This window comes from Streptomyces johnsoniae, assembly GCF_031845565.1.
GTDB classification, from domain to species: Bacteria; Actinomycetota; Actinomycetes; order Streptomycetales; family Streptomycetaceae; genus Streptomyces; species Streptomyces johnsoniae.
The window spans coordinates 1-57,671 of sequence record NZ_JAVREV010000010.1 but is presented as its reverse complement, the minus strand read 5'-3'; the positions used below and the strand labels follow the sequence as shown (position 1 = coordinate 57,671).

Annotated in this window: 47 protein-coding genes and 4 pseudogenes (1 of these 51 running past the window's edge); 35 read left to right on the top strand and 16 right to left on the bottom strand. The window is 72.3% G+C overall.

Annotated elements, in window-relative coordinates; all coding sequences use genetic code 11:
* Together RM779_RS18725 and RM779_RS18720 are read right to left on the bottom strand one after the other, a co-directional pair.
* Positions 1-1,592, bottom strand: partial view of an ABC transporter ATP-binding protein gene (locus tag RM779_RS18725; protein WP_311618877.1) — the 5' portion only. Its footprint begins 190 nt before the window's first position; 1,592 of the gene's 1,782 nt are visible here — the first part of the coding sequence; the start codon lies at positions 1,590-1,592; its stop codon lies off the left edge, out of view.
* The gene (locus RM779_RS18720) at positions 1,589-3,373 is read right to left on the bottom strand and encodes an ABC transporter ATP-binding protein (RefSeq protein WP_311618876.1); all 1,785 of its coding nucleotides are present in this window, start codon (positions 3,371-3,373) and stop codon (positions 1,589-1,591) included. Before RM779_RS18720 ends, RM779_RS18725 begins: the two co-directional genes overlap by 4 nt.
* Positions 3,374-3,761: 388 nt before the next feature.
* On the opposite strand from RM779_RS18720, the gene RM779_RS18715 reads away from it, so the two are divergent.
* From RM779_RS18715 to RM779_RS18705, 3 genes are all read left to right on the top strand, one after another.
* Entirely contained in the window at positions 3,762-4,301 is a 540-nt protein-coding gene (locus tag RM779_RS18715; RefSeq protein ID WP_311618875.1) for a DUF6886 family protein, read from the top strand.
* 996 nt (positions 4,302-5,297) lie between these two features.
* Positions 5,298-7,292: a glycoside hydrolase family 9 protein gene (locus tag RM779_RS18710; protein WP_311618874.1), complete on the top strand. Its 1,995-nt coding sequence runs from the start codon at positions 5,298-5,300 to the stop codon at positions 7,290-7,292.
* On the top strand, positions 7,289-7,888 hold the full coding sequence (locus RM779_RS18705) for a hypothetical protein (protein ID WP_311618873.1): 600 nt from the start codon (positions 7,289-7,291) through the stop codon (positions 7,886-7,888). Before RM779_RS18710 ends, RM779_RS18705 begins: the two co-directional genes overlap by 4 nt.
* Before the next feature lie 178 nt (positions 7,889-8,066).
* On the opposite strand, the gene RM779_RS18700 is transcribed toward RM779_RS18705, so the two are convergent.
* Positions 8,067-8,996, bottom strand: a complete 930-nt coding sequence (locus RM779_RS18700; RefSeq protein ID WP_311618872.1) for a dihydrodipicolinate synthase family protein — start codon at positions 8,994-8,996, stop codon at positions 8,067-8,069.
* Between the two features lie 158 nt (positions 8,997-9,154).
* On the opposite strand from RM779_RS18700, the gene RM779_RS18695 reads away from it, so the two are divergent.
* Positions 9,155-10,006, top strand: a complete 852-nt coding sequence (locus tag RM779_RS18695; RefSeq protein ID WP_311618871.1) for a helix-turn-helix domain-containing protein — start codon at positions 9,155-9,157, stop codon at positions 10,004-10,006.
* 8 nt (positions 10,007-10,014) lie between these two features.
* On the opposite strand, the gene RM779_RS18690 is transcribed toward RM779_RS18695, so the two are convergent.
* On the bottom strand, positions 10,015-10,629 hold the full coding sequence (locus RM779_RS18690) for a mycothiol-dependent nitroreductase Rv2466c family protein (protein ID WP_311618870.1): 615 nt from the start codon (positions 10,627-10,629) through the stop codon (positions 10,015-10,017).
* 260 nt (positions 10,630-10,889) lie between these two features.
* On the opposite strand from RM779_RS18690, the gene RM779_RS18685 reads away from it, so the two are divergent.
* The 8 genes from RM779_RS18685 (at position 10,890) to RM779_RS18650 (ending at position 19,244) form a co-directional block, all read left to right on the top strand.
* Positions 10,890-11,573 carry an ABC transporter ATP-binding protein gene (locus RM779_RS18685; RefSeq protein ID WP_311618869.1) on the top strand — a complete coding sequence of 228 codons (684 nt, stop codon included), beginning with the start codon at positions 10,890-10,892 and terminating at the stop codon, positions 11,571-11,573.
* Positions 11,570-13,210 (top strand): hypothetical protein, encoded by a 1,641-nt coding sequence (locus RM779_RS18680; protein ID WP_311618868.1) that lies wholly within the window; start codon positions 11,570-11,572, stop codon positions 13,208-13,210. Before RM779_RS18685 ends, RM779_RS18680 begins: the two co-directional genes overlap by 4 nt.
* An 11-nt stretch (positions 13,211-13,221) precedes the next feature.
* Positions 13,222-13,872, top strand: a complete 651-nt coding sequence (locus RM779_RS18675; protein ID WP_311618867.1) for a maleylpyruvate isomerase N-terminal domain-containing protein — start codon at positions 13,222-13,224, stop codon at positions 13,870-13,872.
* Positions 13,873-14,178: 306 nt separating this feature from the next.
* A complete protein-coding gene (locus RM779_RS18670; RefSeq protein ID WP_311618866.1) occupies positions 14,179-14,901 on the top strand; it encodes a lytic polysaccharide monooxygenase in 723 nt (240 codons plus the stop codon).
* 143 nt (positions 14,902-15,044) lie between these two features.
* Positions 15,045-16,232, top strand: coding sequence for a 2-keto-3-deoxygluconate permease (locus RM779_RS18665; RefSeq protein WP_311618865.1), 1,188 nt, complete (start codon positions 15,045-15,047; stop codon positions 16,230-16,232).
* Positions 16,229-17,440 (top strand): four-carbon acid sugar kinase family protein, encoded by a 1,212-nt coding sequence (locus RM779_RS18660; protein ID WP_311618864.1) that lies wholly within the window; start codon positions 16,229-16,231, stop codon positions 17,438-17,440. Before RM779_RS18665 ends, RM779_RS18660 begins: the two co-directional genes overlap by 4 nt.
* A 38-nt stretch (positions 17,441-17,478) precedes the next feature.
* Complete coding sequence (gene pdxA / locus RM779_RS18655; RefSeq protein ID WP_311618863.1) at positions 17,479-18,477, top strand: 4-hydroxythreonine-4-phosphate dehydrogenase PdxA; 999 nt, start codon at positions 17,479-17,481, stop codon at positions 18,475-18,477.
* The gene (locus RM779_RS18650; protein WP_311618862.1) at positions 18,477-19,244 is read left to right on the top strand and encodes a DeoR/GlpR family DNA-binding transcription regulator; all 768 of its coding nucleotides are present in this window, start codon (positions 18,477-18,479) and stop codon (positions 19,242-19,244) included. Before pdxA ends, RM779_RS18650 begins: the two co-directional genes overlap by 1 nt.
* A 153-nt stretch (positions 19,245-19,397) precedes the next feature.
* Here RM779_RS18650 and RM779_RS18645 read toward each other — a convergent pair whose 3' ends face one another.
* Together RM779_RS18645 and RM779_RS18640 are read right to left on the bottom strand one after the other, a co-directional pair.
* The gene (locus RM779_RS18645; protein WP_311618861.1) at positions 19,398-20,348 is read right to left on the bottom strand and encodes a glycosyl hydrolase; all 951 of its coding nucleotides are present in this window, start codon (positions 20,346-20,348) and stop codon (positions 19,398-19,400) included.
* A 49-nt stretch (positions 20,349-20,397) separates the two neighbouring features.
* Entirely contained in the window at positions 20,398-21,075 is a 678-nt protein-coding gene (locus tag RM779_RS18640; protein WP_311618860.1) for a transglycosylase SLT domain-containing protein, read from the bottom strand.
* 286 nt (positions 21,076-21,361) lie between these two features.
* On the opposite strand from RM779_RS18640, the gene RM779_RS18635 reads away from it, so the two are divergent.
* Positions 21,362-21,733 carry a VOC family protein gene (locus RM779_RS18635; RefSeq protein WP_311618859.1) on the top strand — a complete coding sequence of 124 codons (372 nt, stop codon included), beginning with the start codon at positions 21,362-21,364 and terminating at the stop codon, positions 21,731-21,733.
* Between the two features lie 78 nt (positions 21,734-21,811).
* Here the strand turns inward: RM779_RS18635 and RM779_RS18630 are convergent, their stop codons facing one another.
* Entirely contained in the window at positions 21,812-22,702 is an 891-nt protein-coding gene (locus RM779_RS18630; RefSeq protein ID WP_311618858.1) for a LysR family transcriptional regulator, read from the bottom strand.
* A gap of 79 nt (positions 22,703-22,781) precedes the next feature.
* Here RM779_RS18630 and RM779_RS18625 point away from each other — a divergent pair, with 79 nt between their 5' ends.
* Positions 22,782-23,738, top strand: coding sequence for an EamA family transporter (locus RM779_RS18625; protein WP_311618857.1), 957 nt, complete (start codon positions 22,782-22,784; stop codon positions 23,736-23,738).
* A gap of 413 nt (positions 23,739-24,151) precedes the next feature.
* Here RM779_RS18625 and RM779_RS18620 read toward each other — a convergent pair whose 3' ends face one another.
* Positions 24,152-24,796: a shikimate kinase gene (locus tag RM779_RS18620; protein ID WP_311618856.1), complete on the bottom strand. Its 645-nt coding sequence runs from the start codon at positions 24,794-24,796 to the stop codon at positions 24,152-24,154.
* Between the two features lie 427 nt (positions 24,797-25,223).
* Here RM779_RS18620 and RM779_RS18615 point away from each other — a divergent pair, with 427 nt between their 5' ends.
* On the top strand, positions 25,224-25,625 hold the full coding sequence (locus RM779_RS18615; RefSeq protein ID WP_311618855.1) for a MerR family transcriptional regulator: 402 nt from the start codon (positions 25,224-25,226) through the stop codon (positions 25,623-25,625).
* A 37-nt stretch (positions 25,626-25,662) separates the two neighbouring features.
* Here RM779_RS18615 and RM779_RS18610 read toward each other — a convergent pair whose 3' ends face one another.
* Positions 25,663-27,255: an N-acyl-D-amino-acid deacylase family protein gene (locus tag RM779_RS18610; RefSeq protein ID WP_311618854.1), complete on the bottom strand. Its 1,593-nt coding sequence runs from the start codon at positions 27,253-27,255 to the stop codon at positions 25,663-25,665.
* A gap of 171 nt (positions 27,256-27,426) precedes the next feature.
* Here RM779_RS18610 and RM779_RS18605 point away from each other — a divergent pair, with 171 nt between their 5' ends.
* From RM779_RS18605 to RM779_RS18555, 11 genes and pseudogenes are all read left to right on the top strand, one after another.
* A complete protein-coding gene (locus tag RM779_RS18605; protein ID WP_311618853.1) occupies positions 27,427-27,828 on the top strand; it encodes a RidA family protein in 402 nt (133 codons plus the stop codon).
* Between the two features lie 1,273 nt (positions 27,829-29,101).
* Entirely contained in the window at positions 29,102-29,719 is a 618-nt protein-coding gene (locus RM779_RS18600) for a response regulator transcription factor (RefSeq protein WP_311618852.1), read from the top strand.
* 393 nt (positions 29,720-30,112) lie between these two features.
* A pseudogene (locus RM779_RS18590) lies at positions 30,113-31,634 on the top strand (MFS transporter).
* A 603-nt stretch (positions 31,635-32,237) separates the two neighbouring features.
* Entirely contained in the window at positions 32,238-32,978 is a 741-nt protein-coding gene (locus tag RM779_RS18585; RefSeq protein ID WP_311618850.1) for a class I SAM-dependent methyltransferase, read from the top strand.
* Between the two features lie 34 nt (positions 32,979-33,012).
* Positions 33,013-33,384 carry a hypothetical protein gene (locus RM779_RS18580; RefSeq protein WP_311618849.1) on the top strand — a complete coding sequence of 124 codons (372 nt, stop codon included), beginning with the start codon at positions 33,013-33,015 and terminating at the stop codon, positions 33,382-33,384.
* Complete coding sequence (locus tag RM779_RS18575) at positions 33,321-34,295, top strand: nucleotide disphospho-sugar-binding domain-containing protein (protein ID WP_311618848.1); 975 nt, start codon at positions 33,321-33,323, stop codon at positions 34,293-34,295. Before RM779_RS18580 ends, RM779_RS18575 begins: the two co-directional genes overlap by 64 nt.
* Positions 34,296-34,352: 57 nt before the next feature.
* A pseudogene (locus RM779_RS33760) lies at positions 34,353-34,820 on the top strand (helix-turn-helix domain-containing protein); the annotation flags it as partial.
* 34 nt (positions 34,821-34,854) lie between these two features.
* Positions 34,855-35,800, top strand: a pseudogene (locus RM779_RS18570) (aromatase/cyclase).
* Between the two features lies 1 nt (position 35,801).
* Complete coding sequence (locus tag RM779_RS18565; protein ID WP_311618847.1) at positions 35,802-38,102, top strand: SDR family oxidoreductase; 2,301 nt, start codon at positions 35,802-35,804, stop codon at positions 38,100-38,102.
* Positions 38,103-38,169: 67 nt separating this feature from the next.
* Complete coding sequence (locus RM779_RS18560) at positions 38,170-38,742, top strand: MFS transporter (RefSeq protein WP_311618846.1); 573 nt, start codon at positions 38,170-38,172, stop codon at positions 38,740-38,742.
* Positions 38,676-39,860, top strand: coding sequence for an MFS transporter (locus RM779_RS18555; protein WP_311619033.1), 1,185 nt, complete (start codon positions 38,676-38,678; stop codon positions 39,858-39,860). The genes RM779_RS18560 and RM779_RS18555 overlap by 67 nt, the downstream gene beginning before the upstream one ends.
* Positions 39,861-40,248: 388 nt before the next feature.
* Here RM779_RS18555 and RM779_RS18550 read toward each other — a convergent pair whose 3' ends face one another.
* From RM779_RS18550 to RM779_RS18540, 3 genes are all read right to left on the bottom strand, one after another.
* The gene (locus tag RM779_RS18550) at positions 40,249-40,440 is read right to left on the bottom strand and encodes a hypothetical protein (RefSeq protein ID WP_311618845.1); all 192 of its coding nucleotides are present in this window, start codon (positions 40,438-40,440) and stop codon (positions 40,249-40,251) included.
* 158 nt (positions 40,441-40,598) lie between these two features.
* Positions 40,599-41,327, bottom strand: a complete 729-nt coding sequence (locus RM779_RS18545; RefSeq protein ID WP_311618844.1) for a response regulator transcription factor — start codon at positions 41,325-41,327, stop codon at positions 40,599-40,601.
* A gap of 64 nt (positions 41,328-41,391) precedes the next feature.
* Positions 41,392-42,198 carry a transposase family protein gene (locus tag RM779_RS18540; RefSeq protein WP_311618843.1) on the bottom strand — a complete coding sequence of 269 codons (807 nt, stop codon included), beginning with the start codon at positions 42,196-42,198 and terminating at the stop codon, positions 41,392-41,394.
* 411 nt (positions 42,199-42,609) lie between these two features.
* Here RM779_RS18540 and RM779_RS18535 point away from each other — a divergent pair, with 411 nt between their 5' ends.
* From RM779_RS18535 to RM779_RS18525, 3 genes and pseudogenes are all read left to right on the top strand, one after another.
* Complete coding sequence (locus RM779_RS18535) at positions 42,610-43,194, top strand: NADPH-dependent FMN reductase (protein WP_311618842.1); 585 nt, start codon at positions 42,610-42,612, stop codon at positions 43,192-43,194.
* Positions 43,195-43,290: 96 nt separating this feature from the next.
* Positions 43,291-43,806 (top strand): annotated as a pseudogene (locus RM779_RS18530) (alpha/beta fold hydrolase); the annotation flags it as partial.
* Between the two features lie 173 nt (positions 43,807-43,979).
* Entirely contained in the window at positions 43,980-44,183 is a 204-nt protein-coding gene (locus RM779_RS18525) for a hypothetical protein (protein WP_311619040.1), read from the top strand.
* 26 nt (positions 44,184-44,209) lie between these two features.
* Here RM779_RS18525 and RM779_RS18520 read toward each other — a convergent pair whose 3' ends face one another.
* The 4 genes from RM779_RS18520 to RM779_RS18505 form a co-directional block, all read right to left on the bottom strand.
* Positions 44,210-45,778 (bottom strand): PQQ-dependent sugar dehydrogenase, encoded by a 1,569-nt coding sequence (locus RM779_RS18520; protein ID WP_311618841.1) that lies wholly within the window; start codon positions 45,776-45,778, stop codon positions 44,210-44,212.
* 200 nt (positions 45,779-45,978) lie between these two features.
* A complete protein-coding gene (locus RM779_RS18515) occupies positions 45,979-46,890 on the bottom strand; it encodes an aminoglycoside phosphotransferase family protein (RefSeq protein WP_311618840.1) in 912 nt (303 codons plus the stop codon).
* 84 nt (positions 46,891-46,974) lie between these two features.
* The gene (locus RM779_RS18510; RefSeq protein ID WP_311618839.1) at positions 46,975-47,529 is read right to left on the bottom strand and encodes a hypothetical protein; all 555 of its coding nucleotides are present in this window, start codon (positions 47,527-47,529) and stop codon (positions 46,975-46,977) included.
* A gap of 305 nt (positions 47,530-47,834) precedes the next feature.
* Positions 47,835-48,635, bottom strand: coding sequence for an SAM-dependent methyltransferase (locus tag RM779_RS18505; protein ID WP_311618838.1), 801 nt, complete (start codon positions 48,633-48,635; stop codon positions 47,835-47,837).
* 407 nt (positions 48,636-49,042) lie between these two features.
* Here RM779_RS18505 and shc point away from each other — a divergent pair, with 407 nt between their 5' ends.
* From shc to RM779_RS18475, 6 genes are all read left to right on the top strand, one after another.
* Complete coding sequence (gene shc, locus RM779_RS18500) at positions 49,043-50,989, top strand: squalene--hopene cyclase (protein WP_311618837.1); 1,947 nt, start codon at positions 49,043-49,045, stop codon at positions 50,987-50,989.
* Complete coding sequence (locus tag RM779_RS18495) at positions 50,976-52,100, top strand: UbiA family prenyltransferase (protein WP_311618836.1); 1,125 nt, start codon at positions 50,976-50,978, stop codon at positions 52,098-52,100. Before shc ends, RM779_RS18495 begins: the two co-directional genes overlap by 14 nt.
* 49 nt (positions 52,101-52,149) lie before the next feature.
* The gene (locus RM779_RS18490) at positions 52,150-53,535 is read left to right on the top strand and encodes a cytochrome P450 (protein WP_311618835.1); all 1,386 of its coding nucleotides are present in this window, start codon (positions 52,150-52,152) and stop codon (positions 53,533-53,535) included.
* Between the two features lie 82 nt (positions 53,536-53,617).
* Entirely contained in the window at positions 53,618-54,028 is a 411-nt protein-coding gene (locus RM779_RS18485; RefSeq protein WP_311618834.1) for an Mpo1-like protein, read from the top strand.
* Complete coding sequence (locus tag RM779_RS18480; protein ID WP_311618833.1) at positions 54,025-55,656, top strand: DUF6875 domain-containing protein; 1,632 nt, start codon at positions 54,025-54,027, stop codon at positions 55,654-55,656. Before RM779_RS18485 ends, RM779_RS18480 begins: the two co-directional genes overlap by 4 nt.
* A 366-nt stretch (positions 55,657-56,022) precedes the next feature.
* Positions 56,023-57,414, top strand: coding sequence for a cytochrome P450 (locus tag RM779_RS18475; RefSeq protein WP_311618832.1), 1,392 nt, complete (start codon positions 56,023-56,025; stop codon positions 57,412-57,414).
* Positions 57,415-57,671 lie beyond the last annotated feature (257 nt).

Below are 57,671 nucleotides of genomic sequence, written 5' to 3'. Positions count from 1 at the left end.
AGATGCCGGGCGGCGCGCGGGTCGAGCAGGGAGGTGGCCTCGTCGAGCACCAGGGTGTGCGGGTCGGCGAGCACCAGCCGCGCGAGCGCGATCTGCTGTGCCTGGGCCGGGGACACGGTCAGCCCGCCCGAGCCCACCTCCGTGTCGAGCCCGTCCGGCAGCTCCCGCACCCACGTGTGCGCGTCCACGGCGGTCAGCGACGCCCACAGTTCCGCGTCGGTGGCGTCGGTCCTGGCCAGCAGCAGATTGTCGCGCAGCGGCCCGACGAAGACGTGGTGCTCCTGATTGACCAGCGCCACGTGTTCCCGCACCCGTTCCGCCGTCATGCCCGACAACCGGGCGCCGCCCAGCGTCACCGCGCCGACCCGCGGGGCGTAGATCCCCGCCAGCAGCCGGCCGAGGGTCGACTTGCCCGCCCCGGAGGGGCCGACCAGCGCCATCCGCGTCCCGGGCGGCACACCGAGCGACACCTCGTGCAGCACGTCCGACCCGGCCAGGTAGCCGAAGCGCACCTGATCCGCCGCGAGGTCGCGCCCCTCCGGCGACACCGACAGGTCGCCCTCCTCGTCCTCGATCTCCCGCACTCCTACCAGCCGCGCCAACGACACCTGGGCGACCTGCAGTTCATCCAGCCAGCGCAGAATCATCCCCACCGGCTCGACCAGCATCTGCCCGAGCAGCGCACCCGTCGTCAGCTGGCCCACCGTCATCCAGCCCTGGAGGACGAACGCGCCGCCGATCAGCAGCACACCGGTCAGCGTCAGCGCGTGGTAAATGTTGATCGCCGGAATCAGCAGCGAACGCAGCCACAAGGTGTACCGCTCCCACGCGGTCCACTGGCCAACGCGCCGGTCCGACAGCTCGATCCGTGCGCTCTCCAGACGATGCGCCTCGATGGTCCGCCCGGCGTCGACGGTCTCCGCCAGCGCCCCGGCCACGGCCGCATAGCCGGCCGACTCGGAACGGTAGCCCGCCGGCGCCCGCCGGAAGTACCAGACGCACACGACGAGCAGGATCGGCACCGCCAGTACCACGGCCAGGATCAGCGGGGGCGCCGTCACCACGATGCCGCCCAGCAGCAGCGCGGTCCACACCACCGCGATGGACATCTGCGGCACGGCCTCGCGCATCGCCTTGGACAGGCGGTCCACGTCGGTGTTGATCCGCGCCAGCAGATCGCCCGTTCCCGCGCGCTCGAGTACGCCCGGCGGAAGCCCCACGGACCGGATCAGGAAGTCCTCCCGCAGATCCGCCAGCATCCGTTCCCCGAGCACGGCGCCGCGCAGCCGCACCATGCGCACGAAGAACGCCTGCACGGCGAGCGCGACCGCGAACACCGCGACCGTGCGCTCCAGATGCAGCTCCCGCACCCCGTCCGAAAGGTCCTGGACCACTCCGCCCAGCAGATAGGGGCCGGTCATGGACGCCAGCACGGCGATCGAGTTGACGCCCACCAGGACGAGGAACGCGCGCCGATGCCGGCGGATCAGTTCGCCCACGTAGGCCCGGACAGTCGTCCGGCCGGCCACCGGCAGCGTCGTCGCATGCTCGGTGGAGGCCGGGTCGTACTCCGGCGGTTTCAAGCCGATCACGCGGTCTCCTCGGCAAGTTGAGCGGACTCGGGCTCGCGCGTGACCACCGCGCGGTACTCGGGGGTGCTGCGCAGCAGCTCGCGGTGCGACGCGGTGGCGATCGCCGCACCCTCGTGCACGAAGGCCACCAGGTCCGCGCGGTCGAGCAGCAGCGGACTCGACGTGAACACCACGGTCGTCCGGCCCGACCGCAGACCGCGCAGGCTCTCCGCGATCCTGGCCTCGGTGTGCGAGTCGACGGCCGACGTCGGTTCGTCCAGCACCAGCACCTCCGGGTCGGTCAGCAGCGAACGGGCCAGCGCCAGGCGCTGCCGCTGGCCGCCGGAGAGGGAGCGGCCCCGTTCGGTGATGCGGGTGCGCATCGGGTCGCCGCTGCCGTCCGCCGAGGCACGCGCGAGCGCCGCGAGCACGTCGTGGCACTGCGCCGTGCGCAGGGCCTCACCCGCGGACACCCGGCCCGAGGCGGGCACCGACAGCAATTCGTGCAGCGTGCCGGACAGCAGCACCGGGTCCTTGTCCTGCACCAGTACCGCGGTGCGTGCCACAGCGAGCGGCACCTCGTCCAGGGCCACGCCGCCGAGCAGCGCCGACGGCTCGCCCCCGCCCTCGACCGGGTGCCCGCCGAGCCGGCCGGCCAGCCGCTCGGCGAAGTTCGGATCGCCGCACACCACAGCGGTCAGCCGTCCCGCCGGAACCAGCAGCCCGGTGGCCGGATCGTGCATGTCGCCGCTCGGGGGCTCGGCCGGACCCGCCGGGTCCTGACCGCCCGCCGCACCGCGGCCCGCCTCGCGGGCGAGGCCGAGGACGCGCACCGCGCGCCTCGCGGACGGCCGGGAGAAGGTGAAGGCCATCGCCGCCTCCTGGAACAGCCGGAGCGGGAACAGCAGAAAGCTGACCGAGCTGTAGATGGTGACCAGCTCGCCGGCGGAGAGCCGGCCGTCCAGGGCGAGCCGGGCACCCTGCCACACCACCACGATCATCAGCAGTCCCGGCATGACGACTTGGAGAGCGTCGATCAGCGACCACATCCGGGCGTTGTGCACCGAGGCGGACCGCACCTCCTGGGAGGCGCGACGGTAACGGTCGAGGAACAATTCCTCGCCGCCGATGCCGCGCAGCACCCGCAGCCCCGCCACCGTGTCGGACGCCAGCTCCGTCGCCCGCCCCGACTTGCTGCGCTCCCGGTCGGCCCTCCGGGTCGCGGCGGGCAGGAGCGGCCAGACGGTCAGCACCACGGCCGCGATACCGGCGAGCACGATGAGCCCGAGCTGCGGTTCGTACACGATCAGCCCCGCGCAGACGCCCAGGGTCACGACCACGGCGGCGGCGAAGCGCGAGAACGACTCGACGAACCAGCCGATCTTCTCGACGTCCCCGGTGGACACCTTGACCACCTCACCGGCCGCGACCTGCCGGGTCAGCACGCCGCCGAGCTCGGCGGTGCGGCGCGCGAGCAGCTGCTGCACGCGGGCCGCCGCGGTGATCCAGTTGGTCACCGCGGAACGGTGCAGCATGGTGTCGGCGAACGCCATGAGCAGCGTGACGCCGAGCAGCAGCAGTCCGGTCATGGCCAGCCGGCCGCCGGACTCGTCCACCACGGACTCCACCGCCAGGCCCATGCTGATCGGAAGCATGGCGATGCACGCCATGTGCAGGGTGCCCCAGCTCAGGGCCTTGAGCTGACCCCCCAGCTGACGTCGGAACAACCAGACCAGGAACCGGAACCCGGATCGCGTGTCCGGGTCGCCGGGGTCGGTATGCGGAAGATCGCGAATGTGCATGACATCCCAGAGTCAGTGCGAGGTGGAACTGGGCAACCTGGAAAGGGTCACGGCCGTTCGTGCCGAAAATCAACGGGTTTTTCCTGGGCATGCGCGGTTTCCGCCACCCACCCGAGTGTGTCCGTGACGTGCTGATTGTATGAACTACCCGCGTGGCGGCGCACGCCGGGCGGCTGTCCGAAAACCGTCGGCAAGCCCCGCTGCAAGGCGCGGAGAAACATTGCGGCGGACACGAATCCCGCCGCGCCGACGCCACGGGCGGGCGTGCCCGGGCGCGTTCCCGTCCCCCGGCGCCCTGCCTGGTCGTCGTCCGGCGCACCGTTGCCCCTCCGGTCGCTGCGGCGGGATTCGTGTTCGCCGCGCCGGCGCATGCGATACAAACTGCGACATGCGCCCGCGCCCCGGTGAAGTCCTCCATTTTTCCGAGGACCCCTCCCTCACCCTCTTCCACCCGCACGTCGCGGCCACCGGCCGCGGTTCCGAGGCGTACGTCTGGGCGGTCGATGCCCCACGCGCTCCCGACTACTGGTTCCCGCGCGCCTGCCCCCGGGCCATGGCGTGGGCCGTCCCCGGCACGACCGGCGACGACCTGCTGCGCATCGTCGGCCCGGGCGGCGGTCGTCGGGTGCACGCCGTCGAGTACGGCTGGCTGGAGCGGCTCCGCACCGTGCGGCTGTTCGCGTACCGGCTGCCCGCGGGCCCGTTCCGGCCCATCGGCGAACCGGTGCCGCACGCGGTGGTCGCGACGCGGAGCGTCCACCCCCTGGGGCCGCCCGAGCCCGTCGGGGATCTCCTCGCGCTCCACCGGGACGCCGGGATACAACTGCGCGTGCTGGACAACCTCTGGGAGTTCTGGGAAGCGGTAACCGCGAGCACCCTCGGCTTCAGCGGCATCAGGCTGCGGAACGCGCGACCCCGTCCGGCATAACTCCGCCCGGCCCGGCCGACCGGGTTCAACCAACGAAGCCGGGCGGCCCGCTCACGTGCGTAAACAAGCCTGTGGGGGCCCGGGCCCGTTCACTTTCCTGTGGCCGCGCGGACCGGCGCGGCCCTCCCGGCGGTTTCTCTGTTTGAAAAAGGAATGCGCCGGGTGTTGACGGAAGCCTGACGCGCTCCCACTATGAGGGACATTACCGCTGAGTGGGAGCGCTCCCATTGGCCGTGCGGATCGCTCTCGCTCGGCGGTGGTTCTCGTACCCATGCACAGGATCGAGAAGGGCCGCAAACATGCCACCCTCCCAAGGCATTTCCGCCGTCTGCCAGGTCGCCTGGCGTGGCGGCCGGCCGCCCGGACGCGAGGGCCGGGCCGGGCCGGAGGAGAACGCGGCCGCGGATCAGTGTCCGCGGCCGGACGACAGGAGTACCGCGGACCGGCGTCCGCCGCTCCGCACGCGGATACAGGAAGTCAACCGTCGCAGCTCGTTCAACCGGCGCAGCCGGGGAACGGGACTGTGAGCCCGCGGCGCGCGTCACCGCCTGGGACGCGCGCCGGCAGCTGATCGCAGCCCCCGCTTCCTGCCGTGGTGTCAGCCGCTCCGGGCCCCCTGCGGGAGGGGGTGTCCGGTGGGCAGCGGGTGCCGCCCGTTCCGCACCTGTCAGGGACGAACAGGTGCGGAACGGCCCCCCGCCCCGGATGGCCGTGTCGACGGGTCATGAAGTCATCCGGGGCGGGTGCGGCGACTCCGGGCGTGGACCGTTCGAAGTCGAAAGCGATCAGAGTATTGACGGGGCCATGTCGGCTCCGGACGATAAAGCCGCCGCCGCCGGGTGGGAGCGCTCCCAACCCGACTGCCGATCACCCATCCGGGGTGCTGAGGCAGTCACCACCCGGCGGCGGTTCTCGCATTGACTGCGAAGCAGGGAGAAGGGCCTACCGATGTCACCCCCCATTACCGACCGACCACCCGCAAGAACCCGCAGACGGATGCGCCCCACCGGCCTCCGCCGCGGCCTCGCCCCGGTCTTCGCCGCCTCGGTGCTCTGCGGCGGGCTGCTGGTGCCGGTGGCCTCCGGCGGCGCCCAGGCGCAGCCCCAGGCACAGGCGCCCACGTACAACTACGCCGAGGCGCTCCAGAAGTCCATGTTCTTCTACGAGGCGCAGCGCTCGGGCGCGCTGCCCGACGACAACCGCGTCGGCTGGCGCGGCGATTCGGGTCTGAACGACGGTGCGGACGTCGGTCTCGACCTGACCGGCGGCTGGTACGACGCCGGTGACCACGTGAAGTTCGGCCTGCCGATGGCCTTTTCCGCGACGATGCTGGCCTGGGGCGCCCTCGCCGCCGAGGACGGCTACGAGCAGGCGGGCCAGCTGGAGCACCTGAAGAGCAATCTCCGCTGGGTCAACGACTACTTCATCAGGGCACACCCCGAGCCCGACGTGCTCTACGCCCAGGTCGGCGACGGCCACGAGGACCACCGCTGGTGGGGCCCTGCCGAGGTCATGCAGATGGAACGGCCCGCCTACCGGGTCGACGCCGAGTGCCCGGGCTCGGACGTGGCGGCCGAGACCGCGGCCGCAATGGCGTCCGCCTCCCTGCTGTTCGCCGGGGACGACCCGGGCTACGCGGCCACGCTGGTGCGCCATGCCGAGGAGCTGTACGCGTTCGCGGACACCCACCGCGGCAACTACTCCGACTGCGTGCCCGCGGGTGACTTCTACCGTTCCTGGTCCGGCTACCAGGACGAGCTGGTCTGGGGCGCGTACTGGCTGTACAAGGCGACCGGCGACGACGCCTACCTGACCAAGGCCGTCAGCGAATACGACCTGCTGGGCACCGAGCCACAGACCTCGACACGCAGCTACCGGTGGACGATCGCCTGGGACAACAAGCAGTACGGTGCCTACGCCCTGCTGGCCATGGAGACCGGCGACCGGACTTACGTCGAGGACGCGAACCGCTGGCTCGACTACTGGACGACGGGCGTGAACGGGCAGCGCGTGCCGTACTCGCCGGGCGGCCAGGCGGTCCTGGACACCTGGGGGTCGCTGCGGTATGCGGCCAACACCTCCTTCGTCGCCCTGCTCTACGCGGACTGGCTGGCCGGAACGGACGCGGAACGGGCGGAGCGCTACCGGGAGTTCGGCGAGCGGCAGATCAACTACGCCCTCGGCGACAACCCGCGCGAGTCCAGCTATGTGGTCGGCTTCGGCGAGAACCCGCCGCAGAACCCGCACCACCGCACCGCCCACGGCTCCTGGACCGATCAGCTGACCGCGCCGGAGGAGACGCGGCACGTGCTGTACGGCGCGCTCGTCGGCGGGCCCGGCTCGGCCGACGACCGGTACACCGACAGCCGCCAGGACTACGTGGCCAACGAGGTGGCCACCGACTACAACGCGGCGTTCTCCGGCGCCCTCGCCCACCTGACGGCGCGTTACGGAGGCACCCCGCTGGCCGGCTTCCCGCCGGCCGAGGAGCCCGACGACGCCGAGCTGTACGTCGAAGGCGCGCTCAACGCGACGGGTGCGACGTTCACGGAGATCAAGGCCACCGTCCGCAACCAGTCGGCCTGGCCGGCGCGGGCGCTGGACGGCGCCTCCCTGCGCTACTGGTTCACGCTGGACCCGGGCGTCGACCCGGCGGGGGTGACGGTGACGAGCAACTATTCCGAGTGCCCCGGCCTGGAGACCGGCGTGCACCACGTCTCGGACGACCTCTACTACGCGGAGATCGACTGCTCGGGACGGCTCATCTATCCCGGCGGCCAGTCCCAGCACCGCGCCGAGGTCCAGTTCCGCATCGACGGGGGCGCAGGCTGGGACCCCGGCAACGACTGGTCCTACCAGGACGCCGGCGAGACGTCCGCCAGGGCCGCCCACATCACGCTGTACGACGGCGGCGAACTGCTCTGGGGCACCGAGCCCCCGGCGGCGGCCGCCGAACACCGGACGGACCCGACCCGGGGAGCGACGTCATGAGCACCGGAAATCCCTCACTGACCGCCGCGGACTCGCGACCCGCCGTGCCGCGGACCGCCCCCGTGCCGGTCCAGTTCCCGACGGGGGCGGGCAGGGCGCTGGCCGTGCTGCGGCTCGCCACCGGTGCGATCTTCCTGTGGGCCTTCCTCGACAAGACCTTCGGCTTCGGCTACGCCACCGCGTCCGGCAATGCCTGGGTCAACGGCGGCTCGCCGGCCGGAGGTTACCTGGGCAGCGTGTCGGGTGGCCCGATGGAGTCCACGTTCAACGCGTGGGCCGGCCAGATGTGGGTGGACTGGATGTACATGGCGGGCATGCTCGGCATCGGGGTGGCCCTCGTCGCCGGCGTCGGGCTGCGCGTGACCGCGTTCGCCGGCCCGCTGATGATGCTGTTCCTGTGGGCCGGTGAGTTCCCGCCGGCCCGGCACCTGTCGGACGGCACGCCCAGCAATTCGTCCAACCCGCTGGTCGACCAGCACCTCGTGTACGCCGTCGCCATGATCGTCGTGGCGGCCACCTCCGCCGGCCGGGTCTGGGGCCTCGGCCGGGCGTGGGAGCGGCTGGCGCTCGTCCGCCGCTATCCCTGGCTCCGCTGAGCCGGCCCGCGCATGGACCGCGGGTGCGCGAGGGGTGGGTGATGGCCTCCTCGCGCACCCGCTTTCACCTGTGTGCCCAACTGCGCGTCGGGCGCGAAAAGAGCGTGTGCCCGTACCGGCCGTGGGCCGGGGCCCTGACCTCCCCACGGCCGTCCGGCGCGGGGCCGCGACCAGGGGGTCAGCGGCTGCCCACCGGGTCCGCCAGAAGTTCGGGAACGGCACGCACCGCCGCCTCGCGCAGCGCGGGCACCGCCGTCTCCGGCACCGACCGGTGCGGCCAGCGGACGCGGGTGCCGACCTCGGCCCAGCCGCCGACCGCGCACAGCGCCTTGTCCAGCGCCGGATCGCTGAACCCCGCACGCGCCAGCGGCGCGACGTGCCGGTCGAGGAAGGCCCGCAACCGCTTCTCGACGTCGAGCGCCGCGGCCGGGTCGGCTGTCATCAGGTCGTACCAGCGCACCGCGCCAGCCGGGCTCAGACAGGCCACGTTCGAGTACGACCCGGCCGCCCCCTCGCGCCGTGCCGAGGCCAGCGTGTGGCCCGCGACGAACACCGCGAAACGCTCCGTCAGCCCACTCGCGACCGCGGCCCCCGGTACCTTCAGGCCGATCACCTCGGGCAGTTCGTCGCCGATGCGGGCGAGCAGCGCCCGGCTCACCTGCGTCTTCGCGTACGGCGGGTTGTAGAGCACCAGCGGCACCCCGCCGGCCGCCCCCGCCATGCGCCGCAGTGCGTCCAGGACCTCGTCGGGGGAGAGGGGCAGCCAGTCGGGCAGCACGACCTGAACGGCGCCAGGCCCCAGCGCGGCGGCGCGCCTGATGCGCCCGAGCGACACCTGGCCGCTGGGGTGGCCCGCCCCCAGCTGGAACGGCAGGCCGGCAGACGTGCACCGGGCGGCGACCATCTCGTGCAGCCGGTCGCACTCGGACTCCTCCAGAGTGTGGAACTCCCCGGCCGTGCCGTTGGTGTAGACGCCGTGCACCCCCGCCCCGAGGACGGCCTCCAGCGCGGCCTCCAGGCGGCGGAAGTCGATGGTCTCGTCCGGGGCGACGGGCAGCAGCACGGTGGACCAGACCCCCGCCAGGCTCCCGGAGTTGAGTGCGTGCATCGTCTCCCCAGGGACGTATGGCGCGGACATGGGACATCGTATGTCCGGGTTTTCCGCCGGTCCATACCCCGGCGGCTGCCGGGTCCTGGCAATCCTGGTTCCCGCACGGCCACGTTCGGGCGCTCACGCCGCCCCATTCCCGGCCTAGCCTCGATGGCATGGGAGAAGACGAGCCCGCCCGCGGCAACGTGCTGGGCGCTTTCCTGCGCACCCGGCGCGCTTCGCTGCGGCCCGAGGACGCCGGACTGCCCGCAACCGGCCGCCGCCGGGTGCCGGGACTGCGCCGTGAGGAGGTCGCCCTGCTGGCCGGAGTGAGCACCGACTACTACCGGCGCCTGGAACAGGGCAGGGAACGGCACCCCTCGGCGCAGGTACTCGACGCGGTGGCGGCCGCGCTGCGCCTCGACGCGCGGCATGCGGCCCACCTCCGCAGCTTGGCACCGACCGCACAGCGCGTCCCCCGCACGGTGCGCACCGAGCGGGTGGACCGGCGCCTGCGGCAGATGATTCACACCTGGTGCGACACGCCCGCCTTCGTCCTCGGCCGCACCGGCGACATCCTCGCCCGCAACGGGCTCGCCGACGCCCTGCACGCCCCGTTCGCCCGGTCCGACAACCTGCCGCGCATGACGTTCCTCGACCCGGCGGCGCGCGACGTCCACCGCGACTGGAGCCGCGGTGCCGCGGCGTGTGCCGCCCTGCTGCTGCGGGCGGCGGACACCTGCGCGAACGACCCGGGGCTCGTGCGGCTCGTCGGCGAACTCTCCGTGCACAGCCAGGAGTTCCGCACGCTGTGGGCCCGCGGCGACATGCGCGGCAGGCTGGGCGGTACCGCGCTGTTCCGCCATCCCGAGGTGGGCGATCTCGACCTGCACTGCGAGACGTTCACCGTCGACAGGGCGCGCGGCCAGCGGCTCGTCGTCCACCACGCGGAGCCCGGCAGCCCCTCCGCCGACGCCCTGGCCCTGCTCGGCTCGCTGGCCGCCCCGGGGCCGGCGCGCGGCGGCTGACCGCCGGCTCAGCCGGTCGGCGGCTGCTCCGGGCGCGAGCGCTTCAGCTCGTGGAATCCCGGCTCCCCGGCCAGCAGCAGCACCCCGTCCCACAGCCGTCCGGCCTGCTCGCCGCGGGGCACCGGGGCGACGACGGGGCCGAAGAACGCCGCCCGGCCGCCCCGTTCGCCACCGACCGCGATGACCGGGGTGCCGACCTCGGGCCCGACCAAAGCCATCGCCTCCGCATGCGAGGCGCGCACCGCCGGGTCCCAGCCGGGGGAGTCGGCTGCCGACGCCAGCCGCGCGGGCAGCCCTGCCTCGGCGAGTGCCGCCCCGGCCGTGTCCCACTCGCCACGCTCGTGGAGCCGGGCCCCGAGTGCCGTGAACAGCCGGCCGAGCGCCTCCTCGCCGAACTCCTCGGCCACCGCGGCGCAGATGCGCACCGGCCGCCACAGGAAGTCGCCCCACTCGCCCTCGGGATTGTCCTGGCGGCCCTCGTTGAGCACCGCGAGGCTCATCACGCGCCACCGCACCGTCACCGGCCGGACGCGCTGCGCCTCCAGCATCCACCGCGACGTCAGCCACGTGTAGGGACACGAGGGATCGAACCAGAAGTCGGCGGTCAACGGGCCCTCGAACACGGCGCCTCCACACGGCGGGTCGGGACGGGGGACCCCCGATCGTACGCGCGCGAGCGTGCCCCGGCGTCCTGTGAACGCCCCGCGGCCGGGCAGCCTGCCGCCGGACCCCAGGGAAGGCCGGCCGGTGACGGACAACCTGACGGGCCGCGCCCGCCCGGGTCGGCCGCCGGGGCCCGAACGCCCTGCCCGCCGCGCCCTGACGTACGGTGAAGGCCGCCCGGCAGCACGCCGGGACCGTGTACAGGGGGACCAGACCCATCGTGTTGATCCTTGCCGGAGTCAGCCGCGCCTACGGCGAGCAGCAGGTGCTCGGCCCACTCGACCTCGACGTCTCGGTGGGGGAGTGCGTCGCCCTGCTCGGGCGCAACGGCTCGGGGAAGTCCACGCTGCTGCGGCTGGCTGCCGGGCGCGAGGAGCCGTCCACGGGGCGCGTCGCGTTCGACGGCCTGCCGATGAGCGAGGACGACCCGCGGATCCGTTCCAGGGTCGCCGTCGTCGGCGACCCGCCCGCCTGCTACCCCGACCTGACCGTGCGCCAGCACCTGGAGCTGGTCGCCGTCGGCCATCGCGTGCCCGAACCGCAGGCGCGCATCGACCTGGCCCTGCAGACCCACCGGCTGACCGGGCGCGCCGCGGCGCTGCCCGCCGAGCTGTCCTCCGGCCAGCTCCAGGAGATGCTGCTCGCCGCCGCACTGCTGCGGCCCATGGACCTGCTGCTGCTCGACGAGCCCGAGCAGCGGCTCGACCCCGCGGCCAGGGAACGGCTGGCCGCACGGCTCGCCGAACGCCGCGCGGCCGGAACCACCCTGCTGCTCGCCACCCACCACCGCGCACTCGCCCGGGCCGTCGCCGACCGCGTGCTCGTGCTCGACCGCGGCGTGGTCACCGCGGAGGGCCCGCCCGGGCACGTCCTGCCCGAGGAGGCCGACGGGGACCCGGCATGACCGCCCCGGAGGCGCTCCGGTGGCTGAGGGCCCGGCGCGGCGCCGCGCGACGGCGCACGTCCGGCTACGCCGCCTACGTCACCCTCGTGCTGCTCACCAGCTGGTACGGCCTGTACGCGATCGGGCTGGCCATGCAGATCAGCAGGGACGGCGGCCCCTTCCCCGCGCACGAGGAAGCGGTGCGCGAGGCGTTGCCGTTCGGCGCCGTGGCGGCGGGGCTCGTCGCCCTGTGCCTGATATTCGGCGACGCGCTGTGGCGCGGGCCCGTGCTGCTGCCCCGGCCGGACGCCGACTGGCTGCTGCCCATGCCGGTGCCCCGGTGGCCGCTGCTGCGGCCCTGGTTCCTGCTGTCGCTCGGCCTGCTCTGCCTCGGCGCGCTGCTCGCCGGGCTCGGCCTCGGGCTCGTCCTCGCGGCGGCACGGCTCGGCGATCCGGGCCCGCTGATCCTGGCGTGCACCGGGCCCGCCGTCTGCCTCGCCCTGCTGGCCGTGGCCGGAGCCGTCGCCGTCCAGCGTTTCGCGGCGGCCGCCCGCCTCGCACGCGCCGCGGCGGGCCCCGCCCTGCTCGGCGCGCTGCTGCTCGCCGTGCTGGCCGCCCGGGACGCGGCCGAGCCGGGCGGCGGCGCGCCCGAGGCGGTGCGCACCGCGGTCCTGTGGTCCGGCCCGTGGGGCTGGGCGGCGCAGCCCGCGCTCGCGGCGGCCGGCACGCACCCCCCGTACTGGCAGGCCGCCGCGGCCCTGCTCGCCGCCGCGGCGGCCGTGGCCCTCGTTCCGCTGCCGCGGCTGGTCCGCGGCATGCCCGCCGCCGTGCTGCGCACGCGTTCCCGCGCGGTCGGGCGCGTCGCCGGCGGGCTGCTCGCCATGGACCTGCGCACCGTGCGGCTCGCGATGGCGGCCGCCGCCACGGGCGCCGCCCGCGGTGCCGGCCCGCCCGGGCGGCTCGCCCGCCTGTCCCGCCGCCTGCGCCCGCCTCGTCGGCTGTGGCTCGCGGTGCTGTGGCGCGACACCGTCGCGCTGCTCGGCGCCCCTCGCCGCCCGGCGGCGGCGCTCCTGCTCCTCGCCGCCGCGTTCACCGCGGCAGCCGCCACCACCGCGGCCTCAGGTGCCGCCGCCCTCGTGCCGACCGCCCTCGCCGTCTGCCTCGGACACGCGGCCGCCGCCCGGCTGGTGGAAACGGCCCGCCTCGACGCCGACGACCCACGCCGGGCGGCCCAGTGGTGGCCCCGCTCGGCGGCGGCGCTCACCCTCGCCCACGCCGTGGTGCCCACCGCCGTGCTGCTGCTCGCCGGACTGCCTTTCGCGGTGCCGCTGGACCTGACCACCGGTGTTCCCGCGGTCTCCCTGCTGTTCGCCGCGGCGCCGGTGCTGACCGCGGGCGCGCTGATGGCGGTGCACCGGCCGGTGCTCCCCGGCTGGGTCCTGCACAGCGGCATGCTCGGCGCTTCGGGACCGGCCCTGGCCGCCACCTGGTACGCGGCGGGCCCGCTCACCGCCGTGACCGGGCTGACGGTTCTGCTGACACCGCAGCTGTCCGGGGGCACGGCCGCCTGGCCGGCCTTCTTCCTCTGCTGGTCGCTGGCCGCCGCGCTGCTGGCCGGCGCCTGGTCGCGGGCCCGCCGGGCGGGCCGCGGGCGATAGCGTGGCGTTCCATGCCAGGAACGCCGCAACCACCCCCGCTCCCCGTCACCGCCGACGATGTCGCCCGAGCCGTGCGGCTCGCCCTCACCACCCTCGCCGAGGCGTCCGGCGCGGACTGGGAGCACAAGGCCGGCGGGCTGGAGTGGACCTGCTGGGAAACCGCCGAGCACCTTGCCGACGACCTGTTCGCCTACGCCGTCCAACTGGGTCCCCGCACGCCGCCGCTGGACGGCGAGGTGCCGTTCGTGGCCGGGAGCCGCAGACCCGGCGGCCCGGCGATCAGCGTGCGCGCCGACCGTTCCGCCGGGCCTGCGGGCCTGCTCCAGGTCCTGGAGTCCTGCGGGGCCCTGCTGGCCGCCATGGTGCGCACGACGCCGCCGCACGTCCGCAGTTACCACAGCAACGGGGTGTCGGACCCGGAGGGCTTCGCCGCCATGGGGATCGTGGAGACCCTGGTCCACACCCACGACCTGGCCGAAGGGCTGGGCCGGCCGTGGTCCCCGCCCGCCGACCTGTGCGCGCCGGTCCTCGCCCGCCTCTTCCCCGATGCCCCGGCCGGCACCGACCCATGGTCCACGCTCCGGTGGGCCACCGGCCGCGGCGAGCTTCCCGGCCATCCGCGACTCACCACGTGGCGATGGGACGGCACCCCCAGGCCATAGCGCGGTGGGGCGGCCCGCCGGCCGCGGCGCCGCCGACGAAGTTCGGCCGTCCGCGGACCGGGCCGTCCCCGCCCCGAAGCGGCGGGCGGGCGGGCGCGCCGGCGGGTGCGGCGGGCCACGGGATGCGCGTGGTGCGCATGCCGCCGGTGCCGCGACGTTCGCCCGGCGCCTCGGCCTTCCCGGCGGGGCGGTGCCGACGCCGCGTTTTGGCGGGAAGGGCCCTGACCGGCTTCCGGCCCCCGGCGCACACTGTCGGGCACGGGCGGGCACCGCCGGTGGTCCCGCCGCTCGAGGGAGGACTCCCGCATGAGACCCGCCGACCCCGAAAGATCCCGCTCCTGGCTGTCGCGCGGCTCCGTCGTCGCGCTGGCCACCGCGCTGTGCACGGTGCCGTGGACGGCTCCGGCGCACGCCCACGGCACGGTCATCGACCCCGCCTCCCGCAACTACAGCTGCTGGCTGCGGTGGGCGGACGACTGGCAGAACCCGGCCCTCGCGGCGCAGGACCCCATGTGCTGGCAGGCATGGCAGGACGACCCGGACGCGCTGCTGCTGTGGGACCAGGTGTCGAAGACCGGCGCGGGGATCGGCCCGTACAACAACTGGAACGTCCCCGACGGGCAGTTGTGCAGCGCGGGCGGCGCGGCGGGCGGGCGGTACGACTCGCTGGACGCGGTCGGCTCCTGGCACCCCACCGTGATCACCGACCCCTGGGACAACTTCACCGTGTCCGTGCACGACTCCGCCATGCACGGTGCCGACTACTACTGGATCTACGTCAGCCGACCCGGTTACGACCCCACCGCCGAGCCGCTGAGCTGGGACGATCTGGAGCTCACCCTGACGACGGGCAGCTACGAACCCGACTGGGGCGCGCCGTCGCCCGAGCCCCACCTCCCCGGCCGCACCAACACGGTCTGGACGAACGCCTCCACGGACCACAGCGGCCCGGCCGTCGTTCTCACCGTCTGGAAGCTGGCCGACCAGGACGAGTTCCACTTCCTGTGCAGCGACGTCCTCTTCAGCTGACGTTCCGAGCCGTCGTCCGGAGTCGGCGTCCCGAGCTGAACTCCTGCCCTTGCCCGTCCTGACCCCGCCCGCGGTGGCCCGCGCCTGAATGCGTGAAGTGAGCAGCTTGCGCGAAACGCGCACGCAGTCGTAGGGTCGCCGACGTGCCGACTCCCCGAGGGCCGGTCTACGAGGACGTGGATGGAAGGCAGGCCGCCATGGCGATTCCGATCAAGGCAAGCGTGGAGCGCGTACCCGGCGGGATGATGCTGGTACCGCTCCTCCTCGGGGCGGTGATCAACACCATTCACGACGGGACCGGGGAGTTCTTCGGCTCCTTCACCGGAGCGCTGTTCTCCGGCTCCCTCACGATCCTGGCCGTGTTCTACGTCTGCATGGGCGCCACGATCGACGTGAGGACAACGCCCTACATCCTGAAGAAGGGCGGCACGCTCCTGCTCACCAAGGCCGGGGTCGCGGTCGTCGTGGGAGTCATCCTCGGCCACTTCATCGGGGAGGCCCCGGTCGACGGCGGCGCGTTCGCGGGCATCTCCACACTCGCCGTCGTCGCCGCCCTCAACGACACCAACGGCGGCCTGTACATGGCGCTCATGGGCCAGTTCAGGCGCTCCAAGGACGCGGCCGCGTACTCCCTGATGAGCCTGGAGTCGGGGCCGTTCCTCACCATGCTCACCCTGGGCGTCGCGGGCCTCGCGGCGTTCCCCTGGGAGACCATGCTCGGCGCGATCCTGCCGCTGATCGTGGGCATGCTCATAGGCAACCTCGACCCGCAGATGCGCGCCTTCCTCGCCCCGGCCGTCCCCGTCTGCATCCCCTTCTTCGGCTTCGCGCTCGGCTCCGGCATCGACCTGGGCACCGTGTGGACGGCGGGCCTGCTCGGCGTCGGGCTCGGCCTGTTCGTCCTGGTCGTCAGCGGCAGCACCCTCTTCGTCGCCGACCGCATGGTCGGCGGCAGCGGCCTGGCGGGCCTCGCCGCGGCCTCCACCGCGGGCAACGCCGCCGCCGTGCCGGCCCTGGTCGCCGCCGCCAACCCGGCCTACGAGGCGGCGGCGGAGAAGGCCACCGTGCTCGTGGCCGCCTCCGTCGTCGTGACCTCGCTCCTGGTGCCGGTCATCACGCTGGCCTACTACCGGCACCTGCAACGGCGTTACCCCGACCAGTACCCCCCGGACTCCGCACTCGACGCGGCCGCGGGCCCGGCGCCGCCCGCGCCCGCGAAATCCGGCCCGGGACGGGACGATACGGAGCCCGACGGTACGAGCCCCGCCGCCGACGATGCGCGAAACGCGCAAGAACGGGAGCGGCCCGTCGACAGGACCGAACGCGCATGAACGCCCACCCCGCCGTCCTGATCGTCGCGGACGACCTCTCCGGAGCCGCCGACAGCGCCGTCGCGCTCGCCGCCCGCGTCCGTACCACCGTCGTCCTGGAGGCCGCCGCGCCCTGGCCCGACGCCCCGGTCATCGCCGCCGACACCGACAGCCGCTACCTGCCCGGGCCGGACGCCGCCGCCCGCGTCGGGGCGGCCGTCGGCCGTGCCGGGCCCGGCACCCTCGTCTACAAGAAGATCGACTCGACCCTCCGTGGCAACATCGGCCCCGAGACGGCGGCCGCCCTCGCCGCGCTCCGCGGCCGCACGGGCCGACGCCACCTCGCCGTCGTGGCCCCGGCGTTCCCCGCCACCGGCCGCACCGTGCGCGACGGCCGCGTTCTCGTCGACGGCGAGCCCGTCGAAGCGCGGCATCAGGAACGCAGGCCGCTCGCCGAACAGTTGACGGCCGCGGGTCTGACCGTTGCGGCGCTCGGCCTCGCCACCCTGCGCGACGGCGGGGCCGCCGCCGCGCTGGCCGCCGCGGCGCCGCACACGGACGCCGTCGTCGTGGACGCCGTGACCGACGAGGACCTCGCGCGGGTCATGGCCGCAACCGCCGGGCTGCCCGCGCTGCTGGTCGGCTCGGGCGGCCTGGCCCACCACCTGCCCGGCCTGCCCGCGCCGGCCGGGCGGCCCGACGACCGGGCGGGCCCGGCCGGCCCCTTCCTCGTCTGCATCGGCAGCAGGACCGAGGTGGCCACGGCACAGCGTGACACCCTGGCCGGCGAACTGCCCGCCCTCGCCGTGCCCGTGCCCTCCGCGCCGGCCCCCGCGGCCGTCGCCCGGGCCCGCATCACCGCCGAACTCGCCGCGGACCGGCCCGTGGTCGCCTTCCCCGACCCCGCCGAGCCCGTCCGCCCCGACCGGGCCGCGGCCGTCGCCGCCGGCCTCGCCGCCGTCCTGCGGCCCGCGCTCGCGGCGGCCGGCACTCTCGTCGTCACCGGCGGCGAGACGGCCCGCGCCGTCCTGCTCGCCGCGGGCGTTGCGGCCCTCGACGTGCAGGGCGAGACAGAACCCGGGGTCGTCCACCTGCGCACCCCCGCCGGACTGTCCGTCATCACCAAGGCTGGTGCGTTCGGCGACGCACGCACCCTGCTGCGCGTCGTTCGCGCCGCCTCCGCGCCGCCGGGGCCCGCGCCCGCGGCAACCGGGCCTTCCCGGCCCTGATTTGTCTCCCCCGCACCTCCTCAGGAAGGCTGGCCCTCATGTCCCACCCCGTTGTCGCGATCACCATGGGAGATGCCGCAGGCGTCGGCCCCGAGGTCGTCGTGAAGGCTCTGGCCGGCGACGCCGCCCGCCTGCCGTTCCGCCCCCTCGTGGTGGGGGACGCCACCCGGCTGCGCCGCGCGGTCGAGCTGACCGGTGTCCCGCTCGACGTCAACCCCGTCGGCTCGCCCGAGGAGGCCGCCTGGCAGCCCGGCACCGTCGACTGCATCGACCTGCGCAACATCCCCGAGGACCTGCCGTTCGGCCGTCTCTCCGCCGTGGCTGGCGAGGGCGCCTACCAGTACGTGGCCGCCGCCACCCGGCTCGCCGGGGAACGGCGGGTCGCCGCCATCTGTACCGCCCCGCTGAACAAGGAGGCGCTGCACGCCGCCGGGCACAAGTACCCCGGCCACACCGAGCTGCTGGCCGAGCTGACCGGCACCCCCGAGGTGTCCATGCTGCTGTCCGCGCCCCGGCTGCGGGTCATCCACGTCACCACCCACATCGGTCTGGTCGACGCGGTGGCGAAGATCGAGCCCGGCCTGGTCGAGCGCACCATCAGGCGCGGCCACGCCACCCTGGCCGCCGCCGGCGTGAGCACCCCGCGCATCGCCGTCTGCGGCATCAACCCCCACGCCGGGGAGAACGGCCTGTTCGGCCACGGCGAGGAGGAGGAGAAGGTCGTGCCCGGCATCGAGGCGGTCCGGGCCGACGGCATCGACGCGCAGGGCCCCCTGCCCGCCGACACCGTGTTCTTCCGTGCTGTGCGCGGGGACTTCGACCTCGTCGTCGCGATGTACCACGACCAGGGCCACGGCCCGGTCAAGGTGCTCGGTCTCGACGCGGGCGTCAACATCACCGTCGGCCTGCCCGTGATCCGCACCAGTGTGGACCACGGCACGGCGTTCGACATCGCCGGCACCGGCCGGGCCGACGAGGCAAGCATGGTCGAGGCGCTCCGCCAGGCCACCGAGCTGGCCCCCGGAGGCGGCGACTGATGATGAACGGGGCGGCCAGGCGCCGCGAGATCCGCGACCTGCTCCGGGTGGGGCCCATCGCGGTCGCCGAGCTGTCGGAGCGGTACAACGTCTCGGAGTCCACGATCAGGCGCGATCTGGCCCGGCTGTCCGAGTCGGGGGAGATCGTGCGCACCTACGGCGGCGCGCTCTCCTCCAACACGGCCGAGGAACAGCCCCTGCGGGAACGCGAACAGCTCGCGGGGGCCGAAAAGGCGGCCATCGCCCGCACCGCCGAGCCGCACGCCGCCGAGTGCCGCCTGGTGCTGCTCGACGCCGGTACCACGGTCGGTGCCCTCGCCGGGCGGCTGGCCGCCCGCGGCGGCCTGACCGTGGCCACCACCGGGCTGACCTCCATCAACATACTGGCGGGCGTGCCCGGCATCGAACTGATCGTGCTCGGCGGCACGGTCAGGCAGCTCAGCCTCGGCATGGTCGGCCCGCTCGCGGAGTCCGCCGTGTCCCGCCTCACCGCGGACGCGGCGTTCCTCGGCGCCGACGGCGTCGTCGCCGGCCGCGGCATCTGCGAGGCACGGCCGGAACAGACCGCGCTCAAGCAACTGATGATCGACCGCTCCCGCGAGGTCTGCGTCCTGGCCGACTCCGGAAAGCTCGGCCGCGCCAACTCCCACTGGTGGGCGACCTTCGACCGGCGCTGGACCCTGATCACCGACGCCTCGGCGACCGAGGAGCAACTGCGGCCGTTCCACGCGGACCCGCTGTGCACCGTCGAGGTCGCCGCCCCCTGACCGGCCTCCGCCACCTCGGGTCACCGCCTGGCGACGGCTGCTCACCACAGTCCGCAGGAGTTGCCACCAACGGGCCTCGCCGGCGGCGCGGTGCGCCCGAGAACGCCGCCCGCGCCCCGGCCGACCGCACCCCCGGTTCCCGCCGGAGCCGCCTCAGCCGCCGAACGGCGGCGCCGTGAGGCCGTCGAGGCCGAGGGCGCGCGGGTGCCGGTAGAGGGCGCGGACGCGGGCGTCGTCGTTGGCGTCGGTGACCACGTCGGGCCAGCCCATGAACCAGGCCCACAGCGGCTGGTCGGCCAGCACCTCGTCCGACGGCAACTCGCCCACCTCGCCGAGCCCGATCGGCCGCCCCTCCGCGAGGTCGAGCAGGCCGCGGTAGTGCTCCGGCTCGTAGTGCCCGCCGTAGGTGTCCATGGCCAGCGCGTCGACCACGTCGAGCCCGGGAAAGTAGGGGGCGAACGGCTGCGCGCTGTCGTAGGCGGCGTTCGGGCTCCACACCCAGATCAGGTTTCTGAGGCCATGGTGACGCACCAGCCGGTCGAACAACTGCCGCCACAGCAGCGTCAGCCGCTCCGGCCGGCCGCCCCACCAGAACCAGCCGCCGTTCATCTCGTGGTAGGGCCGCCACAGCACCGGAACGCCCGCGTCCTGGAGCCGGCCGAGCACGGCGGCGGCGGCGTCGACCTGCGCGCACCAGCGGGAGTGGAGAGCAGAGCCCGGGTCGAGGACGGCGTCGAAGTCGGCGTCGGGCAGGTCCCGGATGATGCCGCCCTGGAACTCCACCGGTTCGTCGTCGGCCGGACAGACCGCGTGCCACGTGTACGTGACGACGGCACCGCGCCGGTGCCAGCCGACCGCCTCGGCGACGTTCGCCGCGCGCCGGTCGATGCCGTCCAGGGTGCCCGGGGCGGAGAAGCCGATCTCCTGCCCCCACAGGGCAGGGACGACCCCGGTGAGCTCGGTGATCCGCTCGGTCCACGCGGAGCCGTGCACCGGCTGATTGTGCTGGCCGGTCAGCAGCGCCCGGCCGCCGAGCCGGTACAGCAGGTCGAGGAGTGCTTCGGCGCGCGGACTGGCATCCGGGGTCACGGGGGAGGACGGCATGCGTGTCACCGTAACCGAGCGGCCGCGCGCCGCGTTCCGGACGGACTGGTCAGTAGGGGCCGTTGACGTTGTCCATGGAGCCGTAGCGGTCGGCGGCGTAGTTGCACGCGGCGACGATATTGGCGACCGGGTCGTACAGGTCGTACTCGGTGCCCTTGACGTGGTAGGCGTCGAACGTCGGCTGGATCACCTGGAGCAGGCCCTTGGAGGGAACGCCGTTGCGGGCGTTGATGTCCCAGTTGTTGATCGCGTTCGGGTCACCGCTGGACTCGCGCATGATGTTGCGGTGGATGCCCTCGTAGGAGCCGGGTATGTCGTGCTCGTCCATGATCGCCATGGCCTCGCGAATCCACCCGTCGAGTGTGTTCGGGTAGTCCGGCTCACTCGCCGGCTCACTCTCCGGCTCGGCGTTCTCCGAGGTGCTGTTCTCCTCCGCGGCGGGCTGCTGCGCCGGAGCGGGCGTGGGTAGGAGCGCGGACTGCTTCCCGCCGATGCCGTCGCGCACCGTGTTGACCTGCGCGCCCTGGGCCTCGGTGGTGAAGGCGACGGGGGAGACCGTGCCGGTGGCGACGGGGGAGGGGGCGACGGACTTTGTCGTCTGTGCGGCGGCGGCCTCGTCGGGGACGAGCGAGACGGCCGCCGCGGCAGCGCCTGCGGCGACGACGCCGGCGATCGAGACCCGGCGGGTCCTGGTCAGGCGAGGGCCATGGGTGCTGCTTGCGGACATGTAAGACGCACCTTTTCGAAATAGGGGGAATGCCGCGAATGCGGACGACGGCCATTCTTAGCGGGGCTGAAGCGGCCCGACAAAGCCGTGACCTACGTGCGGGCCCCGTAGCCCCGAGCGCCCGCCCGCCCCGCGATCCGCGCGCCGCAAGGGCCGACGCGGTACCGCGCCCCCTAAGCCGTTTCGTAGGTGACCGGCGTCACGTGCCGGGCGTCACAGCGAGCCCACAGATCGCCTACGGTTCGTGTCGGCGGCAATGCGCGCGGGGGAAACGGCGTATGCGGCCATGCCTCTCTCCGTTCACCACATCGTCGTCGACGCCCACGACCTGCCGTCCCGCGCCCGCTTCTGGGCCGCGGCACTGCGCTGGCGCGTGCTGTCCGAGCGCGAGCGGGACGTGGTGATCGGGCCGGACGAGGCGGCGCCGGTCGGCATGTGCTTCATGCCGGCCGTCGGGACCAAGCAGACCAAGAACCGCCTGCACCTGGACCTGACGACGACCGCGGGCGACCGCGACGCCGAGATCGACCGCCTCATCGCGCTGGGCGCCGAAGAAGTGGACATCGGCCGGACCGGCAAGGAGTCGTGGACCGTGCTGGCCGACATCGAGGGGAACGAGTTCTGCGTCGTGCGGCCGAAGGAGACGCTCATCGGCTGAGGAGACGGCGTCGCGCCGCCCGCTCGCGGCCCCTTCCCCAGCCTCCGACGCGCGTCCGCCACAGGCGGGCAAGGCGCTCTACGGGTCATGCCGGTTCCGCGCCGTGATGTCGAGTACGTCGAGGAACGCGGTCGCCGCCGGCGTGCGGCTGAAGCGGCTCCAGATGACGTACTCGACGCGGGCCGGTGCGTCGGCGACCTCGATGGTGATGACGCCGGTGAGCTGGGGCGCGTAGGCGGAGGGGAGCATGCCCACGCCGAGGCCCTGCCCGACGAGTCGGGCGATGAAGTCCGCGGTGGTCACCTCGAAGGCGACGTCACGGCCGAGACCGGCGGCCGAGAAGGCCTGGTCGGATTGTTCACGTCCGGCTGTCCCGGCCGGAAGGTCCACGAACACCTCGGACGAGAGCCTCCCCAGGCTGACCGCTGCTTCGCCGGCGAGCGGGTGGTCCGGCGCGACCACGGCGACGAGCCGGTCACGGGCGAGTTCACGGGCGGCGACACCCCGGGGTCGCGCCGTGGTCGGCAGCCCGAGGAATGCCACATCGATGGTTCCCTGCTCGACCCGCTCGACAAGGTCCTCGCTCGCGCCCACCCGCAGGCTGATGCGCACCTCCGGGTACTGCCGGCGGAAGTCACGCAGCGCGCCCGGGATGTCGACCGCGGCAACCGTAGGGATCAGGCCCACGGCGAGCCGTCCGCGTACCTCTCCCACGGCCGCGGCGACCTCGGCCGCGGCGCGTTCGGCGGCGTCCAGGCACTGGCGCGCGGCGGGGAGGAACGCTTCGCCGGCCGTCGTCAGCCGCACGCGGCGGCTGGTGCGTTCGAAGAGCCTTGCGCCGAGTTCCCGTTCCAGGCGCGCGATTTGGTGACTGAGGGCGGACTGGACCACGAGACATCGTTCGGCGGCGCGGGTGAAGCTGTTGGTCTCGGCGACGGCGAGAACGTAGCGCAGCTGCTGAAGCTCCATCGATTCATCTTGTATCGAGATTGATGCGATGACAAACATGTATTGGACTCATTGATCGCGTCGCGTTGAGACTCCGCATATGACAAGTCCAGCCGTACCGAGGGCTTCCGGCGGAGCCGGCCGGGGTGCACGTCGTGGAGATCTGTCTCGCACCGCCCTGACCGCGCTCGCTCCCGCGGTGTGGGGCACGACCTATGTCGTCACCACCGAGCTCCTCCCGCCGGGGCACCCACTGTTCGGAGGACTCCTGCGCGCGTTGCCCGCCGGCCTGATCGCGCTGGCGATCACCCGGACGCTGCCGCGCGGGGCGTGGTGGGGGAAGGCCGCGGTGCTCGGCGTGCTGAACATCGGCCTGCTCTTCCCCCTGCTGTTCGTCGCGGCCGAACGCCTGCCGGGCGGCGTTGCCGCGACCCTGGCGGCTACGCAGCCACTCGTCGTCGCCCTCCTGGCCGTGCCCGTTCTCCACGAACGCCTCTCCGCGCGGCGCTTGATCTGGGGGCTGGTAGGCGCGACTGGCGTCGGCCTGGTCGTGATCGGCCCGAACGCCGCGTTCGACGGCGTCGGCCTCGTGGCCGGCCTGGCCGGCGCGGCCGCCATGGCGTTCGGGGTGACGCTCACCAGGCGCTGGGGACGTCCCGCCGACATCGGCCCCACCGCGTTCGCCGGCTGGCAGCTCACCGCCGGCGGTCTGTTCCTGCTGCCCCTCACCATTCTCGGGGAAGGGCCCCCGCCCGAGATCGGCCCGACCGCGGCCCTCGGCTACCTCTGGCTCGGCCTGGTCGGCGGCCTGATCACCTTCGTCCTGTGGTTCCGCGGCGTCACGACACTGCCGCTCACCTCGGTCGCGGTTCTCGGCCTGTTCTCGCCGCTGGTCGCCGCGGTACTCGGCGCCGCCCTGCTCGGTCAGACCCTCGGCCCGGTCCAGCTCCTGGGGTTCGCGCTGTCACTCGCCGCGATCGTCGCGGGGCAGCTTCCCGAACCCACCCGCTCGCCCACCTCTGTTTCCCACCCCACGCAGGAAAGGACACCTCGATGAGGATCACCGTGATCGGAGCCGCAGGAATGGTCGGCTCGCGCGTCGTGCGCGAGGCCACGAGCCGGGGGCACGGCGTCATCGCCGTGTTCCGGAGGGAAAGGCCGGCGCTCCTGCCGCCCGGCGTGACGGCCGTCGAGGGGGGATGCGAACGACCCCCGCCACATGAGCGGGCACGAGGACACCGCCGTCACGACCACGACCGCGCTGCTCGACGCGGCCGCAACAGCCCAGGTGCGTATCCTCGTTGTCGGCGGCGCCGCCCCGCTGCGGGTTCCGGGACGCCCCGACCGGCTCGTCGTCGACAGCCCGCGGGCGGGGATGACCGAGCGGAACGCGTTGACACGACCGCTGCCCGCGCGGCGAGCGTTTCGGATTGTCGAACAGCGGTTCGCGGTTCGCGGCGCCGGCCGACGTCAGAGCCCGAACGCCGTGATCACCTGCTCAGCGAGATCGTCTTCCGTCAGCGCGGTGTCGACCCGGATGGTGCGCAGTCGGAGACGCTCGGCTTCCGCTTGGAGGCGCCTGGTGAACATGCGGTCCCGTTCGGCGATGTTGCGGTCGGCCTTTGCCGGATCACTGGTCTTCCGGACGAACCCTTCCCCTGGTACCGACCGACTCCGGATGGCGGCATGGCGGAATTCGGGGGTGGGAAGAAGCCAGACGGCGTGCTCAGGAGCAGCAAGCAGAGGTTTGACGAGGTGAGGCAGGAGCCGGAATCCCTCGACGATGACGTACGGCTCCTGCGGCAGGCGGAGAAGGTCTTCGACGATCAGGCCGAATCCCTCACCTCGAAACCAGTGGAACGTCTCAAGCATGACTTCCGGAGACCGGTTCACCCAGCGCTCGTCCATGTCCATGGCGATGAACTCGTGCAGAAAGGGGGCCTCCTCGGGGGTGGTCCGCCCCGCATGGTCCCGCATCACCTCGTCGGTCGGGTAGAGGCGCCAACCGCAGCGGTCGGCGAGCCGGCGGGCGATCGTCGACTTGCCCGCACCACTCCCGCCACCGATCCAGAAAGCGTGCCGCAGCCGTGCCGGAAGCTCCGCGGCGTCGGCCACCTCTTCATACGGTCCGGGCTGCATCTGTCTCCGATCAGACGGGACGGCCGAGGCGATCCTCACGGCCTTCTTGCGAAACTACCGCCCGCAGGATCGTCATGGCCTGCGGGCCGTTCACAGCGACGCGGTGCGTCCCGCCGGCTTCCTGCGGACAGGCCGTCTTCGCATACCGGGCCGGCGCGGAGACGGCAGCGGCCACTGTTGAGTATCGCGAGTCGTGCGGACCGACGCCTGCTGGTGTGCGCCGGCCGCAGGTGCACACGGCCGGCGGAACAGTTCGTGCACCGCCGGGTAGTTGCGATCGCCGTACCCCTCGGCCACGGCCCGCACGGCGCCGGTCGTTCGTTCATGATCTGAGTTGTCATGCCGGCGAAGTTAGACTGTCACATCAATGTGAGAGTCAACGCGATGAGTGGTGATCGATCCCATGCGCATCGGAGAGCTGTCCGCCAGAACGGGGGTCAGCGAGCGCTTGCTTCGGTACTACGAGGAGCAGGGCTTGCTGAGCCCGCAGCGGCTGCCGAGCGGATACCGCACGTATGCCGAGGAGGACGTCAGGACCGTGCGCGGCATCAGGACCCTGCTCGCCGCCGGGCTCAACACCGCGACGATCGCCCAGCTGCTTCCGTGCATGGCCGACGACGACGGGCGGCTCGTTCCCGTCTGCTCCGGCATGGGCCCCGACCTGCAACGGGAACGGGAGCGCATCGACGACGCGGTGTCCGACCTCTTGGCGGCACGCGACGCGCTGGACACCCTCATCTCGGCCGTGCCGGACGATTCCGCGGGCGCGGCGGCCTGCGAGGAGGCCGCGGGCGCGGCGGCGTAGGACCGGCGCATCCCGGGGGCGGGGGCGGGGGCGCCGCTCAACGGGTGGTGCCATCCGGTGCGCGGCGCAGCGCGCGGCCCGGGAGCGCGCCGGTGTGCCGGCCGTCCCGCACGACGGACACCCCGCCGACGAGGACGTGCGGGATGCCCTCGGGGAGTCGTCGCGGCTCCTCGAACGTCGCCGTGTCGCGCACCGTCCCGGGATCGAACAGCACCAGGTCGGCGTGGTATCCGGGCGCCACGAACCCGCGGCCCGTGAGCCGCAGCCGCCGCGCGGCGCGCCCCGTCAGGTGGGAGACGCACTCCTCCAGCCCGAGCACGCCCTGCTCCCGGACGTAATGGCCGAGGTAGCGCGGGAAGGTTCCCCAGGCCCGCGGGTGCGGCCGGGCCACGGCGAGCAGCCCGTCGCTGCCGCCGGTGTGCGCGGGATGCCGCATGATCGCGCGGACGTTCTCCTCGTTCCCGACGAGCTGGAGGACCGTCGTGGACAACTCGTCCGCGATCAGCAGAGTGCGGCAGACCTCGAACGGCGGACGTCCCGACGCGGCGGCCATCTCGGCCACGGTCCTGCCCACCGCGGCCGGGTCGCGGGAGCCGGAGATCCGGATCGTTTCCCACTCGACGGGGACGCCGTGGCAGCCGTCGGAGCCCACCACCTCAAGACCGTGCCGGATGCGTTCTTGTGCGGCCCGGTCGCGCAGCCGGCCCAGGGTGGCGGCCGGTCCGCCCTCGGCCGCCCAGCTCGGCAGCAGCGCGGCGAGCGTGGTCGAGCCGGGCAGGTAAGGGTAGGTGTCCAGGGAGAGGTCGGCGCCGGCGTCGATCGCGGCGTCGAGCAGCGCGAGCAGCTCCGGCGCACGCCCTTCGTTCACGCGGAAGTTCATGGTGGCGTGTGCGAGATGCAGGCGGCAGCCGGACCTGCGGGCGACGTCGATCATCTCCGCGTACGCCGTCAGCGCCCCCGCGCCGTACGAGCGGTGGTGCGGCACGTACAGGCCGCCGAACGCGGCGACGACGCGGCACAGTTCGACCAGCTCGTCCGTACCGGCATACATGCCGGGGGCGTAGGTCAGCCCGCTGGACATGCCGACCGCCCCTTCGCGCAGGGCGGCGGCCACCAGTTCGCGCTGCCGGTCCAGCTCCGCCCCGGTCGGCGCGCGGTCCGCCCAGCCCATCGCCAGCATCCGTACCGACCCCTGGGGCACCAGGTAGCAGGCGTTCACGGCCGTGCCCCGGCCGAGCCGCTCCAGGTAGCCGGCGACGCTCCGCCAGTTCCAGTCGAAGCCGGGCGGGTCGCCGTTCCATCCGGCGACGGCCCGGCGGATCTGCGGCAGCGTGACGTCGTCGACCGGGGCGTAGGAGAGACCGTCCTGCCCCAGGACCTCGCACGTCACGCCCTGGCTCACCTTCGCCTCGTGCGCCGGGTCCGTCAGCAGGGCGAGGTCGGAGTGGGCGTGCATGTCGATGAATCCGGGGCAGAGCACGAGCCCGGCCGCGTCGACGACCCGGCGGCCGGTGGGGAACGGGCCTCCGACGGACTCGATCAGACCATCGGTGACGCTCACATCGGCGACCCGGCCGGGGGCTCCCGTGCCGTCGACGACCGTGGCGCCGCGGATGACGAGGTCGGCCATCAGCGCCGCGCCGGTCCCGGTGCCCCGCCGCCCATGCCTCCGCCTTCCCGCCGCCGCTCCCGCGCGGCGGCGATTGCGCCGCGCAACGCAGCGGTTGTAGCATCGCCGACTTGCGCAGGTCAACGGGGGCGCGGCGGCCCGTCGTTCCCGGGGAACCAGAGAGGCACAACGATGGCCGACAAGGTGCAGATCCACACCGACGCAGCGCCCGCACCCGCCTGGAACTTCTCCCAGGGCCTGCGGAAGGGGCCTTTGGTGCAGGTCTCGGGCCAGGGCCCGCAGGACCCGGCCACCGGCGCGTACCTGCACCCGGGGGACGTGGGCGCGCAGACCCGCAGGACGCTGGAGAACGTGAAGGCCGTCCTCGACGCGGGCGGCGCGAGCGTCGAGGACGTGCTGATGTTCCGCGTCTACCTGACCAGGCGCGAGGACTTCACCGCGATGAACGAGGCGTACGGCGCCTTCGTCAGGGAGCACTGTTCGAGCGGGGTGCTGCCGTGCCGGACGACCGTGTTCGTCGAGCTGCCGAACGAGGCGATGCTCGTCGAGATCGACGCCCTCGCCCACATCTGACGCCGGGCGGGCCCGGCCCGTGCGAGGTTCCCGCGCCCGCGGTGGTGGCCCGCGCGATGGGTGCCCGCCGCGGACCGTGCGCCCATCGGGCAGGCATCGTCGGCTCATCAACGGGTAAGCGTCGGGAAGTACGGCTGCTTCACGACGGAAGGACCGGAGGGCACGATGCCCCGACTGATACAGCGGATCAGGCAGTTCAGCCGCACGCCCCAGGGGCGCAGGGCGATCGCCTCTGCGCGGCGGGCGGCATCGGACCCGAGGAAGCGTGCGCAGGCCAGGCGTCTGCTCGGTCGGCTGCGCGGGCGTCGCTAGCGCGCGAAACCGGTGGCGGGCGGTGGCCCGTCCCCGCGCGGTCCCGGTGTTGACGGGCATCCGGGGCCGCACGGGGACGGGCGCCAACCGGCCACGTATACGATTCGTGCCGCCCGTGCGCCCGATTGCGGGCATCCACGCCACTGACCTGCCCGGCATGCGGTCGCGTACGGAAAGGCAACGTGCTGCCGACACCGGCGCGCCGCCTGCCCACCCCCCGCCGCCGCGGTGGCCGGGGCGGCGGGGGGTGGACGGGCCACCGCGCGTCGGCATGCGGAGAACCGACTCCTCAGACGCGGTCCCCGGGTGGGCAGGGGCCCGCCGGACGGGCCGCGCGGCGGCCGTTCCCATGCAGGAAAAATCCCCTAAAGGTGATATCGGCACTTATGTCGACAGTAATCCGTACCGGGCTGCCATGACCCGCTGGTGAAGTTGGCTTGTTGAACGGCGTTGCAGCAATCATGTCTTTCCCCCACCATGACTGGGCGTGCACCTGTGTTCGATATCCGGTGTCGTGCATGGGTGACCGCGCCGTCGGCCCGGAAGACACCGGGAAGCCCGCGGGGGCCGTCGGCACAGCAGACGCAGGGGAACTGCTACGGGGGCACGGGGGAGAGATGCCATGACGCGAAGGGCGACTTGTCGCGGCCGGGCCAGGTCCGGTGCGAAGAGATTCCGGGAAGCCGCCCGCCGACCGGTCGGCGGTGCCGGAATCTGACACCGCTTCCTGCGGCAGGGCGCAGCTGATGGCGCGCCGCCCCGGGACTCCGAACGGCGCGGCGCGGGGCGAAGCAATGCGCATAGCACGGCGGTCCGCCTTGTCCGGCCTGTTGCGTGACTCCATTCCCCGCCCATGAGGAAACGGGCGCCTCCGGCCGACCCGCGCACCCGCTCACCCGAGACGGCCGCCCCGCCGATTCCCACGACACGCACCGGGAACATCCATGAGGAAGGCGAAGCCATGCCCGTCATCCGTGTGCTTCTCGCCGGCGAGAACAAATTGCTCCAAGAAGCGGTATTCCAGCTTCTCGCCGCGCATCAGGACATGCACGTGCTGGGAGCGGTCGCCGGCGAGGCCGAGATGTTGCGCCGCGCCGCCGAGCTGCGACCTCACGTCATCCTTCTCGAACCCTGGCCGCCACCGCTGGCGGCCGTTCGTGTCATCCGTGCCCCGCGTGCCCGCGTCCCACGGGCCGCGCTGCTGGTCCTGGCGACGCGCGGGGTCAACCGCGGGCACCTCCTCGCGGCGGGGGCCCACCGATGCCTGCCGGCGGGCGCCGGCCAGGCCGCCCTGCTCAGTGCCGTGCGCGAGCTCTCGCCCGAGCCGGAACCGCTCAGCCACCAGGGGGTGACGCTCTCTCCACGTCAGCAGGAAGTGCTCGCCCTCGCCGCCGAGGCGCTGTCCAACAAGCAGATAGCCCGGAGCCTGGACATCAGCATCGGAACCGTCAAACGGCACCTGCACGTCGTGTTCCGCAAGCTCGGGGCCGTCTCCCGGCTGGACGCGGTGTCGAAAGCCGCATCGGTCGGGCTGCTGCCGCGCCACGTGCCCTCGGCCCTCGGCGGCGTGCGGAACTGACGGCCGGAGGGGTATCCCGCCGAGACATTGCACAACTTCGCGAAGACCTGACATAGCGGGGATTGAATCCGGGCACCGCGGCGAAGAAAGTGGTGAGTACGTTCCGGTGTGTTGTTCCCGAATGGAACGGCACGGCGCCGGGCACTCCACAGCCCGCGGCACGGCCGGTATCCCGGCGGCGGAGCGGGACGCAGGAGGCGTGCCGGCATGCCCACCGCCTCTCCAGGGACCTGCGCTTGACCTCAACTCGCCTTGAAGTTCCAAGGTCTTGAGCGTCCACCTGGCCGAGTCCGTTCGGCCGTCGAGGAGAGGAAGACACTGCTGTTGTCCGAGAGCCCGCCGCGGGCCACGAAAGGCGAATGGATCGGCCTCGCCGTTCTCGCGCTTCCATCCATGCTGGTCACGATGGACCTGACCCTGCTGCACCTGGCCGTGCCGCAGATGAGCGCAGACCTGAACCCCTCCAGCTCGCAGCTGTTATGGATCACCGACATCTACGGCTTCCTCATCGCCGGGTTCCTCGTCACCATGGGAACCCTGGGCGACCGCGTAGGGCGGCGACGGCTGCTGATGTGGGGCGCGGGGGCCTTCGGCGTGGCCTCGGTCCTCACCGCGTATGCCCAGACGCCGGAAATGCTGATCGTGACCCGCGCCATCCTGGGCATCGCCGGGGCCTGCCTCGCGTCCTCCACACTGTCCTTGATCCGCAACATGTTCCCCTCGCCCGCCCAGCGCACCACCGCTATCACCGTGTGGTCGACCAGCTTCATGCTGGGCGGGGCGCTCGGCCCCGTCGTCGGCGGCGTGCTCCTCGAATACTTCTGGTGGGGCTCGGCCTTCCTTCGCGGTGCCGGTGATGGTGCTGCTGCTCGCCCTCGGCCCCTTCCTGCTGCCCGAGTACCGCAACCCCGAGGGCGGGCGCGTCGACCTCGCCAGTTCCCTGCTGTCGCTGGCCGCCGTCCTGGCCGTGATCTACGGCCTCAAGGAAGTCGCCAAGCACGGCCTTCAGCCCGTGCCCAGCGCGGCCATCCTGGCCGGGGTGCTCGTCGGTTACGTGTTCATCCGCCGCCAGCGCACCCTGGAACATCCGCTGCTGGATGTCCGCCTCTTCGCCAACCGGGCGTTCAGTGCCTCGCTGTCGACGCTCCTGCTGACCGTCATGTTCCTGATGGGCGTCCAGTTCGTCGTGGCGCAGTTCCTCCAGAGCGTCCTGGAACTCTCGCCGCTCCGGGCCGGCCTGTGGCTGCTGCCCGCCGTGCTCTCCGGCATGGTGGCGGCCCTCGCCGCCTCCGCCATCATGGGCAAGGTACGTCCGGCGTACGTGTTCGGCGCCGGGATGGTGCTCGCGGCCGTCGGTTTCGCCGTGCTGTGGGGCGTTTCCGCGTCCTCCGGGCCCGGCCTCGTGATGTTCGCCTCGGTGCTGATGTTCGCCGGGCTCGCCCCCGTTTCCGCCCTCGGCATCGACATGATCGTCGGCGCCGCACCACCCGACCAGGCCGGACCCGCGGCCGCGATCTCCGAGACGTCCAACGAGTTCGGCGGCGCACTCGGCATCGCCGTCATCGGCAGCATCGGCACCGCGGTGTACCGGGGCCAGATGGATCAGGACTACCCCGACGGCGTACCGGCAGGAGCCGAGGACACCCTCGCCTCCGCCCTGGAGGCCGCCGCCCGGCTGCCCGACCAGGCCGGTGAGACGCTGGCCACCGCGGCGCGCGAGGCTTTCGCCCGCGGCCTCCAGGTCAACTCGTTCGTCGCCGCGCCGCTGATGCTGCTGATGGCACTGGCCGTGTCGTTCCTGCTGCGCCAGATCAAGCCCGCGGCGGCCGAGGAGGAGGCGGCGGCCGAGCCGGCCCCGGGCGCCGAGACGTCATCCGCGGCCCCCGGCCTGCAAGAAGAGCCGGCCAAGAGCTGAACCCGACGTCCGTCCTTCGCAGGGGCTGCTGTCCCTGAGATCTCCCACGTCACCGGCCTGCACGGTTCGCTGATCGGCCGCGGGGCCGCGGTCGGCCCGCGCCGGAACGGGCCGTTGAGCACCGGCTGTTCGTCGGCGCCGGCCCGGGCCGGCCTCTCAGGCGGGCAGGAACGGGCCGCGAGCCGTGCGGAATGCGGGCCGTCGGACGGCAGGGATTTCTGACCGCGCCGCCGCTGCCCAGGCGTGGACGGCCCGGGGATAATTCTCCGGCATGTGCCGTACGCCAGGCGGGTATTGTGCCCTGGGCAGCGGCGGGATCGACCGCTGAATTCACGCGCAGGGCTGTGCGCACCGCCCGGTGCGCCCGTATCCGGTAACACGTGTGCATGCGGAGGGAAGGGTCGTTCCTGAACGCCAGAGCGGCTACTCGGAAAGTAGGCGCGAATGAGTCCGGCGTGGTTTCGGAATTCCCGCCCGATTACCGCCGGGTGACCAGGTGGAGGTGGCCGGCGGAGCCGGTCCGCCACGGACACGGCCCGAACGTTCACCGCCCGCGCTGCTCGCCCGAACGGGAAAGCCTCGAGTGGCAGAAGGAGATCCCTGATGACCGTCGACCCGGCCGTGGAATCAATGGCCTACAGCCGCGAGCACGCCGACATCTACGACATGATCCACTCCGGACGAGGCCGTGACTGGGCCGCGGAAGCCGACTCGATCGCGGACATCGCCGTGGCAAAACGCCCCGGAGCCGACTCCCTGCTCGACGTGGCCTGCGGAACGGGGGAGCATCTGCGGCGTTTCCGCGAACGCTTCACCACGGTCGCGGGTCTCGAACTCTCCGCGGGAATGCGGGAGCTGGCGCAACGGAAACTTCCGGGCGTCACCATTCACGCCGGTGACATGCGCGACTTCGACCTGGGGCGGCGCTTCGACGTCGTCACGTGCATGTGCTTCTCGCTCGGTTACATGACGTCGGTCGGGCAGCTCCACGAGGCCATCGCGAGCCTCGTGCGGCACGTCAATCCGGGCGGAGCCGTCATTGCGGAGCCCTGGTGGTTCCCCGAAAAATTCCTCGACGGATTCGTCTCCGGAGCCGTGACCCACGAACGGGGCCACGTCATCAGCCGCGTGTCCCACTCCGTCAGGGAGGGCGGGAGAAGCCGGATGACCGTCCGCTACACCGTCGCCAATGCGCAGGGCATCCGGGACTTCACCGAGACCGAGATCCACTCGCTGTTCTCGTGCGAGGAGTACCTTGCCGGATTCGCGCGCGCGGGCGTCGAAGCCGAGTTCCAGGAGGGCGGCCCCAACGGCCGCGGCATGTTCATCGGGACCCGCGGGTGAGGTACGTCCGCCCGCGGGCAGAGGAGGAGATCACATGCGCGTGATGATCGCGACGTTCCCGTCGACGTCGCACCTGTACCCCGTCATACCGCTCGCCTGGGCCCTGCAGAGCGCGGGCCACGAGGTGTGCGTGGTGGGCCACCCCGGCATGGGGTCGGACGACATGGCCGCGACGGTCACCGGCGCCGGTCTCATCGCCGTCCCGGTGGGGGACACGGTGGTCGCCCAGCAGCAGGACCGGACCGAGGAGGAGGGCAGCCGGCTCGACATCCCGCCCGACGCCTTCGCCCTCGACGTCGTGGGCAGCGGTCGGGGGACTCGGAGCAGTTACAGGCCCGCCTCATGGCGATCATCGGCCAGTGTTACCCGCTCGGGGACCCCGACAAGGGCATGGTCGCCGAGCTGATCGGGTTCACCCGCTCCTGGCGGCCCGACCTCGTGCTGTGGGACCCGCTGTGCCTGCCCGCCGCGGTGGCCGCCAGGGTGACCGGAGCAGCTCACGCCCGCATCCTGTGGGGCCAGGACAAGATGGGCTGGGGCTGGGAGAAGGTGAGCGGCCGGTCCGCCGCCCGCGACCCCATGGCACGGTGGCTGGCCCAGCTGCTCGAACGCCACGACCTCGACTTCGGCGAGGACCTGATCCTCGGCCAGTGGAGCCTCGACCTGGTCCCGCAGGCCGCTCGGCTGCCGCTGGACACCCGCACCGTTCCCCTGCGGTGGGTCCCCTACAACGAGGCCGCAGTCCTGCCGGACTGGCTGCGCGAACCGCCGGCCCGCCCCCGCGTCTGCCTCACCCTCGGCGTCAGCTCGCGCGCCCTGTTCGGGAAGGACACGGGCTTCCCCCTCGAAGAGACGCTGGAGACCGTCGCCGGTCTCGACATCGAGGTCGTCGCCACGCTCAACCGGGCCCAGCTCACCGGCATCGGCCCGCTCCCCGAGAACGTGCGCGCGGTGGACTTCGTTCCCCTCAACCAGCTGCTGCCCTCGTGCGCCGCCATCGTCCACCACGGCGGCTGGGGCACCTTCTCGGTCGCGGCCACCCACGGAATCCCCCAGGTCATCCTGCCCGTCCCCACCTGGGACGAGCGGGTCGCGGCCCGCTACGCGGCCCTGCGCGACGCCGGGCCGCTGGTCGACCCGCAGGGCCTCACCCCGCGCGAGCTGCGCCGCCAGCTCGTCCGCGTCCTCGACGAGCCCGCCTTCGGCGAGGGCGCCGCCCGGCTCAAGGCCGACCGGCTGGCCGCTCCCTCGCCGCCGGAGATCGTGCCCGTACTGGAGCGGCTGACCGCGCATCACCGCGCCGCGCCGAACCACTGAGGCGCCGGGCGTCCGGGGCCGGGCACGCCCCGGCACCGAGCCGTCCCCCGGGAACGCATGCCCCGGCCCGGACGTCCCACTGCCCCACTGCCCCACCGCCCAGGACCCGACACGCCCACGCCCGAGGCCGCCATGCATCCGACGCCGAACGACGCCACCGCGACCGCCGCCGCACGCCGCTGCGCGCAGGCACTCAACTCCCTGCACTCACTCCTCTACTTCACCCCCGACCTCGCCGGCGAACTCGAAACCTTCGGCATCGACGACCACACGAGCATCTACCTCGCCGGCCGGGCCTCCCCCCTGGGCGCCGCCGGGCCCGAGCTGGTGACCGCGGCGTTCAACGCCTTCGCGCCCGGCCTCATCGCCGCCCGCCTGCCCGCCCTGTGGGGGCACATCACCCCGCGGCAGGCGGTCGCGGCACGCCAGAAGGCCATCGGCCGGGCGCTGGAACGCCTGATCGGCAAGGAGATCACCACCTCCCGGGCCATGGCTGACTCGGCCCGGCTCGCCGCCGTGGCCGCCACCGCCGAGCCCCACCGACCGAGGAGCACCGAGCATGCCACTGTCCGCACTGCGCGAGGTCGAGCACGAGATCACCGTTTCCGCCCCGGCCGCCGCCGTCTACCGCCTGATCGCCGACGTGGCGAACTGGCCGACGATCTTTCCCCCCGCCATCTACGTCGACCACGTGGAGCGCAGCGAACGGAGCGAACGGATCCGCATCTGGGCCACGGCCAACGGCGAGCCCAAGAACTGGACCTCCCACCGGACCCTGGACGAGTCAACGCGCCGCATCGGCTTCCGCCAGGAGGTCTCCGCCCCGCCCGTCGCCGCGATGGGCGGCACGTGGATCATCGAGGAACTGCCCGCCGGCGCCAGCCGCATCCGCCTCCTGCACGACTACCGGGCCATCGACGACGACCCGGCCTCGCTCGAGTGGATCGACCGGGCCGTCGACCGCAACTCGCGCTCCGAGCTGGCGGCGCTGAAGGAGACCATCGAATTCGCCCACGCGGCCCGGGACCTCACCTTCTCCTTCGAGGACACCGTGCACATCGACGGAGCGGCCAAGGACGTCTACGACTTCGTCAACGAGGCCGACCGCTGGTCCGAGCGGCTGCCGCACGTCGTACAGGTCCACCTGGCGGAGCCGTCCCCCGGCCTGCAGACCCTGCGGATGGAGACTCGCGCCAAGGACGGTTCCACGCACACCACCGAATCCCACCGCGTGTGCTTCCCCCACCGCAAAATCGCCTACAAGCAGGTCACACTCCCCGCGCTGATGGCCCTGCACACCGGCCTGTGGACGTTCGAGGACACCGCCCGGGGCGTGGCCGCCACCTCCCAGCACACCGTCGTCATCAACACCGACGCCATCGCAGAACTCCTCGGCCCTGACGCGGACGCCGCCCGTGCGAAGGAGTACGTGCGCGGCGCGCTCGGCACCAACAGGCCGCGCCACCCTCCGACACGCCAAGGAATACGCCGAGGCCAAGCGCTGAGATGGGCGCCGCACCCGATACCGACGTCCTCGTCGTCGGCGCGGGCCCGGTCGGCCTCATGCTCGCGGGCGAACTCCGGCTGGGCGGCGCCGACGTCGTCGTCGTCGAGCGGCGCGAGCGGCCCACCACCGAATCCCGGGCCTCCACCCTCCACGCGCGCACCATGGAGATCCTGGACGCCCGCGGCCTGCTCGCGCCGCTCGGCCCCGTCCCGGACGAGCCACGCGGCCACTTCGGCGGAATTCCCCTCGACCTGACCCTGCCCGGCTCCCACCCCGGGCAGTGGAAGGTGCCCCAGACCCGCACCGAGGAACTGCTCGGTACCTGGGCGGCCGGGCTCGGAGCCCGGCCGCACCGCGGGCACCGGCTCCGGGGCCTGCATCCGCACCGCGACCACGTCCAGGCCGAGATCGCAACCGCCCGCGGCCCGGTGCGCCTGCGCGCTCGCTACGTCGTGGGCTGCGACGGCGAACGAAGCACCGTGCGGAGCCTGTCCGGCATCGCCTTCCCCGGCCGGGACGCGGCCCGCGAACTCCTGCGGGCCGACGTGGCGGGCCTCGACGTGCCCGACCGCCGCTTCCAGCGCCTGGCACGGGGCCTGGCCATCGCTGCCCGCCGCGGCGACGGCGTCACCCGCGTCATGGTCCACGAGTTCGGCGCCCCCGCCCGCACCCGCACCACACCACCGGCGTTCGCCGAACTGGCCGACGCCTGGCGGCGCGTCACCGGCGAGGACATCTCCGAAGGCACCCCGCTGTGGGTCAACTCGTTCGGGGACGCCTCCCGCCAGGCCGCCGCCTACCGCAACGGCCGCATCTTCCTCGCGGGCGACGCCGCGCACCGGCAAATGCCGATCGGCGGACAAGCCCTCAACCTCGGCCTCCAGGACGCCGTCAATCTCGGCTGGAAGCTCGCCGCGCACCTGCGCGGCCACGCCCCCGACGGACTCCTGGACACCTACCACGCCGAACGGCACCCCGTCGGCGCCCACGTCCTGGCCAACATCCGCGCCCAGGCGACGCTGCTGCTCGACGGGCCGCAGGTCGCGCCCGTACGGGCCGTCATGGCCGAGCTCACCGCGCACGAGGCCGCCCGGGCCCACCTGGCCGGAATGATCTCCGGCCTCGGCGTCCGCTACGACCTCGGCCCCGGCCACCCCCTGCTCGGCGCCCGCCTGCCGCCCACCCCGCTCCTCGCCGCGGACGGCCGGCCGACCACGTCCGCGGAACTGCTCCGCACCGGCCGCGGGCTGCTGCTCAGCCGCGACGGCGACGAGGAACGGGCCGCGGCCCTGCACCGGGCCGCCGCCGGACCCACCGACCGGATCACCCCCGCCCGCGGCCCGGCAACCGGCCCGCCGCCCGCCGCCCCCGCCGTCCTGGTACGCGCCGACGGGCACGTGGCATGGGCCGGCGACGGGACGCACGGGCTGGCCGAGGCCCTGAACCGCTGGTTCGGCCCGGCCGCCCCGCGGACCGCGCCCCGGAGGAACAGCGCGAACCCGACCCGCCACACCGACCGCACGAACGGGAGGAACCCGATGGGCAAACTCACCGGAAAGACCGCGCTGGTCACCGGATCAAGCCGCGGCATGGGACGCGCCACGGCCGTCCGCCTGGCCCGCGAGGGCGCGCTCGTCGCCGTCCACTACGCCACCGGCCGGGACGCGGCCGAGGAGACCGTCACGACCATCGAGGGGGAGGGCGGCAGCGCGTTCACGATCCAAGCCGAGCTGGGCATGCCCGGCGACGTGCACGAACTCTTCCTCGGCCTCGCAGCAGGACTCAAGGAACGCACCGGCGGCACCGACCTCCACATCCTGATCAACAACGCGGGCCGCATGGGCGGCCTCTCCGTCGAGGACACCACGCCGGAAGCGTTCGACAGGCTCATGGCCGTCAACGCCAAAGCGCCGTTCTTCCTCATCCAGCGCGCCCTGGCCAACATGCCCGACGGCGGACGCATCATCAACATCTCGTCCGGGCTGACCCACTTCGCCAACCCGGACGAGATCGCCTACGCCATGACCAAGGGCGCGGTCGAACAGCTCGCTCTGCACTTCGCCAAGCTCCTCGGACCACGCGGCATCACCGTCAACACCGTGGCGCCCGGCATCACCCGCAACAGCAACCCGGCGTTCGACATCCCGGCGGCCGTCGAACAGATGGCGGGACTCTCGGCGTTCAACGGCGTCGGCGAGCCAGAGGACATCGCCGACGTCGTCGCGTTCCTCGCCGGCGAGGACGCCTGCTGGATCACCGGCTCCTTCGTCGACGCCAGCGGCGGCACGCTGCTGGGCTGAACCCCGGGGCCCGGGCCGGCGACGCCGCCGGCCCGGGCCCGCCGCACGACCCGAGGAGAGAAGGACCATGACGACTTCCGCGGCCCCAGGGCCCGCCGCCGCGCCGCGGCCGTGGGCCCTGCTCGCCGTCCTTGCGGGCAACATGCTGATCGACGCCCTGGAGGTCTCCACCCTCCTGATCGCCGCGCCGGCCATCGGCACCGACTCCCACCTGGCACCCGCCGGCATCCAGTGGATGCTCAGCGGGTTCGCCCTCGGCTTCGCCGGACTGCTCCTGCTCGGCCCTCAACTGGCGGACCGCTTCGGACGCCGCCCCGTATACCTGGCGGCCCTGGCGGTCTTCGCCGCGGCCTCGCTGGCCGCCGCCGCGACAAACGACCCCGCCCTCCTGGCCGCAACCCGCTTCGTCAAGGGCTGCTGCGCCGCGCTCACCGCCCCCATGGGGCTGGCCATCATCACCTCGGCCTTCCGCGACGGCGCGCCCCGCCGCCGGGCCGTCTCCGTTTACGTCCTCTTCGGCGCCGTCGGCTTCACCACGGGCCTGCTGCTGTCCGGCCTGCTCACCGAGGCCCACTGGCGCCTGACCCTCGCCTTCCCCGCCCCGTCGTCGCCGCGCTGTTCGCCGCCGGCACCCGCCTGATCCCCCGCGACGGCCCCCGGCGGCACCGCGCCCCCGGCCGCCCCGACGTCCCCGGTGCCCTCCTGCTCACCGCCGCCATCGCCGCGCTGATCGGCGCGCTCTCCCACGTCCCCGCCGAAGGCTGGGCGGGCCGCCGCGGCACCGCCCTCCTGCTGCTGTGCGCCGTTTCTTCCGGCCTTCTCGTACTGCGCGAACGCACCGCCGCCCGCCCGCTGTGGCCCGCCCACGTCCTGCGCAGCCCGGGTCTCGTCCGCGCCGCCCTCGTGGCCGCGGCGCTCAACGGCGCCCATCCCGGCGCCCTGCTCACCGCCTCCCTGCACCTCCAGACCCAGCGGGACCTCGGCCCCCTGCCGACCGCCCTGGCCTTCCTGCCGGCCGCCGCGCCCCTCGCCCTCTGCGCCCTCCACTCCGGCCGCATGGTCGAACGCTTCGGCCCACGTCGTCTCATCGCCTGCGGCCTCACCTCGGCACTCGCCGGCTTCGCGCTGCTGTGGCAGCAGGGCCTCGACGGCCCCTACCCGACAGGGCTGCTGCCCGCGCTGCTCGCCGTCGGCGCCGGCTTCGTCCTCGCGTTCGCGGCCCTGAACACCCAGGCCACCGCGGGCGTCCCCGACCGCGACAAGGCCAGGGCCGGCGCCGCCTACCAGACGGCGGTCCAGATCGGTGCCGCCCTGACCGTCGCCTGCACGGCCGCCCTGCTGCCCACCGCCCCCACCGGCCCCCTGCCCGGCCGCGCCCCTGCCCTCACCGCCGTCCTGGCCGTCGCGGCCCTCGGCTGGCTCGCCGCCGTCGTCGGCACGCCGCGCCGCCGCGGGGCGACCCCCTCGCGGCCGGGCCGCACCGCGCGGCCCGCGGCCGTTCCCGGGCTGCCGCAGCCGCTCCTCGCCGGAGAGGACGAGTCCGACGCGGCCGAGCCGCACATCGTGCGCGGCCCCCCCGCCCGGCCGCATCCCCGGGGGACGGCAGGCCCCCGCCGGCGTCCCCGGCCCGCCGGGCGAAGCTGTCGTGCACATCGGCCTCCCGGTAGTACACCCGGCCCCCGCGCCGCCGCCTGCTCCACCCGTGCTCGGAAGCGAGCCGGTACACCGACCCCGACGGAATGCGGAAGAACCGGGTGACGTGTTCCACGCTCAGCCAGCGCTCGGGCACTTCGCGGCGCGCACCGCCCGCCGCGGCCGGCAGCCGGCGGGCGAGCCGCGTCCACTGCTCGCTCGGCCACCGGTGGCCCGCGTCCGCCGTACACGTCACCAGATCGGGCACCGCCTCGGCCGCGGGGTGCGCCGTGGCGACCAGTTCCCCGCCGCACCCCACCTCCGGGCACGCGCCCAGATGCAGTCGGCCCGGGCCCTCACCCGGCCTGGCGCCGCGCCGCGCCGCCAGAACGCCCAGCGCGAACTCCCCGCACACCTCGGCCGCCGCCGCGTGACCGGCCAGCCACCCCACGTGCGCCCGCAGGAAAACGGCCAGAGCGGCCATGTCGCGCGGCGGCGCCCCGACGGACCGCTCCTACGCCACCAGCACGCTCCAGGAGCCCGCCAGCGCCAGCAGCTCACCGCACACCCGCGCCGCGGCCTCGTTGAGCCGGATACCGGGGGACGCGCCGCCGCCGCTGGTTCTCTCCCGCAGCTGCCGCGGGGCCTGACTCGTCAGCGGTTCACCGCACTCGGCGTACAGGTGCGCCGCCTCCGACAGGTGCATCGTCAGTTCCTCGCGGCAGGAGCGGCACAGGCGGAACCCCGCCGCGGCCCTTCGCGGCGCCCGCCCTGCCGCCTTCCGGCTCGAACAGGAAAACCCCACGCATTCCCATTCCCCGTGCTGTACCGGCATAGCGGTCCTTTCCGAGAACGACGGGCCCGTCACGGCTGCGCGAGCCGGAATCCCACACCGCGCACGGTCACGATCCAGCCGGCCGACCCGAGCTTTCTCCTCAGCCCGGACACATGCGTGTCGAGCGTGCGGCTGTGAACGGTGTCGGATTCCTGCCACACGCATTGCATGAGCTGTTCCCTGCTCACCACGGCACCGGGCCGAGCCATCAGCACGTGCAGCAGGCCGAACTCCTTGCGGGTGAGCCGCAGCGGCTGCCCGGACAGCACCGCGGTCCTGACGGCGGGATTCACGCTCAGCGGCCCCATCCGCACGACTCGCTGCTCCCTGCGCGTGGGGGAGGAGCGGCGCATCACCGCCTCCATACGGGCCAGCAGCTCCTGAAATCCGTACGGTTTGACCAGGTACTCATCGGCGCCGGCCCGCAGACCGAGCACCCGGTCCGCCTCGTCGGACCGCCCGGTCACGGCGAGCAGCGGCACGTGGGACGTCGCCGTGAGCGACCGGCACATGTCCAGCCCGTCCACATCGGGAAGTTCGAAGTCCATCAGGATGACGTCCGCGCCCTGCCGGGCCCGCAGCGCCTCCATGCCCGTCCGCACACAGCGCACGCGGTGCCCGTGCTCCTCAAGGCGCCTGCACAGACTGCGCGCGGCGCGCTCGTCGGATTCGACCACGAGGATCTGCCACGAAAGCGCATCCTGTAATGGTCCCGCGACCATGAACTGCGTGGAATCGTGCTGCGTATGGTGCCGCACGGAAATCCTCCTGCAATTATGCCGTCAGAAGAACGGGGATTCACTGAGGTTTTCTCAGCCGAGTTCATTTCCATGAGGTGTTGAGGACGAGTGCGGCTTTGGCGATGGCTCCGATGCGGGAGGGGCTGATCGTGACGTGCTGGAGTGCCCGCCAGCGTTGTTTGAGTTCCGCCGCTGCGCGTTCGCCCAGGGCCCGGATGCCCCGCAGCAGCCGGTTGTGGGTGCGGTTGTCCGCGGCGAGTGGGGAGGAGATGTCGGGGTGCGGGCGGAAGGGCGTGTGGATACCGATGCCGGCCCCGGTGTAGCCCGCATCAGCCAGGGTCGGCAGGCTGTCGCGGGCGGCCGGGTACAGGGCGGGCAGGGCGTGGATGCGGGCGGCGGTCAGGTCGTGCACCGATCCGGGCTCGACGTCGGAGACCCACAGGGGAGTGCCGTCGGGTGCGGCGATGAACTGCACGTTCCCCGCGAAGTGCTTGGCCTTCCCGGAGTACCACAGGTCGTTGCCCTTCTCGGTGGTCCCCGCCACACGGTCGCAGGCGACGAGCGTGCCGTCCAGGACCACATGGGTCATCCCCTCCGCGTGGCAGCGCCGCAACACCTCGTGCAGGTCCGGGGCCTGGCTGGCGAGGACGTCGATGCCTTCGTGTAGGTAGCGGTAACCGGTGGCCTGCGGTATCCCGGCGTCACGGGCCAGGCAGTGCACGCACCCGGCCTCGCGGAACCAGCGCAGCACCAGCATCGCCTGTCGGAAAGGGCCCAGCACGCGGGAGCTCTTCGGGGGGCCGATCCGGCGGCGGTGTCCGGTCAGCAGCCGGGCCAGGTACTCCACCACGTGGCGCGGGACATCGAGCATGGCAGCATAGGGGATCAACGTGAAGCCTCTGGTTCAGCGGACGATCTTGTGGTGAGAACCGTCCTATCAGGGGCTTTACGTCTGTCCATACCCGGGCCATCACTGTCCGATCCGGTCTGCGGTGCCCAGATCAACCCGCTTCGCGAAGATCATTTCGCTGAGAAAACGTCACTGGCGCATTGCCGTTCACCGAGACCCTGTCACAAGAACGGCGCGCACCGAGCGGTTGATGACACCTTGGTTGACCATGTGCCTCAACCGCCCTTGCCGACAGGCACCTTGGCCGGGCGATTCGCGTCGGCCGCGGGCCGCGGCGCCGGCCATGCTCGGTATCCGCGAGCCCCGCCGACTGCAACAATTCCCGCACGAGACGCTGTACGGGTATCGGCCGACGGCCGCCCCGGGCAGCCCATCAGAGAGGAAACTGGCGTGAGCAACGAGCCGTTGAAGCTGGCGGTGGTGGTCGGGAGCGTGCGCGAGGGCCGCATGGGGGAGAAGGTGGCCGGCTGGGTCACCGCTCAGGCCGCCCTGCACGCGAAGTGGGACGTGGACGTCGTGGACCTCGCCGACCACCCCCTGCCGCTCGCCGTGGCGGGCATGGGCCAGTCGGTGGCGGAGGAGGTGCAGCGCGTCAAAGACGCCATCACCCCGCGGCTCGTCGCCGCTGAGGCATTCATCGTCGTCACGCCCGAGTACAACCACTCCTTCCCCGCGTCACTGAAGAACGCCATCGACTGGCATCTCACGGAGTGGTCGGCCAAGCCCGTCGGCCTGGTCTCCTACGGCGGAATGGGCGGCGGCCTGCGGGCCGCCGAGCACCTGCGGCAGGTCTTTCCCGAGGTGCACGCCATGACGATCAGGGAGATGCTCTCCTTCCACAACGCCTGGGGAGCCTTCGACGGGGACGAGGCGCTGCCGGACGCCGAGGCCGCGGCCAAAAAGTTCTTCGACCAACTGGCCTGGTGGGCCGAAGCCCTGCGCCGGGCCCGCGCGAGCAGCCCGTACCTGCCCTGACCACACCGCCCGGGGCCGGCCGCTCGCGGCCGGCCCCGGGCGGTGCCCGTTCCCTGCCACCCGACGCGACCACGCCTGTGAAGGACGGAGTCCTCCATGCCGCAGCCGGCCACGGCCCGCGAGGTCGAGTTACCTGCCGGAAGAGCACGCCTCTCGGCCCTGCGCCGAGCCCGCCGCGCACGAGCCGCGCGCCGTCCTCTCGCCCTCCACGGCGGCGGCATGCGCGCCGGCTACTTCCACGGCCGGGCCGATCCCGCAACCTCCCTGCTCACCCTGGCCGCCGCCACCGGATACGCGGCCCTCGCCATCGACCGCCCCGGCTACGGCGCCTCCGCCGCGGCCTTCCCCGACGGCGCGACGCTCGCCGAACAGGCGACCTGCCTGCGGGCCGCTCTGCGCCGCTACGCCGTGACCCGCCCGACCGGCGCCGGCTTCCTGCTGGTCGGCCACTCGTTCGGCGGCAAACTCGCCCTCACCGCCGCGGCCGACGCCGCCGCCGAGGAGGACCTGCTCGGCGTCCGGCGTCGGCGAACGGTGGGCGCTGCCCCCGACCGCCTCGCCCGCCCCCGGAACACCCACCGTCTCTCCACTGGGGCCCGCTCGCGCTCTACCCGCCCGGCACCTTCCGCCTGGCCCAGCACCTCGTCGGCCCCACCCCGCCCAGGGAAGCCGGCGAGCTGCTCCACTGGCCGCGGCAGTACCCCCGGCTGGCCCGCCGCATCCGGATACCGGTCAGCCTCACCTTCGCCGAGCACGAACGCTTCTGGACCTGCGACCACGACGCCGTGCACGCCATGGCCGCGCGCCTGGCCGCCCCACTCGTCCACACCGGGCACCTCGCCGGTGCCGGTCACAACATCAGCCTCGGGCACGCCGCCCGCCAGTACCACCTGCGCGTCCTGGCCTTCCTCGAAGCCTGCCGCGACCGCCGGGCCCGCCCGGGGCCCGCCGAACGGCACGGTGCCCTCACCCGCCGTACCGGCGGGTGAGGGCACCTCCTTCTCCTGCCCCCAGGTCAGCCGCCGACGCCGCAGTTCGCCCCGTTGAGGGCAAACCTGCCCGGCACCGCCGCCTCCCCCGAATGGCTGACGAGGTAACCGATGCTTACACTCGCGCCCGGCGCGATCGCGCCGTTGTGCGAGGCGTTCGTCGCGGTGACGATGTCGCCGTTCTGGGTGATCGTGGTGTTCCAGTCCGACAAAACCGTCTGCCCCGCGGGCAGCGGGAAGGTGAGCGACCATCCGTCGACCGGCTCGGTACCGGAGTTGGTGATGGTCAGGTCGACCGTCATGCCACCGCCCCAGGAATTCGCCGTGGCCTCGACCCGGCAGGTCGGCTCCGTCCGCTCGAACGACACCCGGTGCAGGCCGCCCGGCAGGTCGTTCACGACATAGAACTCGCCCTCCGCCGTGGTGCCGAACGCCGTCACCTGCGTGGGCATCTCCCCGATCTCCGCCTGGAGATAGCCGCCCGCGCCATCCTCGCGCAGCGCCCAGACCGTGGACGAGCAGTAGTCGGTGGCGATGTAGGTGCCGCCGACCAGATCCGCGAACTCCTCACCGCGGTACACGCGTCCGCCGATGACGGCGCAGCCGCCGGTCTGCGGGGAGTAGGTGAAGACCGGGTCGGTGTACTCGGCGCCGGGGTCGCACTGCGCCTCGTCGAACACCTCCGAGCCCTCGTAGCAGGACCAGCCGAGGTTCGCCCCCGCCTGCTCGCCGGGCGCGAGGTGGTCGATCTCCTCCCAGCGGCCCTGACCCACGTCGCCGATCCACAGCGAGCCGTCCGCCGGGTCGAAGGAGAACCGCCAGGGGTTGCGCACCCCCCATATCCAGATCTCCTCACGGGCACCCGCCACGCCCACGAACGGGTTGTCCTCGGGGATGCAGTAGCCGAGGCCGCCGCAGTCCCCGCCGACGTCGATACGCAGAATCTTGCCCAGCAGCGTGTCCAGCCGCTGCCCGGTGTCGAACGGGTCACCGGAGCCGCCGCCGTCCCCGATGGCCCAGTACAGGTACCCGTCGGGGCCGAACGCCAACTGGCCGCCGTTGTGGTTGTTGTACTCCGCGTGTTCCTGCGACAGCAGCGGCTCCAGGCTCGCGTCCGCCAGCCCGTACCGCGCCAGCGTCACCGCACCGTCCGGCAACGCCGTGTACGCCAGGTACAGTTCCTGGCTCTCGTTGAAGTCGGGCGCGAGCGCGATGCCGAGCAGCCCGCGCTCGTTCCCCGACTCGTCCACCGCGGACGTGATGTCCAGCAGCGGCGTCTGCTCAAGACCGGTGTCCGGATGGTAGACGCGGACCGTTCCGCTCTTCTCCACGATGAAGAGCCGGCCCGTTCCGTCGTCGGGCCCGACCAGCGCGGTCGGGCGCCGCAGGCCGGACGCCACCTGGGTGGCGCTTGCGGTCACCTCCTCCAGGGGCACCGCGGCGGCCTCCGCCGCCGGCCCGGCGCCGTCCGAACCGGCGGCGGACGGGGAGACCGCGGAGGGGGCGACGGGTGGGGAGGCGGACGCCGTCAGGGGGGCGATCAGCGTCAGCGACAAAGCGAGCAGGGCAGGACCTGCCCAGCGTCTTTTCGACATGTCGGCTCCAGGGGCGAGGGGTGGTTCCTGGGAGTGCACGGGCGCGCCCGGCCCATGACGTCACGTCCGCGACACCACGCTCCGGCCCGGATTCCGTCACGTTCCATGATCTGACGCGCCTGGCGGGACCGTACCGGCTCCCCAACCACCACGCCAGGCCGCACGCGATATTGCCCGCCCCAGCCGGGCGAACGCACCACTCAGCCGAACTCGTCGTGGTCGTCGAGGACTTCACCGATGACACGGCGGTGCTCCGCCGCCGTTGCCGGACGGGCGTCGATGTCGTCCGCCAGGCAGATCAGCGCCTTCCACAGCGCCCACCCCCGGGCCCGCGCCCACATCCCGCGGCCCTGCCCGACGGCCGCGCGGAACGCCTTCCGGCTCTCCCCACGGAACATCGTCCACGCGATCACCAGATCGCAGGCCGGGTCGCCCACCCCCGACGTGCCGAAGTCGATGACCGCGGCCAGCCGCCCGTCCCTGACCAGCAGATTCCCGCCCGCGATATCCCCGTGGAACCACAGCGGCGCGCCCCGCCGGCCGGCCGCGAGGGCCGCCTCCCACACGGCCGCCGCCCGCCGGGTGTCGATGCGGCCCGCGAGCGCCGCCAGCGCCCGGCGGGTCTCCCCGTCGTAGTGGCCGGGCGGCGTGCCGCGGTAGAAGCTGTGCGCACCGGCCGCGGGGCCGCCCGTCGCGTCGATGCGCTGGAGCGCCAGCACGAACTCGGCGACCGATGTCGCGAAGCCCGCCCTATCGCCGATACGGTCCGGCCGCGCCGTGTCGCCCGCCAGCCACCCGCGGACCGACCAGCGGAACGGATACCCCTCTCCCGGTTCGCCCATCGCCAGCACCGGCGGGATCGGCACGGGCAGCGCCGGCGCCAGAACGGGCAGCCACCGGTGTTCCTTCTCCACGGCCGGGGCGTACCCCGCCGCGGTGGGCAGCCGCACCGTCATCCCGGAGCCGAGACGGTAGGTCCGGTTGTCCCAGCCGTCGACCACCACGGGCTCGACCGGCAGACCGCTCCACTGCGGGAACTGCACGGCGATCAGCCGCTTCACCAGCGCCGCGTCGATCCCCGCGCGGCCGTCGTCGTTCAGCCTCTCGACCATCACCGGATCATGACGCGGACGGGCGGAACGACGCCACCGAATTGACGCGGACCCGGCGCCGCGGCGCGCACCCGAGCCGACCGCTCAGGGCGCGTTCCCCTCGACCAGCGGCCGCAGCTCCTCCTCCAGCGCGTCGCTCTCGACGCGCTGCCAGTACGTCGACGGGGGAGCGTACGACGTCTCCGGGCAGCTCTCGTCCACGCTGGTCGTACCGTCCAGGCTGAACTCGGCGACCAGCTCGCCCGTCTTCGCCTCGAACACCCGGTAGATGTACCGCTCGGAAAACACCTCCGGATCGCGATCCCCGTACGGGGCGCCCCCCAGGTAACTGCAGTCGCCGACCTTCTCGCCCTCGAACTCGTCGTCCGAGTACTCGCACACCACCAGCTGGGTGAAGCCGTAGGGCACCGACGGCGACCACTCCTGCGGAAGCTGCGGCACCTCCACCTCGGGAATGGAGCCCGGCCGGAACAGCACGGCCGGATGCGGCCCGGGCCCGCTCCACGCCGGGCCGTCCGGGGAGTAGGCCACCACCGCCCCGGCGTCGAACGGGTCACCGCCACAGGCGTCGTAGCCGTCCCTGGTCTCCGGCGGCCTGGGCGGCGTCGGGATCTCTCGGGGCTTCGGGCTGGTCGGCACCGCGGGCACCCCGTCGGTCGGCGACTCCCCCTCGCCGCCGCACCCACACAGCACGGCCGCGGCCACGGCGACCGTCCCGGGAACGACCCCGGCCCTCCGACGACGCGTACGTTTCACAAGACGCCCCTGCCCCCGAACGCCCGTCCGGAATCCGGCCCGAGACGGGCGCCCCATGGTACAGCGGTGCGGAACACCGTGATGCCAACAACCTCGCCCCCTCGCCCTTGATACCGGAGGACCGCCGCCGGGCAGCGGCCACCGGGGACGCGCGGCCGTTACCGCACGCCCCCGGTCGCCACCCGCGCCTACGCGAGCTTCCGGCCAACCCCGCACAGCTCGTGCGTGATATCCGTCGCCGTTCCCACCTCGGCAAACTGAGGACGCCACTGCGGCAGCGGAACAACCCCAGGCTCGACCAGCTCCAGACCGTCGAAGAACGCCACCATCTGGCCCGGGCTGCGCAGCGTATACGGCACCGAACCGCCCTCGTTGTACCGGCGCTGCGCCTCGGCGAACTCCCGGTTCGTGTCCGTCCCGTCGGCCAGCGCCACATAACTGCCCGCGGGCAGCCCCTCGACCAGGCGCCGAACGATGGCGTGCGGCTGCTCCTCATCGCCGATGTGCCCCAGCACACCGAGCATGGTCAACGCGACCGGGCGGGAGAAGTCCAGCCGCTCGGCCGCGGCGGCCAGGATCGCGTCGGGATCGCGCACATCGGCCTCCACGTAGTACGTGCGGCCCTCCGGCGAACTCGTCAGCAGCGCCCCCGCGTGGGCGAGCACCAGCGGATCGTTGTCCACATACACGATGTGCGCCTCCGGCGCGACGCGCTGCGCAAGCTCATGAGTGTTGTCCTGGGTGGGCAGCCCCGTCCCGATATCGAGGAACTGCCGTATTCCCGCCTCACCGGCCAGGAACTGCACCGCCCGGTCCAGGAAATACCGCTGCCCACGGGCGATGTCCACAATGCCGGGGAACGCCTCCCGATAGGCCTCACCGGCCACCCGGTCGACCTCGTAGTAGTCCTTGCCTCCCAATAAGTAGTTCCAGATGCGGGCCGAGTGCGGTACCGACGTGTCGATGGGCCGCGACGCGCTCTCGCTCATGCTCACACTCCTCTGCTCAGCGGATACGGCCCCATCCCACCATGCGGACGCCCCTCCAGCCCTTCCGGCCCCACCCCGAACGGCCCCGACAACCAAGGCAGTTCGGCCAAGTCCGGCAGCCCCCGCGCCCCGCCCGCCAGGCGCGGCTACCACTCCGCGGGCGTGACCGGTCCCGAACAGCCTGCGCTACACCTGTGAGTCGTTGCCCGAGACGGCAGGCAAGCAAGGGATACCCGGCCGCGCACGTGGCGGAAAGCCGTCCGTGGCTCGTTACCCCGGTGCACGAGTCTGCCCCAGCAGAAGGAAGCGATCTTGGCGCTCATTCCGCAAAGGCTCTTGGTACCGCAACGAGCACCCCAACGGTGCGTGCACCGATCGGCCCACCGCAAAGGGGGCCCGGTCGCCCCATGAACGACATCCACGCCGACGACACCCTCGCTCGCGGAATCGACAACCTCCTGGCGCGCCAACTCGACGACGGACACTGGTACGAAGGACCGCACACCAACGTCAGCGCCGAATCGGCCGACATCATCGCCCGGCACTGCCTGGGCATCACCGACACGGCCGCCCTCGAACGCACCGCCCTGCGAGTACGCCGAGGACAGCACGACGACGGGTCCTGGCCCATGTTCCCCGGCGGGCCGGGACACCTGTCCGTCACCGCCGAGGCATACCTCGCGCTGCGGCTGGCCGGCGACCCGCCCGACGAGCCGCACATGCGGTCCGCCGCGCGATTCTGCCGCCGCCACGGCGGGCTCGGCGCAGCACGCACCGAAACCCACTTCTGGCTCGCGGTACTCGGCATCCGCGCCTGGGACCGCGTTCCGCCCATCCTGCCCGAACAGATCCTCTTCCCGGCCGGCACCCCGGTCGCAGTCCGCTCGCTGGGCGTCTGGTCACGCCACCTGCTCACACCACTATCGGTCATCGCCGCCCAGCGACCCATCTGGCCAGCCGGATTCGACCTGCCAGAACTGTACGACCCGACATCCCCCGCCGAGACCGCACCACCCGGCAAAGCCGAACGAGTCATGCGCGCCTACCACAAACACCCGCTGCGCCCACTGCGAGGCCGGGCACTGGCGCGGGCGGAACTATGGCTACTGCGCAACCAGCAGGCCAACGGCTCCTGGTTCCACGTCTTCCTGTTCACGGCACTGGGAACACTGGCCCTCAAAGCCCTCGGCTACACCACCGACAACAACGCCTACCGCTCCGCACTCGCCGCGCTGGACGGCTTCGGCGCACCCGTCGAAACCCCCGACGGGGCCGCACGCCGAATCGTCCCCTGCCCCGGACCCGTATGGGACACGGCCTACTCACTGCTCGCCCTGCTCGACGCAGGAGTAAAGCCCACCCACCCGGCGATCGAACGCGCCTGCACCTGGCTCATCGCCCAGCAGTCCACCAGCGGCGGCGACTGGCAGCGCGACCGGCCCCGGGTACCTCCCGGCGGCTGGCCGTTCTCCCCGGGCCTCAACAACTACCCGGACCTGGACGACACCGCGATCGCCATCACCGCGCTCACCCGGCTCCGCGACAGCAACGGGCAACTGCCGCCCGCCGTGGCACCAGCGGTCGAACGCGGCCAAGCCTGGCTCGCCGGCCTCCAGTCCCGCAAAGGAGGATGGGCCGCCTACGAATCCGGCGACCTGTCACCGCTCACCGAACTCTCGCAACGCCTCCCCTACAACGACCACGGCCCGATGCTCGACGTACCCACCGCCGACGTCACCGGCCACGTCCTCGAAGCCCTCACCGCCGCCGCACCAGAAGGCGGAGCACGAAGGCCATCGGCCGCGGCCGAATGGCTCCTCGCCCAGCAAGAACCGGACGGCTCCTGGTTCGGCCGCTGGGGCGTCAACCACATCTACGGAACCGGAAGCGCCGTCCCCGGCCTCGTGGCCGCCGGAATCAGCCCCGGCGACCCGCACATCCGACGCGCAACGGACTGGCTGCGCCAACACCAGAACGCGGACGGCGGCTGGGGCGAGGACTGCCGGTCCTACGACGACCCGGCCCACCGCGGCCGCGGCCGAAGCACCCCCTCGCAGACCGCCTGGGCCCTGCTCGCCCTGCACGCCGCAGGCGTCGGCGCCGACGACAAGCAGGTGCGGGCGGCATTCACCTGGCTGGCCGACCACCAGCGCCCCGACGGCTCATGGGACGAAGAAGTCTTCACCGCGACCGGCCAGCCGGGCGAGATCTACTTCGCCTATCCGGCGATCGTCCAGGCAATGCCCGTCATCGCCCTCGGCCGATACCTCGCACCCACACAGCCTCCCGGCCAACCCGACCCACCGCACCCCCGGCTCACCGCGGAGCAGGGGAGCGGCCATGGCACCGCGTGACGGCGAAACCCTGTCCGAAGCCGAGCCGGCGCACCGACAACCCGCCCAGACCTGGACAGCGCTGCCGCCACACGAACTGGTGAACCTCGTCCGCCGCAGCCCAGGAACCGCGGGCCCCGCGCGGACAGCACGCCTGCTGATCGCCCTGAGCCGACCGCGGACATGCACGCCCAGCCTGACCATCTTCGCGCTCGGCTACGGCATCGTCGCCGACGAAGTCCGCTGGCAGTTCTGGCTCGGCGCCTTCCTGATGCTGACAACCGGAATGCTGGCCAACCTCTACAACGTCCACACCGACCTGGACGAGGACAGCGTCAACATGCCCGGCCGGCTCGGCCTGGTCGGCGAGATCGGCTGGCACCGCTACCGCACCACCCTGGCCATCTGGAGCGCGGCAGTGGTGCTGTCGTCGGCACCGCTCGGACCCGGCCCCCTCGGCATCTTCCTGCTCGTACTGGCAGGCTCCCACCAGTACTCCTACCGGCCACTGCGACTCAAAGCCAAACCCGTCGCCGGCCTGCTCGGCTTCGCCCTCGCCGGCTACGGCCCTCTCGTATTCGGGTACGCCGTGGCCTGCACCGCCACCGGCCAAGCCGACCCGCCACCCAACCCGGACGCGCTCCTGTGGCTGCTCGCCCTCATCACACTGTGGTTCCTGGCCAAGGGCCTGGTGAAAAACGTGCCCGACTACGACGGCGACAAGCGCACCGGACTACGCACCTCCGCCACCGTGTTCCCCACCCGACGAGCCGCCGCAGTCGCAGCCGGTACCGCGACAGTCGGCGTGCACCTGGTCGCCCCGCTGTTCACCTTCCTCGCCCACGGAAACGAGGGCGCGGGCAGCCTCAGATGGCTGCTGCTGGTACCCGCCGTGCCGTTCGCCGTACTCCAGGCCATCCGAATGACCCGAGCCGTCGGCACCCACGCCAACAGCGTCCTCAAACAGGACATGTGGTTCACCTTCCTGTTCATCGCCCTGGTCCTCGCGCTCTCCGCACCCGCCGCGGTCACCGCACCGGCCCTCGCCGCCACAGCACTGCTCATGGTCGCCGTCGACGCCCTCCGAGTCGACTCCCGCGAAAACAACCTCACCCGCACAACCACGGGCTGAACCCGCGGCGGCCGCACCCCGCCCCACCCCCAACCGATGGGAGAATGCCGTGACTTCACACCTGTCAGGGCCGGTGACCGCGCCCGGCGGCCGACGCCCGCGCCTACCGGGCCCACGGACGCCGCGGGAAGTCGCGACGGCGCTCGACAGCTTCCGGGACTCGGTGGCCGCCGGAATGAGCCACCTGCACCACACCTACGGACCCGTCGCGGCCCTCGGCATCGGACCACTGCGCTGGACCTTCCTGTTCGGCACCGACGCCAACGAACTGGTACTCGGCAACACCGAAAACTTCGAGTTCTCCTACGGCGGCCTCCAAGCCATCGCCGGCGACACCGCCCTGGTAGCCCTGCCGAACGCCGAAAACCGGACCATGCGACAACTGCTGCGCCCACTGTTCGACCGCGAACACGTGGACGCCTACGCGGACCGCGTCCTCGACCGGGTGCGCGACCGCCTCGCAGCCTGGCCGCAGAACACGACAGTGGACGCCTACACCGAACTACGGCTCGCAGTGCGGCTGGCGTCCGTCGACTCCTTCATCGGCCCCGGCGTCCTCAACCGCGAAGGCAACACACTCGACACCACCCTCGAACAACTCCACACCGTACTGAACCGCTCCTCCATCCTGACCCTGCTGGTATGGAACGCCCCCCGCCTGGGCCGACTACGGCTGCGAAAGCCCCTCAGCCGCATCGACCGGGTCGTGCACGCCGAAATCACCCGCAGGCGCGCCGGGGCCACACCCACACCGGACCCGATCGACCCCATCGGCTTCCTGCTGCGCCCCGGCATCTACCCCGAGCTGCCGGCCGGAGACCACACAGTCCGCGACACGGTCGTCAGCCTCCTCATCGCCAGCTACGACCCGACCAGCTCCGCGCTCGGCTGGTCGCTGTACGGCCTGCTGGCCAACCCGGAAGTCCTGGCCGAGGCGAAGCGGGAAGTCGCCCGCGAACTGGGCGACGAACCGGTACGGGCCGCCACCGCGCGCCGGCTCAAATACCTCGGCCACGTAGTCGCGGAAGCCATCCGCGTCCACCCACCAGTAGTGGCGAGCGCCCGCCACTGCGTCAAAGGATTCGAAGTCCACGGCCACCGCATCCCCGCCGGCAGCCGCCTCATGCTCAGCCAGTTCACCTCCCACCGCTCGCCCGACTCCTGGCCCGACCCCGAACGATTCGACCCCGACCGGTGGGACAGGACCGGCACCGCAACCGCCGCCGTCCCGCCCGCCGCCTACTTCCCCTACGGCTCCCCACGCCGCAGGTGCCCCGGCAGCGGCATGGCCGCAGTCATCGTGCCCGCGGTACTCGCGGCCGTGCTACAGGCAGGGGACATCACCCTGGCCGACGACCACCCACCCCGGCTCGACGGATTCGCCGCACTGCGGCCCAAAGCCGGACTCCCCGTGCGCGTCCACCAACCGCACTGAGCCACACCAGAACACGAAACGCCGACGCGAACCGACACCAAACAACGAAACAGACCAAACAGCGAAACAGAAGGACACGACGATGACAACGATCAACCAGCCGAAGCCGGCCGTGGACAACAACACCACCGCGCCCACAACCGCCCCGCTGGAACTGTCGAGCTTCGACCGCTACCTCCTGGCACACACCAAGGCCAGCACGCGGTGGGGCCACGTCGTCGCCATGGGCGCCGCCCTCGCAACCCCGGCAACGGCCCCGAAAGGCAAGCGCCTGCGCCGGACACTGCTGGGCGTGCCGGTATTCTTCTCCATCGCCTGGCCCAGCCACTTCATCTTCGAACGCAACATGCCGGTCGGATTCACCGACTCCAAAGCCGCATTCTCCGGCGACCTCCGCATGATCTGGATGATGGTCACCGGACGCAACCGCGAACTCGCCGAGCGGATCGAGGAACTTCAGCGCCTGCTCGCCGACCAGGCGGGCGACCGATGACGGCTGAGGACGTCCGACGCCTGATCTACGGGCAGATCGTGTCCAAGGCCGTGCAGACATTCGTCCTCCTCGGCCTGCCCAACCTGATGCGGGACGCCGAACACCCCCTCGAACAATTGACGCGGTCCGTCGGCGCCAACCCCACCTCACTGCGCCGCCTGCTGCGAGCACTGGCCGCCTTCCGAGTCGTCCAGGAAACCGCCCACGACACCTTCGCCCTCGAACCACTCGGCCACCAACTGCGCTCGGACACCCCCCGCACAGCACACCCGACCGCACTGCTGGCCGCCAACCTCGTAGGCCAGGCATGGGACGGAATGGCCCACGCCGTCCGCACCGGCAAACCCGCGTTCGAGGAGATCACCGGCACCCCGTTCTTCCCCTACCTGAGCGACAACCCGCCCCTCAGATCGATATTCGACGCCTCCCAAGCCGCCGGACTCCACGCCGAACTCCCCGGAATCCTCACCGCCCTCGGCCCCACGCCGCCCCGAGTCGCCGTGGACGTCGGCGGCGGTGACGGCGCACTGCTCGAACACATACTCACCCACCACCCCGGCACCCGCGGAGTCCTCCTTGACCGCCCAGAATCCCGCGAACCCGCCACCGCACGGATGAAGCGCGCCGGACTCGCAGACCGATTCACCTTCCACGCCGGGGACTTCCTCACCGACGACGTGCCGACGGGAGACCTGGTGCTGCTCCGCCACATCGTGCACGACCTCGGGGACGACGACGCGGCCACCGTCCTCCGCGCATGCGGGCGCGCCCTGCGACCCGGCGGCAGACTCGCCCTCATCGAAATGGCCACACCGGAAACAGACGCACACCAGGACGAACTGGCCTGGGACACGGCCGTGATGGACCTCTACATGATGTGCCTGTTCGCCGGGGGGCGCGAACGCAGCACACAGGAAATGACCGAGCTGCTCCACTCCAGCGGCCTCGACGTGGCAAACCGCACCCCCCTGCCCGGCGGCGCCGTACTGACCCTCGGCCGACCACACAAAACCGAGGAACTCGTCATAGAATGGTTCCGCACCTACCTGATGCGCGACCACCCCGAACTCGGCCGCCCCGGACCGGTCTGTCCATTCGTCGAACCAGCGCACCGGGCCGGCACGATCGCCATCGAACACGCAGAAGACATCGACGGCGAAGACCCCACCGAACTGCGCCGCCTGATCCTCGGCACAGTCGCCAAGTTCCACGACAGAACATGGGACCACGGAAACAAAACGCTACACTCGCTCGTCCTCGTGCTCCCGCAACTGAGCCGCGCCGGCTGCCAACAACTCGACCAGACACAGGCGGACCTAAAACCCGAACTCGCCACGCGCGGCCTGATGATGGGCCAATTTCACGAACACTGCGCGGAAACCGCAGCACGAAACCACGCCTTCCCCGTATCCCAGTCGCCGGTACCCCTCATCGCGATCAGAAACATGGCACTCCACGACATCCTGTTCCTGCACCACGATGCCAGATGCTTCCACGCATACGCCGAACGATTCGGTGATCGTTTCGCTAAAGGTGGGGTCGCCGACCGGGTGTTCGTGCAGTATTACGAGCGGGCGGCTGTGCGGTTCCGATCGGGTCAGAGCGGCGGACGAGGCGAAGCGGTGTGACATGGGCGCAGCAATCCCTGCTGGCCTCGCCCCCCCCGGGCTGGCCGAGCCTGGTGCCGGCACTTCGAATTCGCGGCGGCACGAAACCACGACAGCTCGGTGTCATCCTCACCGAGCCTCAGCCTCCGCCCACAAAACCCCGCCACGGCCCGCTGTCATCTTCTTGGGGGCCGGTAACTCCCGAGGAGAATACTGCCGGTGGTGCCCCTGGCCGTCTGCACTGCGTTCGAAATGAGTATCGACACCTACCGGTCGTGAGGATGGTCCCCGAGGACCGGCGTCCCAGCTCTCCAGTCGGTCAGTCCGGGAGCAGGGGAGATCCGCGTCCTATCCGCCGCCAGCGTCCCGTGAAAGACAGGTCACATAATGGACATCAGTACCGAATTCACTCATGCCATAGCTCCCGGTGCCCTGCCCGTGCTGGGGCATGCTCCTCATCTGATGCGCGACCCTTTGAAGTTCCTTGGCTCCTTGTCCGGGCATGGCGATCTGGTCACGATCCGTCTTGGTCCCCGACGGGCCTATGTGCCCTGCCATCCCGAGATTCTGCGGCACATGCTGGTCGATTACCGTACCTTCGACAAGGGCGGTCCACTCTATGAGCGAGCCCGGGAGGTGTTCGGAGAAAGCCTGGGTCTTTGCCCGCACGCCCGGCACCGCCATCAGCGTCGCATGCTGCAACCTGCTTTCGGTGCAGACAACATCGCAGCCTACGGCGCCATCATGGAACAGCAGATCACCGCGCTCACCGCTTCCTGGCGCGGTGGACATGCCTTTGAAGCGTTTCCGGCTTTCTTCCGGCTGAGTGCGAACACAGCGATGCGCATGATCTTCGGCGCCGGCTGCACGGATGAGGCGGCCACCGCCGTGCAGCAGTCGATTGCCACCCTCACCCGCGGCCTGGCCGTGGACCTCTTGCTTCCCAAAGTCACCCAGAGGCTCCCTCTGCCCGTCATACGCCGGCAGACCAAGGCCCGCGAAACTTTCCTGACCTCCATGGACCGCCTCGTTGCAGAACACCGTGTCCGCCCCCACCCGGCCTCCCTGCTGGCGCTGCTGCTGGATGCCCAGGGCGAGGACGGCCGTCCTCTGACCAGCGACCAGCTGCGCGAACAGGCGATCGCCTTCCTGAGCGCCGGCACGGACACCACCGCAGCAGCCCTGACCTGGATGTTCCTGTTGCTAGCCGGAAATGCCACGGCCCAGCGACAACTGGAAGACGAGGTCGACCGAGTCCTCCACGGCCGCCCTGCACGCTTCGCGGATCTTCCGGAACTGCCCTACACCCGACGTGTAGTGACCGAGGCTCTGCGGATGCGCCCGCCGGGCTGGGTGTTCACCCGGGCCACCACCGCACGCACCACCATTGCCGGCCAAGTGCTGGAGCCCGGCTCCCTCGTCCTCATCAGCCCCTGCACCGTCCAGCACCGGCCGGATGTCTATGCCCAGCCCGAGGAGTTCAGCCCTGACCGGTGGCTACCCGAACACGCCTCAGCCCTGCCGCGCGGCTCCTTCGCCGCCTTCAGCAACGGCGGCCGCAAATGCATCGGCGACGAGTTCGCCATGACCGAAGCCACCCTCACACTCGCCACCGTCGCCAGCCGCTGGCGACTCACCCCCGAGCCGCAAACCGACCCCCGCCCCAAAACACTGGCAACAACCCTGCTGCCCCGGCGCATGCGCCTGCGCGTGACCCCGCGCCACGAAAGCTCCACGGAACCGGGAACCCTCGCAGACACGAACAGCAAGAGGAAATGAACCGGGAAAATCCGGACGAAAACACAAAGCGATATTAAGAACTTTAAGTGACACCTCGTCAGGAGCAACCACCAGCACCTGACGAGGTGTCAACCTAAGCCACACAGACACCCCCAGCCGAAAAATACAATTGCGGAGCAATTGTATTCAGCAATTCCGGAGGAATTGCTCCTGAATCCCGGAGGGATTCAGGACCGAATTCCGGAGGGATTCGGCTCCGGCCCGTAGGGCCGGGCGTCGTTCCTGCGGAGCAGGAC

Coding starts and splice junctions, on each gene's coding strand:
- RM779_RS18695 (WP_311618871.1), top strand. CDS start 9,155: ATGGGAGAAGACGAGCCCGCCCGCGGCAACGTGCTGGGCGCTTTCCTG.
- RM779_RS18645 (WP_311618861.1), bottom strand. CDS start 20,348: ATGCCGTCCTCCCCCGTGACCCCGGATGCCAGTCCGCGCGCCGAAGCA.
- RM779_RS18675 (WP_311618867.1), top strand. CDS start 13,222: ATGCCAGGAACGCCGCAACCACCCCCGCTCCCCGTCACCGCCGACGAT.
- RM779_RS18705 (WP_311618873.1), top strand. CDS start 7,289: ATGAGCACCGGAAATCCCTCACTGACCGCCGCGGACTCGCGACCCGCC.
- RM779_RS18700 (WP_311618872.1), bottom strand. CDS start 8,996: ATGCACGCACTCAACTCCGGGAGCCTGGCGGGGGTCTGGTCCACCGTG.
- RM779_RS18715 (WP_311618875.1), top strand. CDS start 3,762: ATGCGCCCGCGCCCCGGTGAAGTCCTCCATTTTTCCGAGGACCCCTCC.
- RM779_RS18580 (WP_311618849.1), top strand. CDS start 33,013: ATGCGCGTGATGATCGCGACGTTCCCGTCGACGTCGCACCTGTACCCC.
- RM779_RS18640 (WP_311618860.1), bottom strand. CDS start 21,075: ATGTCCGCAAGCAGCACCCATGGCCCTCGCCTGACCAGGACCCGCCGG.
- RM779_RS18550 (WP_311618845.1), bottom strand. CDS start 40,440: ATGCACCTGTCGGAGGCGGCGCACCTGTACGCCGAGTGCGGTGAACCG.
- RM779_RS18480 (WP_311618833.1), top strand. CDS start 54,025: ATGACGGCTGAGGACGTCCGACGCCTGATCTACGGGCAGATCGTGTCC.
- RM779_RS18475 (WP_311618832.1), top strand. CDS start 56,023: ATGGACATCAGTACCGAATTCACTCATGCCATAGCTCCCGGTGCCCTG.
- RM779_RS18635 (WP_311618859.1), top strand. CDS start 21,362: ATGCCTCTCTCCGTTCACCACATCGTCGTCGACGCCCACGACCTGCCG.
- RM779_RS18710 (WP_311618874.1), top strand. CDS start 5,298: ATGCGCCCCACCGGCCTCCGCCGCGGCCTCGCCCCGGTCTTCGCCGCC.
- RM779_RS18495 (WP_311618836.1), top strand. CDS start 50,976: ATGGCACCGCGTGACGGCGAAACCCTGTCCGAAGCCGAGCCGGCGCAC.
- RM779_RS18560 (WP_311618846.1), top strand. CDS start 38,170: ATGACGACTTCCGCGGCCCCAGGGCCCGCCGCCGCGCCGCGGCCGTGG.
- RM779_RS18565 (WP_311618847.1), top strand. CDS start 35,802: ATGGGCGCCGCACCCGATACCGACGTCCTCGTCGTCGGCGCGGGCCCG.
- pdxA (WP_311618863.1), top strand. CDS start 17,479: ATGTCCCACCCCGTTGTCGCGATCACCATGGGAGATGCCGCAGGCGTC.
- RM779_RS18515 (WP_311618840.1), bottom strand. CDS start 46,890: ATGGTCGAGAGGCTGAACGACGACGGCCGCGCGGGGATCGACGCGGCG.
- RM779_RS18585 (WP_311618850.1), top strand. CDS start 32,238: ATGACCGTCGACCCGGCCGTGGAATCAATGGCCTACAGCCGCGAGCAC.
- RM779_RS18625 (WP_311618857.1), top strand. CDS start 22,782: ATGACAAGTCCAGCCGTACCGAGGGCTTCCGGCGGAGCCGGCCGGGGT.
- RM779_RS18575 (WP_311618848.1), top strand. CDS start 33,321: ATGGCGATCATCGGCCAGTGTTACCCGCTCGGGGACCCCGACAAGGGC.
- RM779_RS18485 (WP_311618834.1), top strand. CDS start 53,618: ATGACAACGATCAACCAGCCGAAGCCGGCCGTGGACAACAACACCACC.
- RM779_RS18505 (WP_311618838.1), bottom strand. CDS start 48,635: ATGAGCGAGAGCGCGTCGCGGCCCATCGACACGTCGGTACCGCACTCG.
- RM779_RS18630 (WP_311618858.1), bottom strand. CDS start 22,702: ATGGAGCTTCAGCAGCTGCGCTACGTTCTCGCCGTCGCCGAGACCAAC.
- RM779_RS18680 (WP_311618868.1), top strand. CDS start 11,570: ATGACCGCCCCGGAGGCGCTCCGGTGGCTGAGGGCCCGGCGCGGCGCC.
- RM779_RS18600 (WP_311618852.1), top strand. CDS start 29,102: ATGCCCGTCATCCGTGTGCTTCTCGCCGGCGAGAACAAATTGCTCCAA.
- RM779_RS18720 (WP_311618876.1), bottom strand. CDS start 3,373: ATGCACATTCGCGATCTTCCGCATACCGACCCCGGCGACCCGGACACG.
- RM779_RS18615 (WP_311618855.1), top strand. CDS start 25,224: ATGCGCATCGGAGAGCTGTCCGCCAGAACGGGGGTCAGCGAGCGCTTG.
- RM779_RS18520 (WP_311618841.1), bottom strand. CDS start 45,778: ATGTCGAAAAGACGCTGGGCAGGTCCTGCCCTGCTCGCTTTGTCGCTG.
- RM779_RS18610 (WP_311618854.1), bottom strand. CDS start 27,255: ATGGCCGACCTCGTCATCCGCGGCGCCACGGTCGTCGACGGCACGGGA.
- RM779_RS18670 (WP_311618866.1), top strand. CDS start 14,179: ATGAGACCCGCCGACCCCGAAAGATCCCGCTCCTGGCTGTCGCGCGGC.
- RM779_RS18605 (WP_311618853.1), top strand. CDS start 27,427: ATGGCCGACAAGGTGCAGATCCACACCGACGCAGCGCCCGCACCCGCC.
- shc (WP_311618837.1), top strand. CDS start 49,043: ATGAACGACATCCACGCCGACGACACCCTCGCTCGCGGAATCGACAAC.
- RM779_RS18660 (WP_311618864.1), top strand. CDS start 16,229: ATGAACGCCCACCCCGCCGTCCTGATCGTCGCGGACGACCTCTCCGGA.
- RM779_RS18650 (WP_311618862.1), top strand. CDS start 18,477: ATGATGAACGGGGCGGCCAGGCGCCGCGAGATCCGCGACCTGCTCCGG.